Annotated in this window: 48 protein-coding genes and 4 pseudogenes; 14 read left to right on the top strand and 38 right to left on the bottom strand. The window is 42.0% G+C overall.

Annotated elements, in window-relative coordinates:
* Positions 1-26: 26 nt before the first annotated feature.
* Positions 27-932, bottom strand: a complete 906-nt coding sequence (locus HWQ43_RS17465) for a DEAD/DEAH box helicase (RefSeq protein ID WP_292736313.1) — start codon at positions 930-932, stop codon at positions 27-29.
* 844 nt (positions 933-1776) lie between these two features.
* Here HWQ43_RS17465 and HWQ43_RS17460 point away from each other — a divergent pair.
* The 5 genes from HWQ43_RS17460 (at position 1777) to HWQ43_RS17440 (ending at position 6974) form a co-directional block, all read left to right on the top strand.
* Entirely contained in the window at positions 1777-2586 is an 810-nt protein-coding gene (locus HWQ43_RS17460) for an ABC transporter permease (protein WP_292736311.1), read from the top strand.
* A gap of 325 nt (positions 2587-2911) precedes the next feature.
* On the top strand, positions 2912-4750 hold the full coding sequence (locus HWQ43_RS17455) for a bifunctional serine/threonine-protein kinase/formylglycine-generating enzyme family protein (RefSeq protein ID WP_292736309.1): 1839 nt from the start codon (positions 2912-2914) through the stop codon (positions 4748-4750).
* Positions 4751-4776: 26 nt separating this feature from the next.
* The gene (locus tag HWQ43_RS17450) at positions 4777-5238 is read left to right on the top strand and encodes a hypothetical protein (RefSeq protein ID WP_292736307.1); all 462 of its coding nucleotides are present in this window, start codon (positions 4777-4779) and stop codon (positions 5236-5238) included.
* 438 nt (positions 5239-5676) lie between these two features.
* Positions 5677-6351, top strand: coding sequence for a hypothetical protein (locus HWQ43_RS17445; protein WP_292736305.1), 675 nt, complete (start codon positions 5677-5679; stop codon positions 6349-6351).
* A 191-nt stretch (positions 6352-6542) separates the two neighbouring features.
* Positions 6543-6974 (top strand): hypothetical protein, encoded by a 432-nt coding sequence (locus tag HWQ43_RS17440; RefSeq protein WP_292736303.1) that lies wholly within the window; start codon positions 6543-6545, stop codon positions 6972-6974.
* A 350-nt stretch (positions 6975-7324) separates the two neighbouring features.
* On the opposite strand, the gene HWQ43_RS17435 is transcribed toward HWQ43_RS17440, so the two are convergent.
* From HWQ43_RS17435 to HWQ43_RS17380, 12 genes and pseudogenes are all read right to left on the bottom strand, one after another.
* A complete protein-coding gene (locus HWQ43_RS17435; protein ID WP_292736301.1) occupies positions 7325-7873 on the bottom strand; it encodes a GNAT family N-acetyltransferase in 549 nt (182 codons plus the stop codon).
* Between the two features lie 63 nt (positions 7874-7936).
* Positions 7937-8500, bottom strand: a complete 564-nt coding sequence (locus tag HWQ43_RS17430; RefSeq protein WP_292736299.1) for an NUDIX hydrolase — start codon at positions 8498-8500, stop codon at positions 7937-7939.
* A 135-nt stretch (positions 8501-8635) separates the two neighbouring features.
* Positions 8636-9022 carry an oxalurate catabolism protein HpxZ gene (hpxZ, locus tag HWQ43_RS17425; protein WP_292736297.1) on the bottom strand — a complete coding sequence of 129 codons (387 nt, stop codon included), beginning with the start codon at positions 9020-9022 and terminating at the stop codon, positions 8636-8638.
* A 68-nt stretch (positions 9023-9090) separates the two neighbouring features.
* Positions 9091-10344 (bottom strand): MFS transporter, encoded by a 1254-nt coding sequence (locus HWQ43_RS17420; RefSeq protein ID WP_292736295.1) that lies wholly within the window; start codon positions 10342-10344, stop codon positions 9091-9093.
* Positions 10345-10512: 168 nt separating this feature from the next.
* Entirely contained in the window at positions 10513-11289 is a 777-nt protein-coding gene (locus HWQ43_RS17415) for a sulfite exporter TauE/SafE family protein (protein ID WP_292736293.1), read from the bottom strand.
* Positions 11289-11942, bottom strand: a complete 654-nt coding sequence (locus HWQ43_RS17410) for an HAD family hydrolase (RefSeq protein ID WP_292736291.1) — start codon at positions 11940-11942, stop codon at positions 11289-11291. Before HWQ43_RS17410 ends, HWQ43_RS17415 begins: the two co-directional genes overlap by 1 nt.
* Positions 11943-12044: 102 nt before the next feature.
* Positions 12045-12968 carry a DMT family transporter gene (locus HWQ43_RS17405; RefSeq protein WP_366932850.1) on the bottom strand — a complete coding sequence of 308 codons (924 nt, stop codon included), beginning with the start codon at positions 12966-12968 and terminating at the stop codon, positions 12045-12047.
* A gap of 183 nt (positions 12969-13151) precedes the next feature.
* Positions 13152-13361: pseudogene (locus tag HWQ43_RS17400) on the bottom strand (nitrilotriacetate monooxygenase); the annotation flags it as partial.
* Between the two features lie 44 nt (positions 13362-13405).
* Entirely contained in the window at positions 13406-14320 is a 915-nt protein-coding gene (locus tag HWQ43_RS17395; RefSeq protein ID WP_292736288.1) for a TauD/TfdA family dioxygenase, read from the bottom strand.
* 277 nt (positions 14321-14597) lie between these two features.
* The gene (locus HWQ43_RS17390) at positions 14598-15398 is read right to left on the bottom strand and encodes an SDR family oxidoreductase (protein ID WP_185585348.1); all 801 of its coding nucleotides are present in this window, start codon (positions 15396-15398) and stop codon (positions 14598-14600) included.
* Positions 15399-15427: 29 nt separating this feature from the next.
* Positions 15428-15832, bottom strand: coding sequence for a hypothetical protein (locus HWQ43_RS17385; protein WP_292736285.1), 405 nt, complete (start codon positions 15830-15832; stop codon positions 15428-15430).
* Between the two features lie 157 nt (positions 15833-15989).
* Entirely contained in the window at positions 15990-16937 is a 948-nt protein-coding gene (locus HWQ43_RS17380) for a zinc-binding dehydrogenase (RefSeq protein ID WP_292736283.1), read from the bottom strand.
* A gap of 713 nt (positions 16938-17650) precedes the next feature.
* Here HWQ43_RS17380 and HWQ43_RS17375 point away from each other — a divergent pair.
* Both HWQ43_RS17375 and HWQ43_RS17370 read left to right on the top strand, forming a co-directional pair.
* A complete protein-coding gene (locus HWQ43_RS17375) occupies positions 17651-18022 on the top strand; it encodes a hypothetical protein (protein ID WP_292736281.1) in 372 nt (123 codons plus the stop codon).
* Positions 18023-18270: 248 nt separating this feature from the next.
* The gene (locus HWQ43_RS17370; protein ID WP_292736279.1) at positions 18271-18702 is read left to right on the top strand and encodes a GFA family protein; all 432 of its coding nucleotides are present in this window, start codon (positions 18271-18273) and stop codon (positions 18700-18702) included.
* Between the two features lie 316 nt (positions 18703-19018).
* On the opposite strand, the gene HWQ43_RS17365 is transcribed toward HWQ43_RS17370, so the two are convergent.
* The 3 genes from HWQ43_RS17365 to HWQ43_RS17360 form a co-directional block, all read right to left on the bottom strand.
* Positions 19019-19702: a DUF4142 domain-containing protein gene (locus HWQ43_RS17365; protein WP_292736277.1), complete on the bottom strand. Its 684-nt coding sequence runs from the start codon at positions 19700-19702 to the stop codon at positions 19019-19021.
* Between the two features lie 164 nt (positions 19703-19866).
* Positions 19867-19986, bottom strand: a complete 120-nt coding sequence (locus HWQ43_RS33815; RefSeq protein ID WP_366932849.1) for a twin-arginine translocation signal domain-containing protein — start codon at positions 19984-19986, stop codon at positions 19867-19869.
* A gap of 358 nt (positions 19987-20344) precedes the next feature.
* Positions 20345-20722 (bottom strand): DUF6632 domain-containing protein, encoded by a 378-nt coding sequence (locus HWQ43_RS17360; RefSeq protein ID WP_292736275.1) that lies wholly within the window; start codon positions 20720-20722, stop codon positions 20345-20347.
* A 440-nt stretch (positions 20723-21162) separates the two neighbouring features.
* Between HWQ43_RS17360 and HWQ43_RS17355 the strand changes: the two genes are divergently transcribed.
* Positions 21163-21534 (top strand): hypothetical protein, encoded by a 372-nt coding sequence (locus HWQ43_RS17355; protein WP_292736319.1) that lies wholly within the window; start codon positions 21163-21165, stop codon positions 21532-21534.
* A 269-nt stretch (positions 21535-21803) separates the two neighbouring features.
* On the opposite strand, the gene HWQ43_RS17350 is transcribed toward HWQ43_RS17355, so the two are convergent.
* From HWQ43_RS17350 to HWQ43_RS17305, 10 genes and pseudogenes are all read right to left on the bottom strand, one after another.
* Complete coding sequence (locus HWQ43_RS17350) at positions 21804-22733, bottom strand: cation diffusion facilitator family transporter (RefSeq protein ID WP_292736273.1); 930 nt, start codon at positions 22731-22733, stop codon at positions 21804-21806.
* 196 nt (positions 22734-22929) lie between these two features.
* A complete protein-coding gene (locus tag HWQ43_RS17345) occupies positions 22930-25143 on the bottom strand; it encodes a xanthine dehydrogenase family protein molybdopterin-binding subunit (protein ID WP_292736271.1) in 2214 nt (737 codons plus the stop codon).
* Positions 25140-26123 carry a xanthine dehydrogenase family protein subunit M gene (locus HWQ43_RS17340; RefSeq protein ID WP_292736269.1) on the bottom strand — a complete coding sequence of 328 codons (984 nt, stop codon included), beginning with the start codon at positions 26121-26123 and terminating at the stop codon, positions 25140-25142. The genes HWQ43_RS17345 and HWQ43_RS17340 overlap by 4 nt, the downstream gene beginning before the upstream one ends.
* Positions 26110-26733, bottom strand: coding sequence for a 2Fe-2S iron-sulfur cluster-binding protein (locus HWQ43_RS17335; protein WP_292736267.1), 624 nt, complete (start codon positions 26731-26733; stop codon positions 26110-26112). Before HWQ43_RS17335 ends, HWQ43_RS17340 begins: the two co-directional genes overlap by 14 nt.
* Before the next feature lie 474 nt (positions 26734-27207).
* Positions 27208-27549 carry a cupin domain-containing protein gene (locus HWQ43_RS17330; protein ID WP_292736265.1) on the bottom strand — a complete coding sequence of 114 codons (342 nt, stop codon included), beginning with the start codon at positions 27547-27549 and terminating at the stop codon, positions 27208-27210.
* Positions 27550-27649: 100 nt separating this feature from the next.
* The gene (locus HWQ43_RS17325) at positions 27650-28819 is read right to left on the bottom strand and encodes a zinc-dependent alcohol dehydrogenase (RefSeq protein WP_292736263.1); all 1170 of its coding nucleotides are present in this window, start codon (positions 28817-28819) and stop codon (positions 27650-27652) included.
* Positions 28820-28999: 180 nt separating this feature from the next.
* Positions 29000-29389 (bottom strand): hypothetical protein, encoded by a 390-nt coding sequence (locus tag HWQ43_RS17320; RefSeq protein ID WP_292736261.1) that lies wholly within the window; start codon positions 29387-29389, stop codon positions 29000-29002.
* A 115-nt stretch (positions 29390-29504) separates the two neighbouring features.
* Positions 29505-29658, bottom strand: a pseudogene (locus tag HWQ43_RS17315) (glutathione-dependent formaldehyde dehydrogenase); the annotation flags it as partial.
* A 35-nt stretch (positions 29659-29693) separates the two neighbouring features.
* Entirely contained in the window at positions 29694-30392 is a 699-nt protein-coding gene (locus HWQ43_RS17310) for an SRPBCC family protein (RefSeq protein WP_292736260.1), read from the bottom strand.
* A 113-nt stretch (positions 30393-30505) separates the two neighbouring features.
* Positions 30506-31603 (bottom strand): DJ-1/PfpI/YhbO family deglycase/protease, encoded by a 1098-nt coding sequence (locus HWQ43_RS17305; protein WP_292736257.1) that lies wholly within the window; start codon positions 31601-31603, stop codon positions 30506-30508.
* A gap of 486 nt (positions 31604-32089) precedes the next feature.
* Here HWQ43_RS17305 and HWQ43_RS17300 point away from each other — a divergent pair, with 486 nt between their 5' ends.
* Positions 32090-32488, top strand: a complete 399-nt coding sequence (locus tag HWQ43_RS17300; protein ID WP_292736254.1) for a DUF6335 family protein — start codon at positions 32090-32092, stop codon at positions 32486-32488.
* Here HWQ43_RS17300 and HWQ43_RS17295 read toward each other — a convergent pair whose 3' ends face one another.
* A complete protein-coding gene (locus HWQ43_RS17295) occupies positions 32489-32905 on the bottom strand; it encodes a response regulator (RefSeq protein ID WP_292736251.1) in 417 nt (138 codons plus the stop codon).
* Between the two features lie 542 nt (positions 32906-33447).
* Between HWQ43_RS17295 and HWQ43_RS17290 the strand changes: the two genes are divergently transcribed.
* Positions 33448-33711: a Precorrin-3B methylase gene (locus HWQ43_RS17290; RefSeq protein ID WP_292736248.1), complete on the top strand. Its 264-nt coding sequence runs from the start codon at positions 33448-33450 to the stop codon at positions 33709-33711.
* A gap of 18 nt (positions 33712-33729) precedes the next feature.
* Here HWQ43_RS17290 and HWQ43_RS17285 read toward each other — a convergent pair whose 3' ends face one another.
* On the bottom strand, positions 33730-34191 hold the full coding sequence (locus HWQ43_RS17285) for a DUF3592 domain-containing protein (RefSeq protein ID WP_292736245.1): 462 nt from the start codon (positions 34189-34191) through the stop codon (positions 33730-33732).
* 205 nt (positions 34192-34396) lie between these two features.
* Between HWQ43_RS17285 and HWQ43_RS17280 the strand changes: the two genes are divergently transcribed.
* Entirely contained in the window at positions 34397-36661 is a 2265-nt protein-coding gene (locus HWQ43_RS17280; RefSeq protein ID WP_292736242.1) for a glycoside hydrolase family 10 protein, read from the top strand.
* 385 nt (positions 36662-37046) lie between these two features.
* On the opposite strand, the pseudogene HWQ43_RS17275 reads toward HWQ43_RS17280, so the two are convergent.
* The 10 genes and pseudogenes from HWQ43_RS17275 to HWQ43_RS17230 all read right to left on the bottom strand — a co-directional run.
* A pseudogene (locus HWQ43_RS17275) lies at positions 37047-37274 on the bottom strand (DUF938 domain-containing protein); the annotation flags it as partial.
* Between the two features lie 112 nt (positions 37275-37386).
* Entirely contained in the window at positions 37387-37596 is a 210-nt protein-coding gene (locus HWQ43_RS17270; RefSeq protein WP_292736317.1) for an NUDIX domain-containing protein, read from the bottom strand.
* Between the two features lie 490 nt (positions 37597-38086).
* A complete protein-coding gene (locus tag HWQ43_RS17265) occupies positions 38087-38554 on the bottom strand; it encodes a hypothetical protein (protein ID WP_292736239.1) in 468 nt (155 codons plus the stop codon).
* Between the two features lie 103 nt (positions 38555-38657).
* On the bottom strand, positions 38658-38960 hold the full coding sequence (locus HWQ43_RS17260; protein ID WP_292736236.1) for a hypothetical protein: 303 nt from the start codon (positions 38958-38960) through the stop codon (positions 38658-38660).
* 514 nt (positions 38961-39474) lie between these two features.
* The gene (locus HWQ43_RS17255; RefSeq protein ID WP_292736234.1) at positions 39475-40878 is read right to left on the bottom strand and encodes a glycoside hydrolase 100 family protein; all 1404 of its coding nucleotides are present in this window, start codon (positions 40876-40878) and stop codon (positions 39475-39477) included.
* 62 nt (positions 40879-40940) lie between these two features.
* A complete protein-coding gene (locus tag HWQ43_RS17250; protein WP_292736231.1) occupies positions 40941-41750 on the bottom strand; it encodes a glucose 1-dehydrogenase in 810 nt (269 codons plus the stop codon).
* A 244-nt stretch (positions 41751-41994) separates the two neighbouring features.
* Entirely contained in the window at positions 41995-42657 is a 663-nt protein-coding gene (locus HWQ43_RS17245; RefSeq protein WP_292736230.1) for a methyltransferase domain-containing protein, read from the bottom strand.
* A 100-nt stretch (positions 42658-42757) separates the two neighbouring features.
* Positions 42758-44116 (bottom strand): amino acid permease, encoded by a 1359-nt coding sequence (locus HWQ43_RS17240; protein ID WP_292736227.1) that lies wholly within the window; start codon positions 44114-44116, stop codon positions 42758-42760.
* Between the two features lie 571 nt (positions 44117-44687).
* Positions 44688-45116: a hypothetical protein gene (locus tag HWQ43_RS17235; protein WP_094350800.1), complete on the bottom strand. Its 429-nt coding sequence runs from the start codon at positions 45114-45116 to the stop codon at positions 44688-44690.
* A 573-nt stretch (positions 45117-45689) separates the two neighbouring features.
* Positions 45690-45887: an NblA/ycf18 family protein gene (locus HWQ43_RS17230; RefSeq protein WP_292736222.1), complete on the bottom strand. Its 198-nt coding sequence runs from the start codon at positions 45885-45887 to the stop codon at positions 45690-45692.
* A 265-nt stretch (positions 45888-46152) separates the two neighbouring features.
* Here HWQ43_RS17230 and HWQ43_RS17225 point away from each other — a divergent pair, with 265 nt between their 5' ends.
* The 3 genes and pseudogenes from HWQ43_RS17225 to HWQ43_RS17215 form a co-directional block, all read left to right on the top strand.
* The gene (locus HWQ43_RS17225) at positions 46153-46950 is read left to right on the top strand and encodes a peroxiredoxin-like family protein (RefSeq protein WP_292736315.1); all 798 of its coding nucleotides are present in this window, start codon (positions 46153-46155) and stop codon (positions 46948-46950) included.
* Between the two features lie 400 nt (positions 46951-47350).
* Positions 47351-51297 (top strand): annotated as a pseudogene (locus HWQ43_RS17220) (AAA family ATPase).
* 377 nt (positions 51298-51674) lie between these two features.
* Positions 51675-52108: hypothetical protein (locus HWQ43_RS17215; protein WP_292736219.1), on the top strand; the 434-nt coding region annotated here is incomplete at its 3' end.

Below are 52108 nucleotides of genomic sequence, written 5' to 3'. Positions count from 1 at the left end.
CCCAGCCATACACAGATACACCCCTCTCATACGAGAAGTAGATTACCATATTTCGGTATTAGTGGGATAGGTTCATCCAATAACGCCATAAACAACTGGAAGTCTTCCTCTTTGCCGTTATGTGGTGTCGCTGACATTAATAAAAAATGCCTAGTTAAAGTTGAGAGTAACTTACCAAGTTTGTAGCGTTTCGTCTCTTTAATTTCACCACCAAAAAATGAAGCTGACATTTTATGAGCTTCATCACAAACAACCAAATCCCAGTCTGTCTGCGCTAGCTTTGCTTGTAAATCTTGATTACGGCTGAGTTTGTCCAGTCGCACAATCACCAACGGCATTTCAGCAAAAGCATTTCCAGTTACTGCTGATTCAATGCGATCGTTGGTGAGAATTTCAAAGCGTAAATGAAACTTTTGCGACAATTCATCTTGCCATTGTGGGGCTAAACTGCCGGGACAAATCACAAGGCAACGATGCAAATCACCTCGGATGAGCAATTCCCGCATCAGCAACCCCGCCATAATAGTTTTACCTGCACCTGGGTCATCTGCTAAGAGAAAACGCAGAGGTTGACGAGTTAACATTTCTCCGTAAACGGCAGTTATTTGGTGTGGTAAAGGTTCGACTAGAGAGGTGTGAACAGCTAGCAAGGGGTCGAAGAGATAAGCTAGACGGATGCGGTGCGCTTCTGATGCCAGACGAAAATTAGCCCCATCAGCAGTAAAACTCCAAGCACCACCAGAGGTGATTATTTCTAGGGTAGGTTCTCTGTCTCGAAAGACTAACTCATTCCCTAACGTGCCGCTAGCATCTTTGTATGTCAATTCCACAACATCAGAACCATGCCACTGAGCATCGACGATGGTGACAATACTGTTCGGCAGAATACCTTGTACTTGCGTGCCTTTTGTCAGATCCTCAAGTCTAACCATGTGCGGTGTCTTCCCTTTTTGCGGATGTCAGTGGCAATGTAGACACTAATGTTTTGTAATGGAACATTGCTCCTTATGACCATAAGAGACACTAAGCTGGTTGGCAGCTAGTATATTTACTGTTTTTGGCTGTGGTAGCTTGATGTTGCTTAGAAAATGGCGTTGCTTAGTTGAGAGCTGATTTAAGCGATCGCTCCATGCTAGCGGCTATAGGTAAAGTGAAATAAAGTGCGATCGCATCCCTCGAAACTCAAGCTGTTGATTTAGCTTTGTACTTGGAATGCGATCGCCACTAAATCTTGGAGCAAATATTCCCAAATCCTTACAGGGAAATTGTTTGCAAAATTGTACAACTTTTTTATTTGTTTTTGGATGGTAGCATGATGAAATTGTAGAACTTTATTTTTCAAAACTTCTCAGTAGCTAACGATATAATAGTGCTTGTAGTCGCGCAAATTGTACAACTTTTTTAGTTGTTTACATTAAGTTGTACAATAATAAAAAGTCGTATAACAAATAAAAAAGTTATACAGTTTATCCTGTGGGTGTATATGTAAGCATCTACAGGAATTTTTATGGCTTGAAGCAAACAAGGTTGGACGCAAGCAAATTTTGAGCGTTACTCATTCTCAATCAATCTTAGCGATGCCTGCGGCGGGCGTAGCCATCGCACGCAACACCTGCCCAACTTCTTATGTTTCATATCTAGCAAGCTTTTTGCCGTTTTCTAACCGTCGAACTCAGTTCTCTATGCCTTTGTGGTTCCCTAAGTCACTTTTAAATAGTGATTGACGAATTACACAAAATATGGTATTCTTCATTTCTATCAATAACATATATAAACGTGAATATCTCTCCATCTCTCAAAAAACCGCGTGTCTCATGGCAGGCGGTTTTCTCACTGTTGATATTTGTATTCATGTACCTGCCCATAATGGTACTTGGCTTTTATAGCTTCAATCAGTCCCCCTACAGTGCAACTTGGCAAGGATTTACTCTCGATTGGTATAGCAAGTTATTCAGTGATGATCGCATCTTATCAGCTTTGCAAAACAGTATGATAGTTGCAGGTTGTGCTGTGGCAATTTCCGCAGTGCTGGGAACCTTGATGGCGGTTGGGTTGGCGCGTTATGAATTTCCTGGTAAGAAATTGTATCGTGGTATTGCTTACCTACCATTGATTATTCCCGATATTGCGATCGCAGTGGCTACCCTAGTATGTCTAGCAGCCTTTGCGATACCTTTGAGTTTGTGGACGATAGTTGCAGCCCATGTAGTGTTTTGTCTGGCTTATGTTGGACTTGTGGTTGCTTCCCGACTGAGTAATTTAGATCCACACTTAGAAGAAGCAGCGCTAGATTTAGGCGCGACACCAACCCAAGCTTTCATCAAAGTATTGTTACCTCAATTAATGCCTGGGATTGTCGCAGGTTGTCTCTTGGCTTTTGTCCTCAGCTTAGATGACTTTCTTATTGCCAGTTTTACTGCTGGTAGCGGTTCTAACACCCTACCAATGGAAATTTTTAGCCGCATTAGAACCGGAGTTAAACCTGATATTAATGCTCTGAGTGTAATGTTAATTTCAGTATCTGCGATCGTTGCCCTTGTAGCGGAATTAATTCGCGCTTCTGGAGAGAATAAAAATTTTAAATAAGAGTTGCAATTGGCAATAAAAGTTATAAGTAGATGATTTCGTTCTTCGTGAACTTTTTTAGATATTGAACAACAGCTATATTAAAATTTAGGGTGCATTCCGACAAGCTTAACGCCCGAATATTATGGCAATGTGCCGTATTTTATGCTAACATAACGTCATAGTATAGATAAGTCAATAAATATAATTTATTCATCCTTATGCCCTCGTGTGAAAGATAGTTTTAAGCACATGAATAAACTTCCGTGTTCGCTTCTCTACATAACTGTTTTCAATTAGATAATATTGGGGCTAACTTTGGAGAAGATGCTATTTCCTCCTCATTATGCAAATCTGCCAAAATCCCAATTGCTCAAATCCATTCAACTCTGATAGCAATAGATTTTGCGTGAGTTGCGGACAAAGCAACTTTGGCAAACTTCTCAGAAACCGTTACCGTGTATTAAGACTCTTAGGCGAAGGTGGATTTAGTAGAACCTATGCTACAGAAGATGTAGACAGACTAAACGCACCTTGCGTCATCAAGCAATTTTTCCCACAGTTTCAGGGAACAGGACAACGCACTAAAGCCGCAGAATTTTTCAAAGAAGAGGCTTTTCGATTGTATGAACTGGGAGAAAATCATACCCAAATTCCCAGATTACTAGCTTATTTTGAACAAGGTACTAGTTTGTATCTTGTACAAGAATTTATTCAAGGCAAAACTCTCTTACAAGAAGTTCAGCAACAAATTTATGGCGAACAACAAATTTGGGAACTTTTAGCTGATTTATTGCCAGTTCTGGAATTTATTCATGCCCATAACGTCATTCATCGAGATATCAAACCAGAAAATATTATCCGCCGTGCAAGTGATGAAAAACCCGTATTAATTGACTTTGGCGGTGCGAAACAGGTAACACAAACCAGTATCGGAAGACAAGCTACGGTAATTTATACCCTTGGTTATGCCCCAACAGAACAAATGGCTGGATTTGCTTGTCACGGCAGTGATTTGTATGCTTTGGGCGTAACTTGTGTGCGTCTTTTAACTCAATGTTTGCCTTTGCAGGATGCTTCCGGACAGATTAATGACCCTATTTATGATGCCATGAGCGCTAAATGGTTGTGGCGCGAACGTTTACAAAAAAAAGGTATTACTATCAGCGACGAATTAGGAAAAATTTTAGATAAATTACTCAAACATCTACCGAGTGAAAGGTATCAAACAGCAGTAGAAGTGATCAATGATGTAAAGTTTGCCACATTAAACATTGAACCTGTTGCCTTAAAAATTGTTTCGATGCCTCAACCTATATTACCGCCGCTACCACAAAAAGTAATCGTCCCATTACCCCCATTAGAAACCTTTGAATTTGACGTAGTGACAGTAGACACAGGTGGTAGAGAAGTAAACCGCATGACTGGTAATGCAAACTTCTTTGCTGAAGAATTAGGTAAGTCTGTCACATTAGAAATGGTATCGATTCCTGGTGGTACTTACATGATGGGTTCACCCGAATTTGAAGGCGATGCTGACGAACGCCCACGACATCAAGTTACCGTTGAACCATTTTTTATGGGTAAATTTCCCGTAACTCAAGCACAGTGGAGAGTAGTAGCAGCTTTACCCAAAGTTAAACAAGCTTTAAATCCCCATCCATCGAAATTCAAAGGTCTAGATAGACCAGTAGAAAATGTATCTTGGTATGAGGCTGTAGAATTCTGTCTCAGGCTATCAGAAAAAACTGGACGCGACTATCGTTTACCAAGTGAAGCGGAATGGGAATATGCTTGTCGGGCTGGAACTACAACCTCATTCCACTTTGGCGAAACGATTACCTCTGAGTTAGTCAGCTGCACTATGGAACCAAAAAGCAAATTCCGTAAAGAAACAACAAACGTCGGTAGTTTTGAAGTCGCCAACGCCTTTGGATTGTACGATATGCACGGGCTAGTTTGGGAATGGTGCGCTGATTCGTGGCATAACAATTACAACGACGCACCCGTAGATGGAACAGCTTGGGAAGTTGGCGGTGATATAAATCGCCGGGTGCTACGCGGTGGTTCTTGGAGTTTTAGTGCAGAACTGTGTCGTAGCGCTAGCCGTAGCTGGAATGAGTCAGACGGTGGATTGAGGGTTTGTGGCTTTAGAGTAGTATTTTCTGTAGAGGAGATTATTTAGTAATTTAATACCAGGCTATATAAATTATGAACAACAGAATTGAGAAAGGTGACATAGTAGTTATAAATAAAAATGGAAAATATCATCAGCAAGTGGGTGAAGTTAGTCAGGTAGATTACAATATTTTCTTTGTCAAAATAGTATTAGTAAAGTTAGGTAATCAAGAAGAAGCCTTTGAAGAAAAAGATTTACAATTACAAACTAAAAAGCCGAGTCTGCAAGAAGTTATTACATCAATAGATAAAATTTTAGAACAGGTCGATCGGATTCAGCACTTACCGACACAAGAGAAAATAGAGTTACCCAACCGTTTAAAATATCTGAAATTAGATATTCCTAAACTAGATAAGCAATTGATTCAAAAAAACTTCGACAATATAGATAAAATACTTGCAGTAACAAGAGAAGTAGAATCTTCAGCCAGCTTTTGGCAGGAAATAGATCCTAATTTGGAGAAAATAAGCTGGTGGATTAGAACAAGTCTGTAAACTAAGAAGTAAATCGGCGAAAATAAATCAGCTTTCTCTAGTTCTCAGCTAGAATCTGCGAATACCTAATTAGACTTATTGCATGAATCAATGAGCTTTCAGCCTAAATCCCTATCCCAAGCTTGGGATAGGGATTTTGAAATTGGCTCCTAAATAATTGGCATTGGACATAATTAAAGGTAACTATATTTTTTTCATTTTCTATCCTTAATGCTTTATACCTTATACTTTACGCCTCATTATGAATAGTGATTTTTATTTGTACCTGTTTCCTTAACATTGTATTTGTAACTAGATGGCTTAAATTTTGTTATTAACTGTACGTTTACATAAACTTAACTTTTTTGAATATTTTTTTAGAGTAAACTTTGACTTTATAGATTAATAAAAGAGGTTTTATTATTTAAAATAAAATTACGAAGATCATCAGAAATATATATGCATTTTTTTCAGTTTGCAGGGATTCTTAGTTGTACTACAGCAGCTTTCATCTCAATTGCACCCATACAGGTAGAAGCTGCAACTTTTAAAGTGATATCTGGAGTCACCAGCATCGATCGCGATCACGAAGAGATTCTTAGTAATATTGGGCTAACCTTGACAGGCACTAATCAGACAGTTGCACCAATTCCTAGCAATTATTTAGTTGGCTTCAACATCGACTCGCTTACTAACTTCACGTTCAGTGATGAGGGTGGTTTTACTCCGCTCTCAGGTACAATCGAGCATACTGGTACTGTTACATTCAACAATCAAATTACTGTTGGTGACTTTTCAATCGGTTTTGCTCCAGGACGTACTGTTACAGGTGCCAGCGGACTTGTTTTAAGAGATACATTTTCTTTAAATACAATTTTGTTTGATTTGAGCGCTCCGGGACTTGTGGCATTTGATGGCCAAAATTTAACCATACCTGATGTGAAATTGTTGATTTCTCCAGAGTTTGCTGATATATTGGGCGACTCTAAATTGACCGGTTTGTTTGCTGGAACTGCACGAATTGATGCTCAAGTTGCTGCCGTACCTGAACCTGATAGTGTACTAGCAACTTTAGTAGCAGGTGCGGCTCTTTTAGCAGCTAGGTTTTATACTCAAAAAATTAAATGCACCTGATATTTTGAAGCATAGCCAACCAAAAGTTCGCTCTACAACCAACGCTTAATCCTTTTCAAATCTCGTTCCTAGTTTCCGCTGGAACGAGACAACCCAATTATCACGACTCCTACAAATCTTTTAGGTAGTAGCGAGATTTGACCGAAAGATGTTTTTGCTGGAAAACTATGTAAATTCCCACAAATACAATAATGCACCGCATCTGTGTTTTAGCTATTTTCCTTTTCATCGGCTTACCAATAACCATTTTAAGCATATACTTTAGCTTAAATTATTCAGGCTTCTGCTTTGCCAAAATGCGTTATCTCAGCGATGAGGAGAGATTTGGAATGGTTTTTGATTATCAAAATGAGCGAACAGATTTAGGACGAAGCAGTTACAACTACATCAAGTATGCAAGTTTTGATGAATATATCAAAGAAAATCCAGACTGCTGTTCTATAAATCCCGGTGGCCCTTACGAGATTCGACATTCTTCATTTTTAGATCGTATATTTGGATATGATGCTCGCGATGTCATAGTTATGAACTTCAAAGTGCGTTATTTAGATGAAAACGGTAAGAAGAGAGTGTTTGAAACGCATTTTGAAAATACTTTACAAAATTGTGGACATCCCCAGTGATGTTTTTACTTATTAAAAAACTCAAAAATGTCGGAGATGAATAATGGCAAACCTAACAAAAAATGATATTACAAATTTGTATTTGTACGGGCAATTTATCTACTCCTGCAAATCTTATAGATGCTAATTTAATTTCTCACTTCTTTACTCAACACAGGCTAAACCTCCCGCTAACGCTAACGGAACGTCGGAAAAGAGAAACTGTTTTGCCCAATACCCAATACTTCTCTACAAGACGCTACGCTAACGCTCAGTAAAAATACCCTATGACCAAATACTTTCCGCTCTAATGTTGATGCAATAGCTAACTATGTTCCTGATGAACAGCCTCAACGTTGGTACAGAGATTATTAAACTTCTCTGCTTCTGAGATTACTTGTTGTAAGAAGTTTACTTTCTGAGCGCTGCACAGCATATATATAGTGCGGTATGTCGCGCCAGAGTGTCTCCTGAACGACCTTAAGTCCGTTCTTTTCAGCTACACGACGAGAAGGAATGTTTTCTGGGCGAATCAGGGAGATGACGCGATGATCGCAACCCACTACGTTAAAGGCGTAGTCTTGGCAAGCAGATGCAGCTTCAGTTGCGTAACCCTGCATTTGTTGGTCGCGGCGGACATGATAACCAATTTCGAGTTCTTGGTGTCCCTCGACCTCCTGCCAAACCAGTCCGCAGTCGCCGATTACCTCACCTGTCGTCTTGAGAACCATCGCCCACAAGCCGAGGCCGTGCTGTACGTAGTTGCGGCGATGCCGGTCAATCCATTTTTCCACCATCTCGCGGTCAAAGGGCTTTGGGTAGTAGCGCATCGACTCTGCATCGCCGAGGACAAGCAGTAGCGCGTCGAGGTCAGAAAGCGTCATTTCCCGCAGTAATAGGCGTTGAGTTTCCAATATCATTAGTGAATCCTCGTTTAGTGATTGTCCAGTTTATCTTTAACAAAAACAACTCTAGCCAGATAACTAATAAAATTGCACTTTATCAAGTTTTTTTAGAGCAAAAAATAATGAACTAATATGTAATGTTTGCAGCAGCATACCTTTATCAATACCTTCAAAGACCTTTTTTAAAGGTAATAAAACTACATCAATTTGTTCGGTAAGGTCTAACTTTAAATCAGCTACACATTCCACATCTGTTGCTAAAAAACAATAGGTTAAATTGGTATGAGTAGCTGGGTTTGGTGATAATATACCAGTTTCAATAAAATGATTGCTAGTGTAACCAGTCTCTTCCAATAATTCGCGTTTTGCAGCTTCCATTGGCAAAACATCTTCAGTCTCTACAGCACCACTGGGCAATTCTAAAATTGTTTTTTTCAGAGCGTGGCGATATTGCTTTACTAAAATAACTTCCTGATTTTTGGTTAAAGCTACAACATTTACCCATGTTGGATATTCCAGAACATAATAGGGGTCAACTATTGTTCCATTAGGCATTTGGCAAGTATCAGACCGTACTGAAATCCATCTATCTTTTACAAGATGTCTAGATTTTAATACAATCCAGTCAAATGGAAATACCATATTTAAACCTCTATTTAACGTTTGTTACAATAATTATTTCTTATGATTTTAAATCAGGTAAAGCTAGTATTATCGCCACTCACTATTTTTCTGAAAACTAATATCTAACTAAAATATTAGTCGTAGTTTTGAAACTCACACTGGCAATAATGAAACGTGCGCTGAAACCACTTTCCATCCTTCGGTAAATCTATGCCAAGTCTGGCTTTGTCGCCCGAAACGCTCTACACCATTGATAATCCGGTGAAATTCTAAAGTCACTGTTGCGACATCTTTCCCAAAGGTTACAACCTTGAGATTTGAGATTTCTCGTTCTATTTTCGGGTTTGGCCGATTCTGGCGAAAGTTACGAATTTCATCGCCGCCATAGAGGTTTTCTGTGATGCCAAACCGTACTACTTCGGGCGTATCCCAAAACAAGCTATCCATCACATCCAAATTGTTATTACAAAGAGCTTCTTCATACTTGAGGTACAAATCAGTTACTTCAGTGACAACAGTAGGGTCATTTATAGTAGTCATTGTTATTACTAATTTTTGGTGTTATGGCTGATTATGCACTCTTTTAAATAGCCAGAGCTATTTTTCTTTTAAGCTCCTTCAGTACGTAGATTCAGACGAACCAGATCGCGGAAGGTGGAGATTTGCTGCATAAAGAAAATTGAGCCTGCAATACAAATACTTGCACCAAGGATGACAGTATTACTACTACCAATTTTGCTTGCTAGTGCGCCAGCTATTAAGTTACCTATAGGTACTGCGCCTGTAGATGCCATAACGTAAAGACCTGTAATTTGTCCGCGATTTTCATCGCTCACCAACAACTGAAGCAAAGTACGTCCGGCAATTATCTGCAAAATAAAGCCGAAACCAGCTGCAAATAATGAGAGCAGTGAAAGCCAGAATACACGGGATAAGGCAAAGACAATCAAGCTTATTCCCATAAAACATATACCCAATGCTAGAACTTTACCCAATTCCAATACATTGCTGTGCTTAGTTAAATAGATACCACCTGCTAAGGTTCCCAAGCTCGAAGCTGTCATCAAGAAACCGAAGGTGTTAGGGTCACCTTGCAAAATCTCCTTGGCAAAAATCGGCCCTAAAGCTAAATAAAATCCCCACACGCAGCAAACTAAAGCCGAACCAATCAAGACTGAGCGAATTGGCAAAAACCCAAATGCATATTTAAAACTAGTTTTTAATTCTTCTAAAGGTTTGCGTTTGGAAATAATGGCTTTTCTGGATGTCAGGCGTATTGTGAGGAGGGCAATAATTACAGCGATATAACTGATGCTATCAATCAGGAAACACAGCCCTGATCCCAGCGCTACAATCAGCAAACCTGCGATCGCAGGGCCTACCATACTCGTCACACTCACCAGGGAAGAGTACAAGGCAAAGGCATTACCGAGATTTTCCTTACCAACTGTTTCGGGAAGAAATGCCTGCCGAGTCGGAATATCGAAGGCGTTGATAATCCCTTGCAGCACACCAAGAATTGCAATGTACTGGATATTAATCGTACCGCTTAGGGCTAGCCACGTTAGAGCTAAAGACTGAAGCATCCCTAGAATTTGGGCAACAAGCAAGATTTGATGACGACTCCAGCGATCGGCGATGATTCCACCCAGAGGAATCAACACAAGTGTGGGAATTTGGCTGGCAAAGCCCACTAGACCTAGTAACCAAGCGGAATCGGTGAGGCGATATACTAACCAACTAGTAGCCACTTGAGTCATAGATGTACCAATCAGAGAAATTGCCTGACCTGTGTAGTACAGGCGAAAATTTCTGGAACTAAAAGCACGGAGCATGACTTGTGATTTGTTTGATGCTTCCATACATCACCCCGTAAGAGTTATGAGTCCTTATAACAGTTCGTATTAGGACTTAAGTAGAAGAAAGAAAAACGAACCGCCAAGGACGCCTTCGCGCAGCGTCTCGAAGAGAAGGACGCAAAGAAAGAAAGAAGTTAAAAGGGCTTGGTGCAACTTCACTAAGAAATGGTTTTAACCGTGAATAAAAAAGTAGGCAGTCATGCTGAAGGCAACAATCATCACAAATCTCCGAATTAAGTGCGGTTCAAGTTTACGAGCATAATGGGCGCTTAAGTAACCGCCAAGAGAGCCACCAACTGCCATCAAAATAGCTTGATGCCAAGCAATCACACCTGCAAAAAGAAATGGAACGATCGCAATACCATTGATACAACTCCCCAAAAATGTCTTAAAAGCGTTCATTTTGTGAATACTTTTGATACCTAAAAAGGTTAGAGCTGCCAGCATTAAAATCCCTATACCTGCGCCAAAAAAACCGCCATAAATTGCGATCGCTAGTTGAGCCAGTAGCAAATTAAACAACGGTACAGATTCTGGTGATGTATTCTGGTTTCGACGCTGCAACCACTTTTTGAACGGTTCGCCAAAGGTAAACACAACTGTTGCTAGCAGCAATAGATAGGGAATCAGCTTTTTAAAGACATCTGGCGATGTATACAACAAAGCTATGGAGCCAATCATGCCACCAACTAAACTGACGCCACATAAAAGTAAAAAATCTCGCCGCTCGATGCCCAAATCTTGACGATATGCTCCAGCACTGGCTAGGGCAGCCACCCAAATTGCAGTATTATTGGTGGCGTTAGCTGCGATCGGGGGTACACCCGTAAAGATAAGAGTTGGAAATGTGATAAAACTTCCACCACCTGCTACAGCGTTTAATCCGCCTGCAATAAAAGCGGTACTAAAAAGAAGTAAGCTATGGAAAAGTGTTAAAGATGGTGGCATTATTTACGAATTATTAATTTGGGAATATCACTTGGAGAATGGGCAATCAAGTCAGCACCATGAGCTTTTAATTCCTCCTCAGTTCCATAGCCATAGGTGACACCAATTGAGGCGATTTGATGGCGCTTGGCTCCAATGATGTCATGTGAGCGATCGCCTACCATCACCACAGTAGATGGTAAAAGTTTTTCTGTTAATAAAATATGGTGAATTAAGTCACCTTTTATGCTTCGCGTTCCGTCAAGTTCGCTACCATAAACACCATCAAAAAGCAACGATAAGCCAAAAAACTCAATAATCTGTGTTGCATAAATATATGGTTTAGAAGTCGCCACAAATGTTTTATAACCAGCAAAACGAATTGCTTTTAAAACTTCCGTAATTTGGGGATAAAGGGAGTTTTCAAATAATCCAATTGTGGCAAAGCGACGACGATATAGTAAAAGAGCCTGTTCAATTACTGTGCCATCCAAGGTATTGAGTAATTGCGAAAAGCTATCTTTGAGTGGTGGGCCAATACACCAATTTAATTCATCAGCATTCGGTGGTTTGTAACCGAGTTCAGAGAGCGCATACTGAATGCAACCAGTGATTCCAGGCTTAGGATCTGTCAAAGTCCCGTCTAAATCAAAAAGGATCGCGGAGAAAGGCATATTTGATATTAATTCGTAATGACGCTCCTGCGTCGCTAACGCTGCGCTAACGTAATTCGTAAATTCTAAATATTACCCCATGCCCAATGCCCAATTCCCAATTCAACCCCTAATTTTGAGCGATTTTACAAAGCCTTCGGCACTAAGTAACGCGATCCCCAATGTGACAACACCAATCCCTACACTCTGAATCACGTTTAAAGTTTCGCTAATGGTTATCCATGCAACCAACGCTGTCAATGCTGGACTGCTAGAGCCGATTATGGAAGCGGTAGATGCGCCAACCATCCGAATTCCCACATTGTTTAAAGTATGTCCGAGAAAGCTGACAAGACCGGAAAATATGCTACCAATCCATAAGGGTGTCCAGTCAAGTTGGGCGTTTTTACCTGGCCAGAACAGTAAGCTAATACCAGAGAGCAGTAGAGTGCAGGCAAAACTGATCCAGGTAAAGGGAATTGGATGGAATTTTTCTAAACATTTTTGAGCAATGATGCAATAAAAGGCGTAAACAATTCCAGCGCCAAAACTAGCGAAAATGCCGATCGCAATTGTATGACTGCTATAAGTAGGAGAAGATTGGGGAATGGTGAGAGCGCTTCCTACCAGAATAATAGCCATTACCAACCAACGGAACAATGTGGGGCGATCGCCAAAAAACCTCCATGACAACAGTGCTGTAAATACGGGATAGGTGAAAAAGAGGGTCAAGGCAATGCCTGTGGGAATCAAGCCAATAGCAATGTAGAGTGAGGCAATATACACAAACATCAGCACTCCACAGCCAAGAGCTTGGATTAGAACATCCCTGCGATCGCGGGTGAACAAGTCTTGGAGTTCTGTCCAAGCAGATGGATATAGCTTGAATGATAGAGATGCCATGAGTGGAACCACCAGCAGCATTCGCATGAACATCAGTAAGAAAGAATTCTGCAAATCCGGTTTAACGTATCCACCGAGTAAAAATAAACCTAGTACGAGATGTTCTGAAAACAAAACTCGGACTGTAACGTTGTGAAACGTCAAAACAAAGGAGGATAGAAGAACCGTCAAGATGCCCAACACGATAAAAAGTTTCCTTAGAGACGACTTGATTGTATTGTTAAAACCACTGGAATAACACACCAGATGAAGTTTGAGGAAATCAAAGCCGTCGCTTCAAAAGACGCGATAAATCGCCGTCTCTACAGGGAAATCTATCAATTATTACTATGCCAAGGAACCGACACCCACAGGTTCTGGAGCAGTTTTTGTGGTGAACTGGTTTACCGGACGAGGCAAACCAAGATTTTCGCGCAAAGTACTACCTTCATACTCAGTACGAAATATTCCTCGGCGTTGCAGTTCAGGAATTACCAAGTCCACGAATTCCTCTAAACCCCCAGGTAGCCAGGGCGGCATGATGTTAAATCCATCAGCATAGAGATTGTCTAGCTGGTATTTTATTTTTACGCGAGTCCCTATTACGCAGTCACCGCCTGACGACGGTTGTACTCAGAAGCATCTCCTTTGATCGCCTCACTTTGTTTACCATCGATGCCAACTGGGAGATCGCCGACAATTGTCACGCGTTGAACGTGGCGGGGCTGATCGCCATAATCTGCGATCGCATAATGTTGAGTAGCCCGATTGTCCCAAAAGGCTACGTCACCAACTTGCCAACGCCACCGGACTGTGTTTTCAGGACGTGTGATGTATGCTTGTAACAACCGCAGAATGTCATCGGATTCAGTTGTTGATAAGCCACGGAACTGGCGCACAAATCCGCCGATGAATAGTCCCCGCTCTCCAGATTCGGGATGGACGCGTACAACTGGGTGCAGAGTCTCGTATACAGTCGAGGTGAAGACAGCCCGGTAAGCCTTGGCATCTTCAGGTAGGTCGAATGCAGTGGCATAGTCGTATTTGTTGCTATGTACTGCCCAAAGTTGGTCTGCAAGATTACGCAAATGGATAGGTAAATCTTCGTATGCAGTCACGGAGTTTGCCCAGATTGTATCGCCACCAGTTGGGGGAATGTCAAGCGCTCGTAAGATAGAGCCGAGAGGAGGACGGTCTACAAATGTCACATCGGTATGCCAGCTATTGGCGCGGGAAGTGGTGCGCCCATAATTCAGGTCTAAGACTTCTGGATTTTCTGGCAGCGATGGTACAGTGGGGTGGGCTGTAGTGAGTTCACCAAAACGACGAGCGAAGGCAACCTGTCCATCAGCATCAAGCTGTTGCTGACCACGGAAAAAGATGACTTTGTATTTGACTAGAGTCTTGCGAATATCACTGATGATCTCATCGCTGAGGTTAGAACTCAGATTAACACCAATAATTTCAGCACCGATACGTCCTGCAACTGGTTTGATATCAAAGTATTGAGAACCCATCTTTTTATCTCCAATAAATTTATGTTTGGGACTAGCCTTTTCAAGCTGGGTGAAAATTCGCCTACAAGAAACTCCTCTTTAACCTCTTAACTCTGTGTTCTCTGTGCCTCTGTGGTTAAAGAAAAGATTTTTTAACCGCAGAGACGCGGAGAGCGCAGAGAGAAAAAGAGATTTTACAAGTCACCTTGAAAGGGCTAATGTTTTTACTTAGGTCGTCAGCAGTTATTCAATTTTGGATTGAAGGAAAAATCTGCTGATTTTTAATTCCTTTCATCTGCTAAACACCAGGGGTAGATCCGCCATCAACGATAATCTCTGTTCCTGTAATCGATGCAGCAAGATCGGACACCAAAAATAACGCTAACGCGGCAATTTCTTCTGGTTGGGCGATTCTTTTTAAAGGAATACTTTGGATGTTTTGTGCCTTTACTTGCTCAACGGTGATGCCTTGCGCTTGGGCATTTTGCCGCGCTAAAGTCTCGGCACGCTCTGTAGCTGTAGCACCAGGGGAGATAGCGTTAATGCGAATCTTGTACTCGGCTAGCTCTTTAGAAATGCCCTTTGTGAAGTTCAGCAAAGCAGCATTGCTTGTACCACCAGCTAGGAAGTTAGGGCGAGGTGTCCGTCCTGCACCACCAACTATATTGACAATCCGCCCATCACCGCGGCTTTTTTGATGGGGAACGACGGCTCTAACTAAGCGAATGTAGCCCAATAATTTTAAGTTCCAAGCATCCAAGAATAAATCATCTGTGGATTCTAGGAAAGACCCAGCACGAGCTGATCCGGCATTGTTAATCAAGATATCAATCTGATTAAATTGGGCTAATGTTGTGGAGACAACTTTTTCAACATCCTCTGCTTTCGTTAAATCAGCGCTGATAGCAATAACTTTAGCGCCAGGAGTTGGTAAAGACTGGATGGCAGCTACTGCATTTTCTAGTCTTTCTTGATTGCGGGCTGCGATCGCAACATTCACACCCTCACTATAAAGTGCTTTGGCAGTAGCTAAACCAATTCCCGCACTTCCTCCAGTAACGATCGCTGTTTTACCTGATAGTTTTAGTTCTAAGCTCATACAAACTTACCCTCAAAAATGTAAGTAATTTAGTTGCGAACCAATAATATTGCTGATTGAGAGCCTGTATTGTGGATATCCAAGATGGCTTGATTTTCCCTAGAAGTGCAGCCCAGAAGTATTTTGATTTCTGTATCCCGCTTTTCCAAGTCAACACTACAAATGACGGCAGTGACTTTTTTGCTAGACAAACTACCTATCCAGACATCAATATCGGCTCCATCTCCAGAGCGAGAATTTTCCAAGTATCCATAGTCCAACGGATAAACAAAGGATGGATAACGTGGATGTGATGTCCCTTTTGGGCGATCTATCTTGAGATTACTAAGGGCTACAAGCCGATCTAGTTTGAACCAGAAGTCAGCATAATTCGTAGTTCTTAATTCATCATTCGTAATTATTACCTCACAAATAAATCTGCTTGATTGCAACAAGGAAAAACATTAGTCTTTCTCAATAAATCAGTGCATGAAAAAAATTAATTACGTTAGCGTAGCGGTAGCGAGTCCGCGTACTCTTACAGAGAAGCAAGCTACGCTTTTAGCGTCTCGAAGAGAGTGTCATTACGAATTACGAACTACGAATTACGAATTATTTTGAAATGTGCAACACAGCCTTACCAGGAAAACGCCTATCGAGTAGTTGTTGGGCCACATCAGCTATTTGTGTCCAAGAAGCTTCTAAATCAATGTGAGGATGCAACTCACCCGCTTCTACTAGACTCAAAAGCCGTTTTAGGCCAACTGCTGCTGATTCAAATCTCAATTCATCGAACAGACGTAAACCATACAGACTCACGCTACCAGTTCCAAAAAATTGAGCCGCGTTGAATGTTACTTCAGATCCCCCAGATACTCCATACAGCACAGTTTTGCCATCCTGTGCCAGTAAGCCAAGAGCTACCCCCAAAGTCTTGCCACCCACTGACTCTACAATTAGATCGTAAGGGCCGTACTCGCTGGCGGGTGAAAGGTCTTCGCCAATCACCACCGATTGCGCCCCCGCTTCTCTAACTAGAGTTTCATAGTCAGCTTGACGAATATGTGCCACAACTTGCGCTCCTGACAGTTGCGCCAATTGGATAGCGAAGTAACCAACACCTCCTGATGCGCCTGTAACCAGAACTGTCCGACCCAAAAGTGAACCACCTTTTAACACTGCATGGTATGCAGTTAAACCCGCTACAGGTAGCGTGGCGGCTTGAGCAAAAGATACCGATGGCGGGACTACTGCTAAGGCGTCAGTAGGAACAGACACAAGTTCTGCCCAAGCACCGGCGCGACGCAAGCCAACTACACGCGCCCCTTGGGGAGGCCCCGAACCATCGGCGGCGGGGATTACCACTACACCTGCCAAGTCCCAACCAGGCTGCCAACCAGCCTCAGCAGTGGTTGAACGTTTCACCTCTCCGCGATTGAGGGAAATTGCCGCTACCCCCACTAGAGCTTCATCTGGGGCAGGCTTTGGTGCAGTCACTTCACTCAGTGCCAAACGCCCAGGCACATTGGGATCAACAATCACAGCACGTATTTTGCTCATAAGGTTGCCCTGGCTTAGAGATTAGACTTCTTGCAGAAGTGGGTTAAAGGGGAAGGTATGGTTCAAATACATGAAAACTGCTGTAACTTCAAATCCTTGCAAATCCTTGCAGCTAGGTTAACGAAATTTAAAAAACAACGGCATCTTGATAAACTTACAGTATTTCTGGTTCGTAAAAAGAAAAGTATCACAGACAGCCAGAAGAATCAAGCATCTTGTGAATAAATTCGCCATTGACACTTGCACTGTAGTCAAGCCAAGTGGCTTCCGTATCGTTCGGCGTTATTTTTATGATCACAAAAGCGTAAATCCCTAGTATTCTTGGCTTTTATGTGTGGGGAATTAAAAAGATGTTGTACTATGCGACATATTCGCATTCAATTGTCTTAAAGACTACACCCTACACTCAACACTCTGCCCTGACGCTTGTTGTATCTTTTCAAGCGTGACATTCGTCTCAAGCCCTTAAATACTGATTAGACAGCCAGGAGTCTGTCTGCAAAGGCGATTTGATAAAGAATCTTTAAGAAATTAACATTTTTCAGAAAAGGAAAGACCTAATGCTGAAGTAATCCCCAAAAGTTCAGAATCATAGATTTTGTAGTTTACACACACCCTAGTGTCTGAGAACCTTACATGACTTGCGTCTGGGATGTACTTCATCCATGTCGCAACCTAATTATTAGTTTTTCAATTTTTTGGCAGAGAGGAAAATGAAGAAGTTTACCTGTTTGATGATTGTCGGGGCAGTATTGTCGATTAGTGCGCCTGCTGTGGCTGAAAGTCGTGCGGTTAATATCAGTGTTGGCAGTATTGGTGGTTCCTTAGATAATGCCGCTTTGCGAACAATTCGCCAGGTTATCGGGTTTGCAGTCGGCACTGGCACTGTCGATAAATTCATTGTATATAGTCCCAGAGTCGGATCTCCTATTCCCATCGAAGGAGGTTTATCTGCTTGTGCTGAAGCTGGCTTCGGCACAAACAATACAACATTTAATGCTTTTATCCGGGAGTTGCGGTCAATTAATCCCAAACCAGGGACTTTCTACAATGTAGAACTTACCGCAAGCTGCAAACAGAAATAAGACGTTTGCACTCAAGCGCGGTAGGATGGGCTTCGTATCTCAGCCCATCCATCGAGTTACACTCTACGCCATAAACGCAAAACTCCATATTTTTAAATTGGAGATGTAACATCAATGTTGATTTTAATCAGTTTCAAGAAGCGGCTAGATTAGTTGTATCAGACTCTGGACTGAATAGTGCAGATACTTCCAGTATGAAACAAACAAGAATGTAAAATTGAAACGCATTTTTGGGAGCGCAGAAAAATATGTCTAATGTGAGCATTGCAAAAGGTAGCTGCCTGTGTGGAGTAGTAAACGTTTCTACAACCCGTATGAGTAATCAGGTAGGAGCGTGTCATTGTAGTATGTGTCGCAACTGGGGTGGAGGGCCTTTGTTAGTAGTTGAGTGTGAAAGTGATGTTAGCTTTTCTGGTGAAGAAAATATCGGAGTTTATCAATCTTCAGAATGGGCAGAGCGTGGCTTCTGTAAGAAGTGTGGTAGCCATCTATTTTACAAATTGAAACAAAGTAACCAGTATTTCATACCCGTTGGACTATTCGATAGCTATGAAGGTCTTGTTTTTGATCATCAGATATTCATTGATGAAAAGCCCAAATATTACTGTTTTGCCAATGAAACCAAGAACCTGACAGGGGCAGAAGTATTTGCACAGTTTGCACCTCCATCAGAGCGGTAAAGATTAGAGCTACTTTTTAGGGACTTCCAAGAAATAAATTACCTAAATAAACGTAGACGCATTAGCGAAGCGGTAGCGACGAAGGAGCGTCAGCGGCTTGCCGCAGGCTACCACTCCAGACACGGAGAACACAGAGGAATGAGGAGAAGAGAGTTTTTTGGGTATTTTTTATTTGGAAGTTCCTTAAAATTATCCTTAATGATGAAATTTTGGACTTAATACAGCGAAACGCTACGCGTAGCTTGTTTCTTGGCAGAAGTACGCGTAGCGGATACAAAGGGAAAGAAGAAGAAATACTTAACTCAACTGTATTGCCTTACGGAGTAGTAGTTGGGGTACTCGTTGGAGTTGGGGTACTCGTTGAATTTCCAGGATTAACAAGGGAACGAACCTGTTGCAGGTGTTCTTGGAGGATTGGTAGAGTTTGACCGGCAAATGCTTTCACATCTGGATCTTGTCCCTGTTCAGCTTCAGTTTGAAATGCAGAGACATCTTTTTCATGATCTTGAAGCATCTGATTCAAATATTGGCGATCAAATTTAGCACCAGAAAGTTTGGATAAACGTTGCTTTACTTGCTGATTTTTGGTTCCAATAGTAGTTGGCAGTGTTACACCTTTTTGAGTCGCCAACTGTTTGAGTTGATTGTTTACCAGAGTATGATCTTGAACCATACGCTGTCCATACTGTTTTACCGCATCGCTAGCTCCACGTTGTGATGCTAGTTGTCCTAGTTGGACTTCTGCTAAACCACCTTGAGCAGCTTCATTGATAAACTGTCTGTCTGAAGAACTGAGGCTATTTTGCCCTGATGTCGTTGGTGATGTCGTTGGTGATGTCGTTGGGGATGCACTTGGTGATGGACTCTCTGTCGTTTGCACAGATTGAGCAGGTGGAACTTCAGATATATTGTCGTCATGGGGTGTAGTTGGTGTGCAACCAGTTGCCAGAGATAAGGCGATCGCCACTATACCAGTAGAATATATTTTGAAGTTGGACATAATTAATGTTCTCCTTGGATAAAGCTATATTTTGAAATGTTGAATGAAAAACTAAGCGCGATCGCACAGTTGAGTCAGCTACAAACAAAGCCGATTAATGAGCAGATGCCGCTGGTGCAAATTGTGTAAATAGATTCAAGATTTCTCGATTGAATGCAGGGATATCATCTGGTTGAGTTCTGTTTGGGCGAGGAGCGGTTGCAAAAATCCTTCCGAAACTGTAATGCTGCCACTAATCCCGAAGCAGAAGCAGTTTTTAACAAGCTGCGTCTACTGATTTCCATAATTGTCTCCTACAAGCACCGACGGGAATGAGCCGTATATTATCACTGCTATCTGGCACAGAGACTCTAGCTAAGGTGTGCTTTCAAATATACTCCGCAAGATGCATTCACAATGCAAGCCGATGCATTCTTAATGCAAGTCGATGCATTCACAATGCAAGTTGATGTATTCCTAATGCAAGTCAATGGTCACTGAGCATAGCTATTCGCGCAGCGTCTCGTAGAGAAGTGCTGCTCCCCTGCTCCCCTGCACAAACGCAGGCTTTGAGAGATGTGGTGAGAAATCGGGGTTATTTAGATAGATCGGTAGCTGCTTATCTCTTTAATTGTGGGAAATACAAAGATATTCTACGCCCGTTCATGTACTTGACACTACTTTGCGGGGCGCTAAAAAGCCAAGGACAATTGCTACCAAGAACAATGCTGGAACATCACCAAACAGGTGTCCCTGTTCAACAGGGTCAATTACTGCATGTACCGCCATGATCAGCCCGTGGACTGCACTTGATGTGACGGTGAACCAGATTAAACTGAGGTGAGCTTCTGGTTGTCTTGAAGCTAACAGCAAAAAGACACCAAGCGTCGCATAAACACCAATAATCATCTGTTCGTATTCGTGCTGACCTGGTTGCCATAACCAGCCTGATGCCCAGACCTGAGTTAGCGGATAAATAAGTAGAAAAGCTATGCCAACAAGAACCAGAGCGATTCGTAAGTACCGATCGCGCCCATCCATTGCTTTAACCTCCACTAATTTCTAGTGCAGTCTTTACTAACAAAACTGCATCATTTTGTGATTGTATTCCCACTAGTGATACTTCAGCTTTAGAGTGTTAGAAATTTTAATGCTCCTCATGGTTTTTAGTGTCGTCTTACAGTTTTGTAATTGCATCGGTCTGCAATATTAATGCATCGGTCTGTTATACCAATACATCGGTCTGTTATGCCAATACATCGACCTGTTATGCCAATACATCGGTCTGTTATGCCAATGCATTGACCTGTTATGCCAATGCATCGACCTGTTATGTTAATACATCGGTCTGTTATGCCAATACATCGACCTGTTGTCTTAAACTATTCTTTCTAACCTTGCCCTATCTGAAAATTTCATGTTACTGATATTTTTTTGTTGCAATGGGTACATTAAATGTACAACTTACTAAGTATGAATGTATGTCTCCCCAAAATACAACCAACCGTTTGCGCCCTCAACTGATTAGTCAAGATATTGACTCATTCCACGGTTTGCAAACCGTCAGCAATTACAACACAACTCGTGCTGATGCCTCATCTGCTAATTTACAGGAAGCTTATCAGGCAATGTTGATTTCTCAACAAACTGAAACCGAGAAACTAGCTTTATACCGTGCTGCTGCTGATGCTGCGCGATTAGCAGAGTGGGAATTTCATAATGCCGTATTAGCGATGAAAGAAGTTGTACGCGGGCAATATGGTTCAGATAGCGATCAAGCCCAAGCTGTGGGATTGAAGAAAAAATCAGACCGCAAGCGTCCTTCCCGGAAAAAGCAAGTTGCGATGGCGTAACCGCCTCCTGGAAGCGATCGCAAGTTAATCAACTTGATTGAGTTTAAAAATTGGCGATGCCTACGGCTGGCTACGCCTACGCATTTGCAGTAAGTAGGTAGACATAATTAAATATAAAATAAACTCCTAGTTTGTAGTGAGCGATTTATCGCTCAGAGCAAGGATTATCAGGACTAAAGTCCTTACTACAAACTTTAAATTTATTTATGTCTAGATACTTACTCAGTGTTGCAGTTTATATAGAGATGCGATCGGCAGCAATTAATCTCTTATTTTATATCTTGCATTTGCTGATTGCTCGAACGCTCCAACTCCAAATCGTCCCAAGAAACTGGATCTTCTACAGGTTCCAGGTGAGTTGTAACGTGGGTTGAAGGTAGCACCCGAAGAATAGCAAGCTCTATTGCCTCGCACAAATCATGCCCTTGTTGCACTGTCCAAGATCCAGGCACAAGAACATGAAAGGAAACAAAGCGACGGGTTCCAGCAGTGCGGGTTCGCAAAGCATGGAACTGGATGTCTTGATGTTTGTACTCGTTAAGAATGTTCTTGATTGCGTCAATTTCTTTTTTAGGCAAAGCTGCATCCAGTAACGCGCTACTGGTTTCTCGCAGCAAACGAAATCCTGTCCAAGTAATATTTGCTGCTACTATCAGCGCAACAATTGGGTCGAGTATGAGAGCGCCTGTTACTTTGACGAGAAAGATTCCAACTATCACACCAGCCGAAGTTACTACATCGGTAAACAGGTGGTGAGCATCAGCCCTCAGTGTAATGGAACGTAACCGTCGCCCTGCCCGTAGCAAGATAAAGGCAACAACGCCGTTGATTGCAGTTGCAAAGAAGGAGAGTGCCAACCCTAATCCCATCTGTGTTAATGGTTCTGGATGCAACAAGCGTCCCCAAGCTTCAACAGCAATGCTAATGGCTGCCACTATAATCAACGCACCTTCTGCACCACTGGAGAAGTATTCGGCTTTAGAATGCCCAAAGGCGTGTTCGGCATCAGCTGGTTTCTCAGCATAGGTCAATGCCCATAGAGCAACCAATGCAGCTACGAGATTTACAATTGATTCAATCGCATCTGAAAGCAAACCTACTGACCCGGTTAGCAGGTAAGCGCCAAATTTTAGGGCAATAGTGATGATTGCTGCTGCAATCGATAAGAAAGCATAGGATCGGGCTGTTGGACTACTCATCTCGGTCACGGACGTAATTACAGTGATTCCGAGCTAAGAGTACCAAATTTTACTTGAGCGGTCATCAGTCCTGAGTCTTCTACTGATTGGTATTTCAAGACGCGATAAATCGCGTCTCTACAAGTGTATTGGCTACAGAGTATCATTGCCGCGTATGAACTTCTTGCTCATACTGGTAATGTTGCGATCGCCATATCTACAGCAGCTTGTCTAAGGTAATTGGCAAATCGCGGACGCGCTTACCGGTGGCATGATAGACAGCGTTAGCGATCGCTGCCGCAGTTCCGGTAATGCCAATTTCGCCAATTCCTTTGACGCCAAGCGGGTTAATATGTGGATCGTGTTCATCGACAAACAACACCTCAATATCAGGAACGTCTGCATTCACTGGTACGTGATACTCAGCTAAATCGTGGTTGACAACGCGTCCTCGGTTCGGGTCTGTTAGCGTATGTTCCATTAACGCCATACCGATGCCATAAACAATCCCACCAATCAGCTGACTGTTGGCTGTTTTAGCGTTGAGGATACGTCCCACGCCAAAAGTTCCCACCCAGCGCCTCACTCGCACTTCACCCAAATCAGGCTCAACGCGGACTTCGGCAAACTGCGCTCCAAATGAGTGCATTGAGAACTTCTTTTGTTCCTCTCCAGGTTTGGCATCTGCACGCGCTTCGATCATTTTCTTTCCATGCCGTGCCAAGATTGCCTGATATGTTTCGCTGGCGGAGGATTTATTTTTTAAGAAAAAGCTGCCATTTTCGGCAATCACATCCTCAGCCTTTGAACTATAAAGGGGCGATTTTTGATCGGCAAGTGCTAGTTGCAAAAGCTGACTGCGTGCTTGATTTCCCGCTAAATGTACGGCTGAACTGACACTGGCGGCGGTTTGGGAACCACCAGAAACGGGGGTTTGTGGCATCTTGGTATCGCCTAGCTCAAACCGAACTTTGTTAACTGGTAAACCGAGTGCCTCAGCTGCAACTTGAGTCATCACAGTATAAGTTCCCGTGCCAATATCTTGGGAACCGCTCTGTACAACGGCTGTACCATCTGCCATAATTTGAGCGATCGCTGATGCTGGGGAACGGTTGGTAGGATAAGTAGCTGTCGCCATACCCCAACCAATCAAATAATTCCCGTCTCGCATTGAACGGGGCTGAGGATTGCGCTTTTGCCAGCCAAACTTTTCTGCCCCTAATTTGTAACATTCTCTGAGTGACTTGCTCGACCAAGGCAGTCCTTTGCTAGGATCGACTTCAGCATAGTTACGCAGACGCAGTTCCACCGGATCGATGTTGAGCGCATAAGCCAGTTCGTCCATTGCCGATTCTAAGGCAAACGACCCAGAAGCTTCGCCTGGTGCCCGCATATAGGTTGGTGTTCCTTGATCGAGCTCAACCAGACGGTGGCTGGTTTCGATATGCGGACAAGCGTAAATCATCCGGGCGCTTTTACCAACAGGTTCGATAAATTCATCGAAAGTTGAAGTCTGAGAAGTGCCGGCGTGTCGCAAAGCAGTCAATTTACCATCGCGGGTTGCACCTAGAGAAACCTGTTGAATTGTCTCTGGTCGAAAACCCACAGGCCCATACATCTGTATCCGTCCCAGAACTAATTTTACTGGGCGATTAACTTGCTTTGCAGCGATCGCCGCTAGTGGTACGTGCGACCAAGCCGACCCTTTGCAGCCGAAGCCACCGCCCACAAAATAAGACATAATGCGGACTTTCTCAGGCTCAATTCCCAATACCTCCGCAACTTTTTTTTGAGTCGAAAAAATTCCCTGAGTTGCGTCATACAACAGCAGTTCATCGCCTTGCCAAACTGCTGTTGTGGCATGAGGCTCCATCGGATTGTGATTTTCTACTGGGGTAGTATAGGTTTGCTCGACGCGGACAGCCGCCGCCGCTAGTCCCTGGTTGACATTGCCGTGGGCTAAATCGGGCGGTTCCTCTCTAGGGATTTTACCTTTAGGTAAGTATGCCTTAGTGAGATTGTCCCGCATATTAATGGTTGGTTTCTCTTCGTCATACCGAACTTGTACGAGGGAAGCAGCATACATCGCTCGTTCAAAGGTATCGGCAACGACGACACCAATATGCTGTCCGCTATACAGGATAACGTTATCTTGCAGAACTTGCAGCTTGCGATCGCCGCCCTTTTCTCCAGAAGCTTTGGGCGCGTTGAGGTGGGTAATTACTGCTAATACACCGGGTACTTGTTCCGCCGCCTTGGTATCGATTTGGGCAATTTTACCTTTGGCGATCGCACTTTGAATTGTCACGCCATAAGTCATTTTTGCGACCGGAAACTCAGCCGCATAGCGGGCGCCGCCAGTTACCTTGAGCCGTCCATCAACTCGATTTAACGGTTTGCCGACAACTATATTTTTATCCCCTGTATTCATACCATCCCTCCCACCGTTGTCAGCGCCTTAACAATTGTGCGTTTAGCCAGTTCGACCTTAAAGCCGTTGTATTTTTGAGGTTTAGCTCCAGCGATCGCAGCGTCCGCAGCTGCTTGAAATGTTGCCTGATTGGCTGGCTTGTTCAAAAGTATTTTTTCTGCTTCGGAGGCGCGCCAAGGCTTTGTGCCAACGCCGCCAAGGGCAATGCGTGCCGAGCGAATAATCCCATTTTGAATATCTAGCGCCGCCGCAACTGATGTCATTGCAAAAGCATAGGAGGCGCGATCGCGGACTTTTAAATAGTGCGATCGCTTTGCGAAGTTTAAAGCAGGTAAATCAACGGCAACAATTAACTCTCCGTGTTCTAGAACCGTCTCCCTTTCTGGCGTATCGCCTGGTACGAGATGAAAATCTACCAGCGGAATACTGCGCTCTCCTCTCGGCCCGCGTGTTTGCACAACGGCATCAAGTGCTACCATTGCCACAGCCATATCAGAAGGATGGGTGGCAATACAGCGATCGCTACCGCCAAAAATCGCATGAATGCGGTTATAACCCTCGATTGCTGGACAACCTGAACCGGGAACGCGCTTATTGCAGGGGAAGGCGGTGTCACGGAAGTAGTAACAGCGGGTACGTTGCAGTAAATTTCCGCCCACACTTGCCATGTTTCGCAGTTGCGGTGATGCCCCAGACAGCAAGGCCTCTGACAGCACTGGGTAACGCTCCCGAATGATCGGATTATAAGCAACATCGCTATTGCTTGCCATTGCTCCAATCCGCACACCGTTACCCTGCACTTCTATCTTGGTTAGCGGTAGTGGGTTAATGTCAACTAACTGTTTTGGCGTTTGTACATTCAGCTTCATCAGATCAATTAAGCTTGTACCCCCTGCCAAGTAAGCAGCTTGCACTTCTGGAGTAACCAAAGCCACGGCATTCTCTGCTTGTCCCGCTTTTTTATAGCTAAACGGCTGCATCTTTTTTTCCCTCTAAGACATCGCGGACAGCAGCCACGATATTTGGATAAGCACCGCAACGGCAGATATTGCCGCTCATTAGTTCGCGAATGTCGGCATCTGACTTAGCGTGTCCCTCGTTCACCAAACCCACTGCCGAACAAATCTGTCCTGGCGTGCAGTAGCCGCACTGAAACGCATCGCGGGACAGAAACGCGGCTTGCATCGGGTGCAGATTGTTTCCTTGTTCCAACCCTTCAATAGTTGTGATTTTTGCGTCAGTGTGCATAATTGCAAATGTCAGGCACGAATTAATCCGTTGCCCATCAACCAGCACCGTGCAAGCACCACACTGACCATGATCGCAACCTTTTTTAGTACCAATTAATCCTATGTATTCCCGAAGTGCATCAAGTAAGGTAACACGCGGTTCAATTTGCAAACTATGTGGTGTTCCATTCACTTGTAGCGTCACCTTCACAGTTTCAGAAGTGGAAGTTGCCAGCATTGGGGTAGTTTTTTTGACTTGAGTTTCTGCTACAGCTTTCTCTATAAAATTAGCGATCGTCGCCGCTACTGTGCTGAAGACCATCAATTGACCCAACTTGCGGCGTCTTAAGACAAACCTCATTTGTTCGCTCCATTCTGTTTTTGTTAAAAATATTGAGTAATTATCTCTACTGAAATTATTGATAAAAAACCATACTTTTTTACAATCATTTTCTCTAAAAAGACATTGTTTATAGAATACAATTTCATCTTGTTATGTCTCTCTATCAGAAGATTTATGCCATAAGTATTATCTAGAATTATCAAAATAGAATTAAGGCGTCATTCGTCAGAATAAAGCCATGAGTTTGAGTTCGACTGGCGAATGAATAAACAGTGAAAGACCATACTAAATATGCTTTATTTAGTATGGTCTTTCTTGCTACCGCCAAATAAGTCAGCAGAAAAATTTGTTGCAATGCTTTCTAAGCTGCAAAGCACAGTAAAAAGGAGAACAATATTCTTGTTCTCCTACGAACGCTTTATATTCCATGCCATTGAAAGCGGCTATAAGTTTTTAGCTTTTAGCGATCGCCAAATTTCAAATAACTGCAAATCAGTTTTCGTCTCGCCCGTGAACTTGAGCGGGTGGACTGGTTGCTTCAACAGCAGTAAATGGTTCTAGAATTTTATAGGTGTGGCTAGCTCCTTTTGGTACTATCCAAGAACTCCCAGGTTCTAGTAAAATCATTTGCCCTTCAATATGTAATTCAGCACGACCATTGATTACATAACCAACAGTTTCATATTCGCGTGCTGTTGGCTCTTTAGATTCGTTCGGTTGTTCATTTTCCCACAGACGCATGGAAATATTTTTGCCAGATGCAAGATATTTTTGACCAAGTTGGCCTTTTGGAGAATGACTAGAGTCTACTTTGCTAACAGTTGTATCAGACATATTTTTTGCCTCTTTATAGTTTTAACTTTGGTCATGGGGAATGGGGATTAAGCATTGATTACTATCCTCTGCTCCTCTGCTCCCTGCCCTCTGCCCCCCATTAAGGTTTGAGTACAACTTTGATACAGTTATCTTTCTTCTCCTTAAAAATTTCGTAGCCGTGGGGCGCTTGTTCTAAAGGTAAGCTGTGAGTGATGATAAATGTTGGATCGATATCACCGTTTTGGATGTGTTCTAGCAAAGGTTTTAGATACTTGTGGACGTGTGTTTGTCCCATTTTCAAGGTTAGACCCTTGTTCATCGCAGCACCCATCGGCACTTTATCTACAAAGCCACCATATACACCCGGAATTGATACGTGACCACCTTTGCGACAAGACACAATTACTTGTCGTAATGCCGTCGGACGGTCTGTTTCTAGACGTACTGCTTGCTTTACCTGATCGTACATCGCCATAAAATCTGTGCCGTGTGCCTCCATTCCCACTGCATCAATGCAAGAATCGGGGCCACGACCACCAGTCATTTCTTTGAGTGCTTCGCCTACATCCACTTCTTCGTAGTTGAGAACTTCAGCTTTGCCGTATTCTTTAGCCATTTGCAGACGTTCGGGAACGCGGTCAAAGGCAATTACCCGTTCTGCACCTAGCATATATGCGCTTCTAATGGCGAATTGTCCGACTGGGCCACAACCCCAAACGGCGACAATATCACCGGGTTGGATGTTGCAGTTCTCAGCTGCCATATAGCCTGTGGGGAAAATGTCTGTTAAAAATAGTACTTGCTCATCCGTTAAACCATCGGGTATTTTGAACAAGCCGACATCGGCAAAGGGCACTCGTGCATACTCTGCTTGACCACCAGCGTAACCGCCAAATAAATGAGAGTAGCCAAATAGACCTGATGGCGAATAGCCCATTTGCTTTTCTACTAACCAACCATTGGGGTTAGAATTATCGCACAACGACCATAAATCCCGATTGCAGAAAAAGCAGCTACCGCAGGAGATGGTGAAGGGAACAACGACGCGATCGCCTATATTCACATTTTTAACTGCACTTCCAAGTTCTACAACTTCCCCCATGAATTCATGGCCAAGGATGTCACCCTTTTCCATTGAAGGTATGTAACCATTGTAAATATGCAAATCAGAGCCACAAATTGCTGTGGAAGTAATTTTAATAATGGCATCACGCGGGTTAAGAATTGTGGGGTCAGGAACCGTTTCTACCCGCACATCATTTGCTCCATGCCAGCAAACTGCTTTCATAATTATTTAGTCCTTAGTTATAATTTTCGGAGCATTCATATCAAGGTAAATACTAAATTTAACTTGATTTTGAGACGCGATAGTTATCGCGTCTCAGTAACCGCTAAAAAGTTGTTCAACAATGTATGAGTCAACAATCTCGATCCAAAATTTGTTGACCGTCTAGCTGCTACCTCTTAGTTAGTTGCTAGAAGGAGTGCGATAATAACCTTCTCTAGTTTTACTTAATGATGAAGTTTCATCTCCGGTTCTCTTTGTACTAGGATCAAAAAACTCTTTTGTTGCTTCAGGAGGTTTTTCATCCAAGTTTAACTTTTCGCGGATATTATCAACAGTGCTTTTGATTGGGTTTTGTGATTTTTGGGTATTATTTATTTGGGTATCGTTTCTAATTTCACCTTGCTCATTTGGTGTTCCTTTGTAATAAGTACCCTCTGGAGTTTTAACGTCAGCCAGTGCTATGTTAGTGTAGCTAAAAGCCTGACCCAGTAAGAACATAAATCCTACGAGAAAAACTACAACGATTTGGGAAATGCGAATATTTCGCAGCCATGAAATTACTCGATTCATAAAAAACCTCAATTGCATTATGTTGGGTGTACAATTCAAAAGACTGAATGACTATTCACCATTCAGGTTCAAGAATAACTTTGATATAGTTATCCTTTTTTTGTTGAAAAATGTGATGGTGTTCTATACCAACAGCATCGATGCAAGCATCGGGGCCATAACCACCAGTTATCTGTTTCAACACTTCGCCAGCATTAACTTCTTCGTAAGTTAATCACTTTTGCTTTGGCAAACTTTTTCGCCATTTTCAGGCGTTTGGCAAAGCGATCGCTATTAATCGCTTTTGGGGCGCTAATCATCGCAACTACTTGCGTCCAGTTGCTTGACCTTCGGTGGTGGCAATTTCGCCTGCTTCCATTAACATTTTGAAGCGGCGTAATTCATCACCAATTTGCTGTTCTGGTTCTTCACCAAAAAGTTTAGCTACGGTAGCTGTCAACGCTCCACCTGGTGGGTTATACTCCAAAACAACCTTGACTTCTGTGCCGCGATCGCCTGGTGCTTTTGTGAAGCGGACAAAACCAGAATTATCAACGTCTGCACCTTCTACAGAAGCCCAAGAAATAAATTCATTTTCCCGGTCTTCGAGAATATCTGCATCCCATTCCACGCTGTTATCCAAGGGTGCATTGGCAACCCAATGAGAACGTTTTTCGTTATGCACTTTGACAGATTTGAGATGCTTCATAAATGTAGGCAGATTCTCAAAGTTGTGCCAAAAGCGATATAATTCTTCTGCCGATTTATTAATTGTTACCGTTTTTTCAACTTTGATGGGTTGGTTTATCCCGATTGCTTCCTGTGCTTTCTGGATTGTGCTTTGCTTGGTTGCACCTTGATAAATCAAACCACCACCTGCTAAAGCCGTCAGCGCTCCCCGCAATGAACCTTGCTTTAAACCCATTAGCACCATTGCACCGCCACCAATAAGAGATGCCCAACGCTCTACTTCACTAGCTTCCGGCTGGTTTGTACTTGATTTATCCCCTGATGTTGAAGTCACTTTTTATATCTCCATTACTGTAAATTCACCAGAGAGGCGCAAATACCCTCTTCTTTCTATCTGTGTGTTATTTGCGCCTCTTCGGTAGCCGTCTATCAAAAAACCTTACAACCTTACATTGATACAGCAGCCCCGGTAGTCGGCTTAGGAGGCTGAATCTGAGCGCCTAGCCGCGCCCAATACAGTTCTACCAATCGTTGTTCGTATTTCAATAAATTCTGGTAAATTTCTTTGAAAATAGCAGTTGCTACTGGGTCGGTGAACATTGCAGACAAATTGCCAATATCGCCGATACCAGTTTGCACATCACCTAAAGCAGAACGTAACTGATATATATCATCACTTCCAGTTAAGGCAGTTTTCACCTTGGCATACTGATTGGCAATATTTGCCCCTAAAGAGGGTTTTTCGCTCAATAACTGAAGATAGGTTTCCAGTTTTTGAATGTGGCGCTGTTTATTAGTAATTATTTCTTGAAAGACGGAGTTAACTTCGTTATCTGATTCCTTTTGCAAGTAGTTTTCAAATGCTTCTAGCGAATAACGTTCACCAGCAAGGGCATTATTTAAACCTTTGGTGATCTCACCTTTAGTTGAGCCACCCCAAGCATCAGCCAGCTTCCACCATTCAGCACTTGTGTCTTTTTCATTTGGCAATGCAGCATCTTTGCCACCATAACCCAAACGGCTCAAAATAGCTGTGGTGAAAATTGCCAAGTCTCCAGGTTCACGAGATGTAATTAAATTCCCATCAACTACTACCGACTCATCTAAATAATTTGCGCCAGCGTTAATCATGTCCTTGGCAATAGCAACAAAACCAGTGGCTTGTTTACCTTTGAGCAAGTCGCCTTCAATCAAAACTTGTGGCCCGTGACAAACAGCAGCAACTAATTTCCCTTGTTGTATAGCTTCTTGGACAAAACGCACTGTGTTGATGTTCCGCCGCATTTGATCGGGAGCCATGCCGCCTGGAATCACCACTGCATCGAATTCGGCTGCGATCGCTTCCGTTGTGGTACCGTCAGCTTGTATGCTCAGTTTGCCGCGTTTACCCTTATATTTTTCATTCATTCGGGAACCAAGGACTACTACCTCAATTCCTGCTTGTTTGAATCCATTATAAGGAACTGTAAATTCTGCATCCTCTACTGCTTGTTCAATGAGGATAGCAACTTTTTTCTTAGCGGAGTGATTGTTATGTTCAGTCATAGATGGTATTATGTTCCCTTTAATTAGGCTACAAACAACAATATTTATCGATTAAAGACAGTTAAAGAGCCAGATTTTCTCCTAAATAAATAATTCTGAATTACTGACTTTTTGTCCGTATTTGCAACTCAAAATTATTTAAATTTTTTATTATTTAGCATTTAGTTAATTAAAAAATTTAACACTAAATTTAAATGCTAAACTTATAAAACTTATTTATTTTTGATTTCCTCTTTTTTCAAACAGAAAATAGCTATGTATGAGTTATCAGTTCGCTCATGAGTCATTTCGGTTGAATAACTTCTAACTCATAACTTCCAACTACAAGTTCATTAGACCATGAATTCATAGCTACAATCTTATGGCGCGATCGCTAGTTTAGCGTCGTACCCAGGGGATAGATTATTTTATAAGTTATACACCTCTAGTTAGACAAATTTGTAACAGGAAAACGTTATTGTGAGAATGCAGAAAAGGGCTAGTATCATGGCAGAAAAAAATCATAATGACAAAATTAAAACTAATGATTTGCCACAAGAGATTACCGAATCCTACGGTACTGGTGTGAAAGACTTGCCAGGATACAATATTGGCGGACGCTCAATAAAAGCAGAAAGAGACGAGTACACAGAAACTAGTCCTGAACTGACTGGTGGGGATGTTGATGCTTACTGGCAAGATGCCGATGCAGTTGGAGATGAAGCTGTTGGTGGTAGTACTTCCACTCCTGATCAAAATGTAACTGAGGACTTAGAAGCAGCAGTGGGGCTAGAAATGGCTGATTCTGAGTTTCTGCATACCAACGATATTTTAGAGGATCGTGATGGCGATCGCTGGGAGTTAGATCCAAAGTCTTCTGAAGATTATCAAGACCGAGGAGAATAATTACCAATTACACGAAGCAACCAAATTAGCGACTATCTCCACTAGTTCTTCTGGAGCAATCGGTTTAGATACATGAGTGTCAAAGCCAGCTTCTAAAGCCCGAATCCGAGCCTCACTATCAGCAAAGGCTGTTAAAGCAATAGCCGGGACTCGTCCAACATTATTTGGTTTAAGGGCACGGAATTTGGAGATAAAAGTGTAGCCATCCTCCCCAGGCAACCCGATATCACTAATTAAAACATCGGGTTGCAATTCGGACAATACATTACGTGCATCTGCTGCTGATATCACTGCTATAACTGTTGCTCCATCCATTTCCAAGACAGTAGTGATAAAAAACCGAGTATCATCATCATCCTCAACTACCAAGATATCTAAACCACTAAGAGTTCCAGAAGTTTGCATAATAAATGACATTTTATTTATCCTTCCTTGCTATATTCGTAATTAGTAATTAAAAGAGTAGAGAGCAAGCAGGGATTACAACTACGAATTACGTTAGCGACTCCGCAAGCGTCATTATCAATTACGAATTATTATGACTTTTACACCCATTAGAGCTTATTTGAGAGCAAATTTTGGATTTACAAAAGTAGATTGATGCGATCGGAATATTGATGAGATACCAAAGCAGGCTTTTTTAACAAGAAATAATTTAACACCATAATTTCAAACATATAGCTTGATGGTCACTACTGCTTTATCTATTTTCCTACTGGAAGACCACTTCGCACAAATGAAATTCAAGCGTCAGGAGAAAGTCTTCAATTATCTCGATTTTCAGCAGAATTCAGAGTTCAGGAGTCAGTTTGGATGACGAAAGCTAGGCTTGGGAACCTGATGAGTATTCACTCCGATATGAATGCTTCTAAAACACAGTATTTTTGATTGGATTATTTGCAATTGTCAAGATGAATCTGACTCGCTAGGATGACATTAGAAATTTATAGCATTTGAGTATGACCAAGCAAGACACTCCACTTACGGGAGACGCACTGATTAAAGAAGTCTGTCCGCGGATTCGAGTAGCCCGCAGCTATTGGGATGCTCACAACAATGCAGCTTGTCGGGGCGAACGCGATCGCGCCTTAGCCCTTTACAACACCCTGACTAAAGAACAAAAAGACCAGATTCCGCAAGTGTTGCGGGTGTGGTTGCGTTACCGGAGTGAGAAATATTTTGGCGCCCATAGAACGCCGCCAAAGTCAGCACGAAAATCATAAATATATCTAATGCTATAGTTACCCACCTGAAGACCAGCGTATAGGCAAAAGTGTGCCCACGCTGAAAACCACAGCTAACCCACCCATACCAAACATTCCCCAAGGTACTAAACCTTCCAGCGGATTCACCACACGCGCAGTACTTATGGGTTGTTTCGGATTGTAACGTATCACCACCATCTGGCCTTTGCTGGAGCGGTAAGACTCATAATTGCCTGTAAAGCGAGTGTGTTTACCGTTAGCTAGAAACTCGATAACTGGCGCATAGGTTTCTTTTTGCTCATTGTTGTTCGTACTGCTGCGATCGCGACGACTGATGCTGTCTACCACCGTACCACGTGTTTCGTTTAGCGTTGCACCTTCGTGGGCGATTATGTTACGTACCCAAAAACCTCCCCCAATGAACAGCAATCCAATGGCCAGCCCAATACTTGCGCTTAGTTTCTCGTCAAAAGTGTTTTGGTGAGGTTTGAAATTCATAGGTTTGGCGATCGCACAACAATAAATTTCATCACAGCATCTCGACTACAGCTTACATTTGAAACATTTCTATTTGGCACTACTAACCTTATAACTGCGTCAACTATCTTGCAGCTAAATTACTCCATCAGAAAACTGATGCAGTAATTTAACGTTTTTATAGTATTAAATATAACTAATTAACCTCATTTAGTAAGTAGAAGTAATGACAACTCAGTTTTGGGAAAAAAGCAGAGAAATTAATGCAACTCTAATTAACTTACTATTTAAGCCTGTACACAGACGAGTACTAGTAGGTCTAAGCAAGCTACACTTAGCGAGTCAAGAGACATCACCGTGGCCTTTGAAAAAACGTCTGCTGCCATTATTATGTCTGATATCATTCTTTCTGGTATTGCTACTCAACAGCTTTGCCCCTACCGTTGCCCAACTACCTCTTCAACCTCGTCAGGAAATTCGGGGAGTATGGCTAAGTGGTAACGATTTTAGCGTTTTCAGAAATCGTTCACAGGTGCAAGCAGCTATGAGCCAACTGCGGCAGTTAAACTTTAATACCGTTTATCCCGTAGTTTGGAATGATGGTTATACACAATACCCCAGTGCCATCATGCAGAAAAAGGGGATACCTTTTTTCTTTAAGGGAGCAGATGGACAAGATGTAATTGCAGACATTATCACTCAAGCCCGCAGCCAAGGGTTACTAGCAATACCCTGGTTTGAATTTGGTTTTATGGTTCCTCTAACTTCGGAACTTGCATCGCAGCATCCAGATTGGTTAACACAAAAAGGGGATGGGACGCAAACTTCAATTAGTGCTGCGGGTGAAGTAGCGTGGTTGAATCCCTTTCACCCAGAAGTGCAAAATTTTATCAGGGAACTTGTCGTGGAAGTGATCGCTAAATACAATGCTGATGGCGTTCAATTTGACGACCATATGAGTTTACCTGTGGATTTTGGTTACGATAAGTACACGATAAATTTATATACTCAAGAAACTGGGAATCCTCCACCACCCAACCCCCAAGCCCAAGCATGGATAAAATGGCGGGCAGATAAAATTACTGCATTCATGGTAGACCTTTACCAAACTGTGAAAGCCAGAAAACCGAATGCCATTTTTTCAGTTGCTCCTAATTACTATAATTTCGCCTATAAAATGCAACTGCAAGATTGGCTCAACTGGGTACGGTTGGGTATTGTCGATGAGTTGGTGATGCAGGTGTACCGTAATGATTTGGAAAGTTTTATCGCTCAAATTACCCGCCCAGAAATTTTAGAAACCCAACAAATCATCCCAACTGGTATCGGGATTATGGCGGGGTTACGAAATCGCCCAGTTGCCATCCCACAAATCAAATCCCAGGTAGAAGCAGTGCAACAACGCGGTTTAGGTATCGGCTTTTTCTACTACGAAAGCCTTTGGGATATTGCCCCTGAACCAGCAGCGCAACGCCAGTCTGCATTTGCGGCTCTTTTCCCAAATTCAGCGTTGCGCGATATCTCGCAAAATACACCCCGCAAGTCAACTTTTAACACCGTAAGCTTACCTTTATATCCAAAACCTTCCCTTGGGCAACGTATTCGCGGCTATTTTTTGGAAGTTGCGATCGCAAATGGTCAACCAAAACGTATTTTATTAGATACAGGGTCAGCAGGGCTAAGAGTTCCCAAAGAGTTTTTAGGTAATTCTCCGATCCAAAGAACAGGTCAAAATATCAAGGAGGTATTAAGTGATGGTACTATCCTGCAAGGAGAATTAGTTTACACTAATGTCCGATTTGGTTTGATTCCCACCGCCGAACCTGTTCCTGTACAGATTGTTACTAGTCGCCAATGTACTGCCCAAAAACCTAAATGTTCAGCAAATAATGGTGTACCATTTTCGGGAATTGTCGGTGTTAACTATTTTGAAAAATCACTTCCCTATAACCCGTTGAGAAAATTATCAGGAAATCTGAGTAACGGATTTATTGTCGTTGGTAATGGTGGTAATAACAACAATGGCAGCCTAATTCTCGGTTTAACTGCCGAGAATCAATCAGGTTTCAAAATGGCTTCTTGGAGTCAACAACCCGAAATTAGTGGTGTACCCGGTAAAAGATGGGACTCTCGACTAAGTAAAGTTTGTTTAACTCTTGCTGGGAGTTCTGCAAAAAATTTGTGTAATAGCAGAGCGATCGCTGATACTGGAACTATTAATGGTTTGACTGTATTCAAGTCAGCTTCTACAGCAGGTAAACTCAAACCCGGAGTATTAGGATCAGCAAATGCTGTGAAAGTAGGAATTAATGGCATTTTTGATTACAGTTTGACACCAGGAACCCGTGACGGATTTAATCGCTGGAATTTGAGTATCTCGCCACAAACAGAACTGACTATATTTGTAAATCCTGGAATCGCCTTGTTTGATAAATACGATGTACTCTTTGACCAAGTTAATGGTAAACAGGGTTTTCGCAGTCGGCGGTAAGAAGAAAGTAAAGACTTGCTTACTCAGATAGCGTTTATAGCGGTTCTCAATTGTGTGAAATACAGACCTAATTTTAGGATAGAGGTTTGGAGAGAGGTCAAAATGTATTGCTTCCATTCGAGAAGCGCTATAGTTCAATACGCTTGGGTTAAGCATTTTTTTCTCTTCTCTCTGTTTCCTCTGCGCCTCTGCGGTTCGTTAAACATTTGACTTTGATAAAGAGTTTTAGCCTTAACTGAACCGTATTGCGCTATAGTTAACCCAAAATTTACGCAAACAATGGTCAAACCCTGATGTAGAGACGCGATTTATCGCGTCTTGAAAGACCAATTATTGACACCAATAACCCTTAACCCAAACGTAAAGGCTTTTAGCCCAATAAAAGTCAATCACAAGTAGAACGTTGAAATACTACTGAAAGATTATTAGCTGGCATTTGGTAAATCTGTTGCAAGATCAGATTTTGTTCCCTAGCTACTGCTACAACATCATCCAAGTTACGCACACCCCACTCTGGGTTTTCAGTGCGTAAATATTCGTCAAAAGCTGCATTACTCGCAGATGTATGTTCTCCACCTTGTTTGAAAGGACCATATAAATAGAGGATATCTCCTGCTTTAATGTGAACAAATATCAAACGAAGAACTCTACTTAATCTTGATAAAATATTTGCACAAGTTTGAACAAGTCACTTTTTGCAGACTCACCATCATACAACCATTTTATTAAATCATCAGGCGATAACCAAAAACTTTCAATAAAATAATTTTTATTGTACTCTGGGCTACAATCTGATTTGATTTCATAAAGTTAAACTCTTCTTTAAGTTCACGTTGTAGAGCATCTTCATAGGTTTCTCCGGTTTCAACATAACCCCCCATACTCACATCAAGACAAAGGGGAAAGATACTTTTGTGTGCAGAACGACGAGATATCCACAGTTGACCTAATGAATTAATAACAAAAGCATTGACAACTCTAAAATTGCATAGTCTTTGGCGATATATTTCCGAACGTTTGTTCTGCCCAATAACGTAATCATTTTCGTCTACAATGTCGAGTATTTCATCATCTTATATCATCATTTAATCTCTCTGAAATTTGAATTAACTGATTAAAATATACGCCAATGTTAACAACTGTACGCAATCTGAAATGTTGGAGTGAATTCAATACTTCTCGCTTTGTGAATTTGTGATTCCGAATCGGGTTTTGAGAAAATGGAAAAGGGGAAGAGTTAAAGGTTTTTTCTTTCCCTTTTCCCTTCCCCTTTTCCCCTTAACTGAGAACTATTAGGAGTGCATTGCTTTGGAGTGGAATGCCCAACAAAGTCAAATCGAACGGTCGCCCGGAGACGAAGATAAATAACTTTCGACTACAATCTTTAGTTTGCTTTTAGCCAGAGGCTTTCATGAATTTGGCTCTCTAGCTCAAGAAAAATTTTCCACAGATTGGATCTTGTTTGAGGGATTGAATAAAATCTCTCAAAGTCATCATGCTGCCTGTTAACGTGAACTTAGGAGTACCATTTTGAGCAACGATTCTCACCTCACTGTCTTGGATTTGAATCTTATTTTTAATAATATCCCATAGAGCATCGAAGCTCTCATCATCCTTACAACCATTCGCTTCCAGGAATTTTTGGCGTACTTCTGTTTTTAGTGCCAGTGCTTCTGCTGCTTGAGTACGCGCCTCAAAGTGCTTAACTACATCTTCATAGGCACTTTCTCTGAGAGTTTTGTTTTCAGCCAAAACTTGTTCTAACTGAGTTTTAATGGCTTTCAGTTGGGATGCTAAAGCAGCTGATTTTTGATATTCAACTTTTAAGGCTTGCTTTGCATTGGCTAACAAGGTTTTATAATCTAGCTGATCTTGATTTTTTTCGGATTGCATTTTTATCTCTCGACCAACACATTTTCGGCGATCAAGTCTCGTCAGTTATATAACAAAACTGGCGAGAGCTTGGTAAATATTGTCTGTGTTATCTGAGCGTCAGCTAATTCACCAATAATGGTGATTCAGAGTGAGGATTCTCCTGAATACTACTCAAACTAGAACTAATGTGGGAGCGGATAGCTCGTTCATAAACACTAGTCTGCTGAGTGCGTACCCCTACAGCCTGATATATTAAGTTAACTTCTGGAAACTCAGACCAATACATTAAAAAGATGTCTTTAGCTGGAGTAATAATTTCATAATTATTCTCTTGTCTTTTCTTTCTAAGTTTACAATTATTTAGTTGTAATTTTTGTCTGAATAGTTTTTCAAATTCTGGAATTAAATCTGAAGTATTTTTCATGGTTAATACACGTTAAAACGTGCTAATTATGCAAAGACTATCTGGTGATATTACTAAGTATGACACTTCAGATACCTCTTACAATATAGTGTATCAGTTATCGGGTATTTGAGAAGGGTATTCGAGGCAGGGTCACTCCTTGGCGTACTCTCTCATAGAGAAGTAAGCTGTGCGATCGCTGCAACCTTTTAATCAAGATTCTTATGGTACAAATATACTATTTACTAACTTATACTTACTAAAAGTTTAACCGCTTGTAATGTTACGTCAGTATAGCTAGTACAGCCGGAAGTTTGCCTAGCTCTAACCAGTTGCTCAAAACAACTTGTCTGCCTATTGTCTGATGAATTGAGATGGTAGGTGGATTTATGCGCCCACTGTACTAGTTAGCAGAAACACCCTGTATAATTACATCACTAAATCATTTTTGGAGTAAAACTTTGCGAGGTATTGACTACTCAATACTGTTGGGTTCAGGGAAGAGACGCGATGAATCGCCGTCTCTACAATCTACCTAAATGCTACAGCCTGGAACTTCGAGACCCTCTGCAAAACTGATTAATTCTAAGTAATCTGGATTTTCTACCAACTTTTTAGCAGCTAACAATCCCGCAATGCTCCAAGTTTGATAAATTCGGGCTTCTTTGCCAATTAAACGACCATTGTTGCCATCGTAATATTCCGGGAATTTATCTCTAAATAAACGCCTTTCGGCAATAGCGATCGCTGCTTGAGCAAGTTCTGTTCGACCTGCTTTTAGTGCCGCACCAGTAAATAACCACAGCAAAACCGGCCAGTTACCGCCGTTGTGATAAGACCAAGCCCTGTTTTTAGAGTCACATCCTGTAACAATTCTCCACTCTAAACCATCCATTGCGGGAAAGCAAATTTTAACAGGCATATAGCCGATTAAGTCTTGCCAACGTTGGGCGAATAAATTCATAATGCTTTGAGATTCTTTTTCGCTTGCTAAGGAAGTTAAGATCGCCATCAAATTTCCCAGAGCAAAAAAGCGAAAATCTATCCGTCCCGGCCCCAAATTTCCCGCTAAATATCCTCCAGTTTCGGGCAACCACTCGGTCAACCAACTAGGAATTGATTCTGAGTTGATGTTGAATTTATTAACAATTTCTTTACCAAATTCGTTATCTTTGTAACGATAGATTTCCCCCAATCGCTTCAGGTCAAGCCAATAATAGTTGCGGATATGATATTTCAAAGATCCCAATCGCCTATTAACTTTGCCAAGGTAAGCATCGCCATCCCCATCTGGTAACAGCAATTCACCAGCAGCCCTCAAAGACGCGTAAAATAACACCTGAATTTCTAAAGGATGTTCGTAAACTCCCATGCGACGGTCAATCATAAACGCGCCATCGGGAACTAACATTGTTGGGTACATGGAAAACCGATGTACTAAACAAAGATCCAAAATTAGTTTGATGCCGGCTTGAAAATCTGGCTGACGCGCTAGTGACAAATCGCCTGTAGATTTTTCATAAGCTCGTAACAAGAGAATCCACCACATACAAGAATCAATCGGGGGAACACGAGCGATCGCTAGTTCACCAAAATCAGCGACCAAAAATTCCTCATTCCCATTAGAGTGTACTTTGAAACTGGCAGGCATTAATCCCGCTCCTGGTTCAAAGCAGTCTATCTGCTTTTCATGACTTTGTAATTTCAGTGTTTCTACTAAGAAGTTACGCACAATCTCTGCTTTGCCGTGCATGAGAAACACTAAGGCAGAAGGGACAAAATCGCGGAGGAAGCACTGGTCATAATTGAGTGCATCTGCCTCCGCATCTTTGGCGGCTACAGTACCGATGGGTTTTCCCTGGTAATAAATTATCGAGTCTTCCAATAATTCCCAGGCTTCTGCTTCCATCTGACTGTTCTTATCGATCGTACTAGTCATGGGCGTTTAATTCCACTAATGGTATATATCGGCTTAATTGTGGAAAGTACGCCAGCCTAACCTTAAGCTGACCAAGATTCTCGGAAGTCAGCATATAGAGTCAATCCACCATCTACAAATAGCGTTTGTCCGGTGATGTAGGCGGCTTCATCCGAAGCTAAAAAAGCTACTGCGGCTGCCATCTCCTCTGAGGAGCCAGCACGCCCCATTGGGATGTGACTTTCCACGATCGCCTTTTTTTCAGGATCATCTATCCAGGCTTGATTTATTCGCGTGATTGTTGCTCCGGGGGCAATGGCGTTGACACGAATACCAAGGTTTGCATATTCCAAAGCTAAAGTTTTGGTGAGGTTTTCCATCCCGCCTTTGCTAATGGAATAACTGATATACATCGGTCGCGGAATAATTTCGTGAACGCTGGAAATATTAATGATCGCTCCTGGACGATTAACAGACAGGAGGTGTTTAATAGTTTCACGGGCGCAGAGATAAGCACCCCGGAGATTGACTGCAATTACTCGGTCAAAGTCTGCTGTGGTAACTTCGTGGGATGGACTTTCTATTTGAATGCCAGCATTATTAACTAGAATATCTAAACTGCCAAATTCCTTTACTACGGTGTTGACCATCTCAACAATGTCTGATTCTTGGGAGACATCTCCTTGAAGTAGCAGCGACTTCACACCACAATTTTCGATATTTCCGCAGGATTTTTGCAATGCCATCTCTTCTGTATCTGCTGCGGCATCTGGGTCTTTGCGGTAATTGATGGCGATGTTGCACCCTTCTTGAGCGAGTCTGATAGCGATCGCCTGACCGATACCTGAAGTTGCACCTGTAATTAAAGCATTCTTTCCTTTTAAGCCTATCATATTTCCTCCTTAAGCTGCCCTTATTTGAATTTGTACCTGTCAAACAATTTGGGATTTTAGATTATTTTCTATATATCTAAATCTGGTATTGTCAACCCTCATTGGAGATAATTTAAAGTAAAAAAATAGGTATTTGATAATTTTGAATTTATGAAAACAATTCTCAAAAATCAGGCTACAGATTCAAGAGATAGAAACTTATACTTGAATCTGACGCCTCTTAATTACGAATTAGTATTAATCCCTATCGCAAATTCGCTGGCACTTGTTCAGGGACTACCCAATAGTAAACAGTTTTGCCCTCTACATTAAGAGTCTGCTGTGGTTTCCAATCGCCCATATCGAAGGCGTGGGAAACAATGCGAGTCCCAGGTTTGAGTTCACTCAAGAGCTTGGGACAGAGTTTGGCATTGACCTCTGGCAGTAAGTAAAGTGTAACTACTGTTGCTTCACTAAAATCAGTGGTGAACAAGTCTTGTTGGACAAACTTGACGCGATCGGTTACTCCTGCCTTCTGGGCATTAGCATTAGCTTCTTGGATACGTTCGGGGTTAATATCTATGCCGATACCGCGCGTACCAAACTTTTGTGCTGCAGTATTAACAATTCTTCCATCGCCACTACCAAGGTCGTAAAGTACATCATTTTTATTCACTTTTGCCACTTGTAACATTGCATCTACTACTGGCTGTGGTGTAGGTACATAAGGAACATCTCCAGGACGTTCTTGGACTTGAGTTGTGGGAGTTGTCGCCGATGGTGTTTCGGTTTCGGTCTGGCCTGTTAAAGTAGAAGGTTGTTGTGTCCCAGCTTCCAAATCTTGTTGTTGTGGCGTACACCCAGCAATTCCCAAGCTGGTAACACTAACGCCTGTAACTAATAAAAACAGAATTTTTTTGAAGTTCATGAATTTTCTCCTTGATTGAGTAGTTAGTAAAATAACTGATAGTCAGAAAATTTTGAATTGCTTATTGTGTGCGGTTTAGGTTGCACAATCCAAAATTGTATTAAGTCCTACCTTGACGGTAGTTATTCCAGAACAACAGGGGAATACCTGCTGCCACCACTAAAACACCTGCGATCGCTCCCACACCTGTATAAGCCAAGCTGGAATAAAGCAAGTAACCGCAGACGGCGCAAAACAGTAATGGAGTGAGAGGATAAAATGGCACACGGAAAGGGCGAACTATGTGGGGTTCGCGGATGCGCAATACCAGCAGGGATATGCCGGAAAGCAGGAAGAAGAACCAAAATATCGGGGCAGTGTAATCCACCATTGTTTCAAAGCCTTTGCGGGTGAGCGTGCCTAAAAAAACCAGTGCTAAGGCGATCGCAGCTTGCAAGAATAAGGCATAGGTGGGACTACTTGGACGCTGTTTCCAGTGTCCCATAAAACCAAATAGCGAAAAATCCTGTCCCAGTGCGTAATTGGTACGCGCTCCGGTAAAGATTGTGGCGTTGGTTGCTCCCAAAGTAGCGATCGCAATCAATACACTAATAAATAAGGCTCCCGGTGCGCCCCAAAGAGAGCGCATTAAATCTGCGGCTACTGCTTCCGACTGTGCCATGTTTGCTAATCCTAGTCCCCGCAGGTAAGCCAGATTGATTAGCAGATAAATGGCGGTGATAATACCAATACTCCACATTAGCGATCGCACAATATTACGTCGTCCATCTTGAATTTCTGCGGAGATGTAAGCCGCTTCATTCCAACCGCCGTAAGATAGCAAAACAAACACCATCGCTAGTCCCCAGGTTCCCGATGATGCAGATTCTACAGGGACAGCAGAATTAGGAATGGCCGTAAGCCCAATAATTACTACCAGCAACAAACCTAGAACTTTCGCAGCACTCAGCAAGTTTTGTGTCCACTTACCCTGTTGCAAACCGACGATGTTCAAAGCAGTTAAAAGTGCGATCGCTATGGCTGCATATATAGAAGACGAAAACGTGCCTAGCCGCCATATCTGAGAAACATAATCGCCAAAAACAAATGCCAATAGAGCAATGGAACCAGTTTGAATCACTGTCATCCGCGCCCAGGCAAATAAAAAGGCGACTCCCCGCCCGAACGCACGTTTCAAATAATAGTAGACACCACCAACATCGGGATAGACAGTGGCCAACTCTGCATAGCACAGCGCTCCTACCAGAGATACCACACCACCCATTAGCCAAAAAAGCAGTACAGCAATATCGCTACCTGCTTGACTGGCCACTAGAGCCGGGGTTTCAAAAATCCCCGCTCCGATGACAATACCGACAATTAGAGACACTGCGTCTGGTAATGTCAGGGATGGTTTAGGTGTTGCTACTTCAGTTGATGTTGTCCGATCGACCAAATTGTAGTTTTTACGTCTACTCACATTACTTCCTTATTAGTGTTGAGTTGGGACTTTTGGCTTTGTTTTATAGTCTTTGTTCAACAGAGGAATCATCTATGTACTCCAGATTTGGGAACTCACAATTCAATAAGACCTTAAGTCACTGTTTTACCTGTACTTCTATGGTTAACAATAAATGTGATGAGAAAGTGACAGTCACCAGTGATAGAGCAAATTGCAAATTATATTCATCCGGCCACTTTAAGATTAAGCATCCTGCGTAGCTTGCCGCCGTAGGCATCGCTCTAAATTCTCTTGCTAGACAACATTCTGCAAATAGGAAATCTCAATTGGTATAACATCTTCCACTAGTGAGATTTATATTCATCTAAAGTATGATTGATTTATAAGGAGTAATTGTGCTTTTTTTGATTAAAAAGCTGGTACCCGTACGCTAATTTTTATACCGCAAACGTTTCATTGATTTAAAATGGATGCTTTATTTACACCCTGCTGTACTACAGACAGCGATCGCTCCATAGTTTGAATTAAGTAGGGATGCACATTCCTGCGCTGTTAATTAATAAAATATCAACTTTTTACCCCTAATTCTTTAGTATCTGCTACTGGGAAAAAGTAAAATATCTATTACTTCACCTACTACCAAACCCAACACAGCTAGGACAGTTATAATCCAAAATGAATCCAGTTTATTGCAGCCAGAAAAGCGCATTTCCAAATCAGCTAACAGCGTAGTGGCTAAGGGGATAATAAAGAGTCTTAATAATATCGACCAAGTTGCTACTAAAGCAATTGAGATACTTAAAAATAAGATGACAACTAAAGTTTTCGATCCAAACTCAACTAAACGCTCGAACCAAGAAAAGCTCTTTCGTACTACAGCTATAACCATAGCAACAACAAAAGCTCCTACTAACCAAATAATATGATTAGCAGCGAGATACCATCCCAGGAGAATGTAAGCCAATAAGAGTAATACTAAAGGCATCAAAGGAATCCTGTTAAAAAATTCCATATTCATACTACCAAGGCTTATAAAAATACCAGGTTAATCTCTTAATTCTATTCAAAAAATGCTACTACTAAAACTTGTAAGTATACCAGTTTTGCTCAGGATATTTCTCTATCTATAGAGCCAATTGAAGCAGATACTCTTTTTTAACTGAGAGTTTTTTTAGTATAAGTTTGTCATCTCAACGCGTTCATTGGTGTCAACTTGACGCGAAATGGGCGGTTAGAAACCGCGTCTAAAAAAACAAAACCCACCTCCGTGGGTTTCAAAACTTTGATTTGACCTTAGTCCGCGGAGGCGGACTTTGCCTGTGTAGCCGCGTTCACGCAGTGTGCCGCAGGCAATTCCATTCGCTAAGGCTTAAGTTGACACGTATGAACGCCTTGCGCCCCTACGACAGGTATGGTTCAAATACATGAAAACTGCTGTAAAGTCACTTTTACGCAGACATCAGCTCAATTGGAGTGCAAAGGAACTTATACTAGTATATTCCAGCACTCTCTCAAGCTCCCAGCGACACACCGTTTCTACCAATATTTCTTTGTCGCTGCTAAATTCAAAACATTTATTTGCTTGTATGCTTTAGCCCAACATTGAGTCTGAATCAAGTTCCCAGTGATGTTTGAGTAATTCTTGGTAAGTCGTTTCCCGAATTATCATCTGCTTATAGAGCATAAGCAAAAACTCTTGAGCTTGTTCGCGGGACATCTGCTGCACTTGGTCAGCAAAAGTTCTAAGGCTAAATTCTTGTTCTAAAGATAATGTAATGGGTTGATTCATCGCAGGATTAATCGCCGAACTAGGCGAAAACTAAAGGGTCAATTTTGGCAATCTTGAGAAGAAGCATTCATATCTAGCTGCCGTTAGCAGTAATACACTCATCAAGCGACCTACTGGGTATTCCTTTACTTAGCGGTGTCAAACCTAAATATGAACTTCTGTTAACTAGTATAACAAAATATTTACAAAACGGAGATGATGGCATATTAATGCTTTAGTACATTCTGTGTCACTGATACCCTAAATATCCGAGTAATCATTTGTGATGAATCCTTACACTATCCTTAATCAGACCAGACTTCAGCGTGTTAGTGATGGTATGACCCGCCCCCTACTAGAAAATTGCGAGACTGCCTCATATATCCTTGTTTTAGTCTGGCCTCAACTTGGGGATTTTGATAGTCTTGAATATGCGTGGTGGTTACAGCGCGAAGCTAAAAAATTGTCAGATGAAAAACTCGCTATTCGTGCAGTGGGAATTGGTAATCGCGCCTCTGGGACAAGATTCTGTGAATATACAGGATTTCCACCTGAAAATTTATTTGTTGAACCTAATGGAGAACTACATCACCAACTCAAACTTTATTCAGGCCTGAATCTACCTCTGGCTGGACTTTCCCCTGCTCAGAAAGCTTGGCTAAATCTAGTGTTAATGTGTGCAGGGTTTGGAAGTCCTGGAACGCTAAGAGAAGTTTTTCGGGGATACAAGGGCGATCGTCAAGCCCCTCAACTCATTGAAGATGATGAAATTATTCAAGGTACTCCTTTACCTGCTTTTCAAGGCTCGTTTTTCCAATTAGCTGGCGGAAGTGGGTTTCAACGTCCCTTTGAATTAGCTACTCTACGGCTGCGAAATATGGTGGAAGTTCTCAGCAATTGGAATACTTATGTACCTAATTCTGCCTACTTAACTCAGCGTGGTGGAACTTTTCTGTTTGATGCCAAAGGCCAGTTACTTTACGAACATCGAGATCCAGGAATTCTGGGCTTTGCTGCTAATATGAGTCAGCCCTTATCATTCTTATCCTTGATCGAAACGGATAGTTTTACTTCAACTCATTAATTCCTAATTGCTATTTCAATAATATCTAACACAACAAAAGTTTGAAGAAGAATCCAGAATTCAGGAGCGGAGCCGGAGACGCTCCGCTTCTTGTCAAGCTACTGGAGGCGGCAGCTCTTCCAGAATGGGTTCCCTGCCTAGAGGCAGGGAACCAGTCAGAGCAAGGGTTGTATCTTTTCTTAGTGCCATTCGGGTAAGGGGTAAAAGGGAAAGGAATGGAATTTCCCCAAACCCAGTAAGCTTTACCCTTTCCCCGACATCTTGCAAAAGTTACTATTGCAAGATGTCTAGTTCCATCCACTGCTATGATTCGCACCTGTGATTTATCTCAAAAGACACACATGAACTGGCGTTACTGATTTGGGAACAATAAATTGAGAAATCACCAAGGTTCAGTAGTATGGTCAGCACTTTTATCAGTATTCCCGGATACTACATAACTAAGGAAATCTACAATGGTTCTAGAACCATAGTTTATCAGGGGTATCGAGAAACTGACTCATTACCTGTCGTGATTAAACTGCTAAAAAATTCATATCCTAGTTTCAGCGAACTGTTGCAGTTTCGCAATCAGTACACAATTGCCAAAAATCTTAACTCATCTGTGATCGTCCAAACTTACAGTCTGGAGGCGTATCAAAATGGTTATGCGTTGGTAATGGAAGATTTTGGTGGGATTTCTCTCAAAGATTATTTTGCTTCTTACCAGACGCTAGATATGGTGTCTTTACAAGAGTTTTTACTTTTAGCGATCGCTCTGTGTAATGCATTAGATATTCTAATTTCTCATCGGATTATTCACAAAGATATTAAACCCGCCAATGTTTTAATTAATCCAGAAACTAAACAAGTTAAGTTAATTGACTTTAGTATTGCATCTCTGTTGCCACGGGAAACTCAAATCCTGATGAGTCCGAATGTGTTAGAAGGGACACTCGGCTATTTGTCTCCTGAGCAAACTGGACGAATGAATCGGGGGATTGATTACCGGACTGATTTTTATTCTTTAGGTGTAACTTTTTACGAATTACTAACAGGGGAATTACCATTTAAATCGCACGATCCGATGGAATTGGTACATTGTCACATTGCCAAACTTCCACCACTTTTAGGGGGACAGATTCCTCAAGTTCTGTGTGACATCGTGATGAGACTGATGGCGAAAAATGCTGAAGACCGCTATCAGAGTGCATTCGGGCTAAAATATGATTTAGAAAATTGTTTAGCTCAACTGAAGTCAACGGGTAAAATTGCGAGTTTCCCAATTGCTCAACGGGATGTGTGCGATCGCTTTATTATCCCAGAAAAACTCTATGGTCGTGAGCATGAAGTTGAAACTCTGCTCAAAGCTTTTGACCGCGTTACCAACAATCAGACAGAATTAATGCTGGTGGCTGGTTTTTCTGGTATTGGTAAAACAGCAGTTGTTAACGAAGTTCACAAACCCATTGTCCAGCAGCGGGGCTACTTCATTAAAGGCAAATTTGACCAATTTAATCGGAATATTCCCTTCTTTGCTTTTGTGCAGGCGTTTCGAGATTTAATGGGGCAATTGCTGAGTGAAAGCGATGTCCAGTTGTCAACTTGGAAAAATAAAATTTTACAAGTGCTGGGGGATCAGGGGCAAGTCATTCTTGAGGTAATTCCTGAACTAGAACAAATTATTGGTCAACAACCAACTGCAACGGAACTTTCAGCAAATGCAGCCCAGAATCGGTTTAATTTGTTATTACAAAGATTTATTCAAGTATTCACTACCAAAGAACATCCCCTAGTCATTTTTTTAGATGACATACAGTGGGCAGATTCTGCATCGATGAAGTTGATCCAGCTACTAATGAATGAGTCAAACTCAGGATATTTATTATTAATTGGAGCTTATCGGGATAATGAAGTTTCTGCTGCCCATCCATTAATGTTGACATTAGATGAAATTGCCAAAGCTAATGCTACTATTAACAAAATTACATTAGCACCGCTCAGTGAAGCCAGTTTAAATCAACTAGTTGCCGATACTCTAAGCTGTTCGTTAGAAACTACAGAAATATTAACCCAATTAGTATATCAGAAAACTCAGGGCAATCCATTTTTTAGTACGCAATTTTTCAAAGCCCTTCATCAAGACCAGCTAATTAAATTTGATGTAAATAGCGGTAGCTGGCAGTGTGATATTGCCCAGATGAAGGCGTTAGCCCTGACAGATGATGTGGTTGATTTTATGGTGTTGCAGTTGCGAAAATTACCAGAATCAACGCAGAATGTTTTGAAATTAGCAGCTTGTATTGGTAATCAATTTGATTTGGCGACATTGGCAATTGTTTGTGAAGATTCTGAAACCGAAACCGCAACATCTCTTTGGAAAGGATTACAAGAGGGATTAATTTTGCCCCGAAGTGAAGTTTATAAGTTTTATGTTGGGCGGGAAATACAGGATTTAATCCAAAGTTCGCTAACTGTAAACTATAAATTTTTACACGATCGCATTCAACAAGCAGCTTATGCGTTGATCCCTGAGTCAAAAAAGCAATCCATCCATCTGCAAATTGGCCAACTGCTATTAAGCAAAATCCCGATTAAAAAGCAGGAGGAGAGAATTTTTGAGATTGTTAATCAGTTAAATATTGGTGTATGGAACTGTACGATCGCGCCATAACTCTAGCTAAAGAAAATGCATATATCCAAGAAGAAGCCTTGAGTAATGAGCTAGCGGCCAAGTTTTACCTCGACTGGGACAAAGAAAAAATCGCCCAAGTTTATATGCAAGAAGCTTATTACTGCTATGCTCGTTGGGGCGCTAAAGCTAAAACTGAAGACTTAGAAAAACGCTATCCTCAACTGCTTATTCCCATCTTACAAGGGCAACTTAATAACTTTAAACTAAGTTCAACTGTCGATATATCATCATTCCCAAATCAAACCATCCAGACAAAACTTTCTAGTAGCAGTATTTCTGAAGCCCTCGATTTGTCCACAATATTGAAAGCCTCACAAGCTCTCTCCAGTGAAATTCAATTAGAGCAATTACTGACTAAACTTTTGCAAGTGGTGATGGAAAATGCCGGGGCACAAAAAGCTGCATTAGTTGTACTTCAACAGGAAAATTTAGTGATTGAAGCTGTAGCCACTATTAATGAAGGAGTCACCCTACTATCTGTACCATTGTCAACCAGCGAAGACATTCCCATTACACTCGTTAACTTTGTCAAACGCAGCTTAAAAACTGTTGTTTTGGATAATGCAACAGCACAAACTGATTTTATCGCCGATCCATATTTCATGCAGCAACAACCTAAGAGTGTGTTGTGTACGCCAATATTAAACCAGGGGAAAATCATCGGGCTACTATATCTAGAAAATCCACTGACAATTGCTGCATTTACTCGCGATCGCATCGAAGTTATCCAACTGCTATGCGCTCAAGCCGCCATCTCTCTAGAAAATGCCCGCCTTTATCAAGAATACCAGAATTATGCTCATCAACTAGAGCGATCGCTGCAAGAACTTGAGCAAGCCCAACTACAAATGGTGCAAAACGAAAAAATGGCAACCTTGGGCAATTTGGTTGCAGGTGTGGCACATGAAATTAATAATCCCATTGGATTTCTTGAAGGTAGCCTCCACAATGCCGAAGAGTATACTCAAGACTTACTCGCCTATATCCAAGTGTTTAAAGAACATCATCCCACTCCTGCGATCGCAGTCATTGAGCATGGCGAAGAAATTGACCTAGAATTCTTGATTGAAGATTTACCAAAGCTAGTAAGTTCGATGAAGGTTGCTTCACAAAAGATTAAAGATATTAGTACCAGTCTTCGCACCTTCTCCAGAGCCGATACAGCCGAAAAAGTTGCTTGTAACCTCCATGAAGGAATTGAGAGTACCTTGTTAATTTTGAAGTATCGCCTCAAAGCTAACGAAAAACGTCCAGCAATTGAAGTCATCACCGAATATGGAAAATTACCACCTGTTAAGTGCTTTTTAGGACAGCTAAATCAAGTATTTATGAATATCCTCGCAAATGCAATTGATGCCTTAGATGCATCCATTGAGGGGCGTTCTTTTGCCGAGGTGCAAACCGATCATCAGCAAATACTGATTCAAACTGAAGTATCTAGTGACGAACAAACAGTAATAATTCGGATGAAAGATAGCGGTCAGGGGATGGCAGAGGAGATTAGAACGCGGATCTTCGATCGCTTGTTTACAACCAAAGAGGTTGGCAAAGGAACAGGATTAGGATTAGCGATCGCTCGTCAAATTGTTGAGGAAACCCATGATGGAAGTTTGATTTGCAATTCTGTACTTGGTGAAGGAACAGAATTTGTCATTGAGATTCCAGTATTTTAAGGTGTCGCGGAAGTCCCCTAAGAGTTTTTAACCTGCCTTCGCATGTTAAGCTTCCGTAGCCGCGATTTCCAATTGCCGAGGCAAGTAATAAATTAGACTTTTCAAATAACCTCTAATAGCAAGAATTAGTTTAGAGGGTGTTTGAAAAGTGTTTAGCTGTTACCTTAGGCACTTTTAGATCCCCCCTAACCCACGCCAGTCGCTCCACTTGGGGAGACCCCTTGGCGCTAGCCTCTCCCTTTGGGAGAAGACCGCGCTGGCTCCCCTTTTTAAGGCTACGGTGTAGGGTGAATTGCTTGATGAGTGCGATCGCTGTACTCTAGATGTTAGTAATAGCAAAATATTTATCCACCTACTGCTTAGGCTCAGGAGAAAAAATGAGAGAACGCATAGGCCAGCCCAAAAAAGCTACCACTGCTTCCTTCTCAATACCTGCACTCAAACAACCAACACGTGGTTTTGGTTCAGAGTCCTCTGGTGCTTCATCACAAGCAACAAATGAGGTGCGATCGCGAAATTTACCTTTAATGTACGACATCAGTCGAATGTCACTGCGTCCACAAACAAAACTCACGGTTAACCAGCCAGGAGATATTTACGAGCAGGAAGCTGATAGAGTAGCACAGCAAGTGATGCAGACGATGAGCGAGCCTGTAAGTAAACAGTCTGTGCAACGGGAAGCATTGCCAGAGGAAGAAGAAGAATTACAAATGAAATCTCTGGCAGATACCAATATTTCACTACAACGGGAAGCATTACCAGAGGAAGAAGAAGAATTACAAATGAAATCTCTGGCGGATACCAATATTTC

Origin of the sequence: Nostoc sp. JL31, from assembly GCF_017114965.1 — a bacterium.
GTDB lineage: Bacteria > Cyanobacteriota > Cyanobacteriia > Cyanobacteriales > Nostocaceae > Nostoc > Nostoc punctiforme_A.
This window is presented reverse-complemented; position numbering and strand designations above follow the sequence as displayed.

Bases quoted from the DNA above. Each gene is read 5' to 3' on its own strand.
- HWQ43_RS17465 (WP_292736313.1), bottom strand. From the start codon at position 932: ATGGTTAGACTTGAGGATCTGACAAAAGGCACGCAAGTACAAGGTATT.
- HWQ43_RS17455 (WP_292736309.1), top strand. From the start codon at position 2,912: ATGCAAATCTGCCAAAATCCCAATTGCTCAAATCCATTCAACTCTGAT.
- HWQ43_RS17450 (WP_292736307.1), top strand. From the start codon at position 4,777: ATGAACAACAGAATTGAGAAAGGTGACATAGTAGTTATAAATAAAAAT.
- HWQ43_RS17445 (WP_292736305.1), top strand. From the start codon at position 5,677: ATGCATTTTTTTCAGTTTGCAGGGATTCTTAGTTGTACTACAGCAGCT.
- HWQ43_RS17440 (WP_292736303.1), top strand. From the start codon at position 6,543: ATGCACCGCATCTGTGTTTTAGCTATTTTCCTTTTCATCGGCTTACCA.
- HWQ43_RS17435 (WP_292736301.1), bottom strand. From the start codon at position 7,873: ATGATATTGGAAACTCAACGCCTATTACTGCGGGAAATGACGCTTTCT.
- HWQ43_RS17430 (WP_292736299.1), bottom strand. From the start codon at position 8,500: ATGGTATTTCCATTTGACTGGATTGTATTAAAATCTAGACATCTTGTA.
- hpxZ (WP_292736297.1), bottom strand. From the start codon at position 9,022: ATGACTACTATAAATGACCCTACTGTTGTCACTGAAGTAACTGATTTG.
- HWQ43_RS17420 (WP_292736295.1), bottom strand. From the start codon at position 10,344: ATGGAAGCATCAAACAAATCACAAGTCATGCTCCGTGCTTTTAGTTCC.
- HWQ43_RS17415 (WP_292736293.1), bottom strand. From the start codon at position 11,289: ATGCCACCATCTTTAACACTTTTCCATAGCTTACTTCTTTTTAGTACC.
- HWQ43_RS17410 (WP_292736291.1), bottom strand. From the start codon at position 11,942: ATGCCTTTCTCCGCGATCCTTTTTGATTTAGACGGGACTTTGACAGAT.
- HWQ43_RS17395 (WP_292736288.1), bottom strand. From the start codon at position 14,320: ATGGGTTCTCAATACTTTGATATCAAACCAGTTGCAGGACGTATCGGT.
- HWQ43_RS17390 (WP_185585348.1), bottom strand. From the start codon at position 15,398: ATGAGCTTAGAACTAAAACTATCAGGTAAAACAGCGATCGTTACTGGA.
- HWQ43_RS17380 (WP_292736283.1), bottom strand. From the start codon at position 16,937: ATGAGCAAAATACGTGCTGTGATTGTTGATCCCAATGTGCCTGGGCGT.
- HWQ43_RS17375 (WP_292736281.1), top strand. From the start codon at position 17,651: ATGAAGAAGTTTACCTGTTTGATGATTGTCGGGGCAGTATTGTCGATT.
- HWQ43_RS17370 (WP_292736279.1), top strand. From the start codon at position 18,271: ATGTCTAATGTGAGCATTGCAAAAGGTAGCTGCCTGTGTGGAGTAGTA.
- HWQ43_RS17365 (WP_292736277.1), bottom strand. From the start codon at position 19,702: ATGTCCAACTTCAAAATATATTCTACTGGTATAGTGGCGATCGCCTTA.
- HWQ43_RS33815 (WP_366932849.1), bottom strand. From the start codon at position 19,986: ATGGAAATCAGTAGACGCAGCTTGTTAAAAACTGCTTCTGCTTCGGGA.
- HWQ43_RS17360 (WP_292736275.1), bottom strand. From the start codon at position 20,722: ATGGATGGGCGCGATCGGTACTTACGAATCGCTCTGGTTCTTGTTGGC.
- HWQ43_RS17355 (WP_292736319.1), top strand. From the start codon at position 21,163: ATGTCTCCCCAAAATACAACCAACCGTTTGCGCCCTCAACTGATTAGT.
- HWQ43_RS17350 (WP_292736273.1), bottom strand. From the start codon at position 22,733: ATGAGTAGTCCAACAGCCCGATCCTATGCTTTCTTATCGATTGCAGCA.
- HWQ43_RS17345 (WP_292736271.1), bottom strand. From the start codon at position 25,143: ATGAATACAGGGGATAAAAATATAGTTGTCGGCAAACCGTTAAATCGA.
- HWQ43_RS17340 (WP_292736269.1), bottom strand. From the start codon at position 26,123: ATGCAGCCGTTTAGCTATAAAAAAGCGGGACAAGCAGAGAATGCCGTG.
- HWQ43_RS17335 (WP_292736267.1), bottom strand. From the start codon at position 26,733: ATGAGGTTTGTCTTAAGACGCCGCAAGTTGGGTCAATTGATGGTCTTC.
- HWQ43_RS17330 (WP_292736265.1), bottom strand. From the start codon at position 27,549: ATGTCTGATACAACTGTTAGCAAAGTAGACTCTAGTCATTCTCCAAAA.
- HWQ43_RS17325 (WP_292736263.1), bottom strand. From the start codon at position 28,819: ATGAAAGCAGTTTGCTGGCATGGAGCAAATGATGTGCGGGTAGAAACG.
- HWQ43_RS17320 (WP_292736261.1), bottom strand. From the start codon at position 29,389: ATGAATCGAGTAATTTCATGGCTGCGAAATATTCGCATTTCCCAAATC.
- HWQ43_RS17305 (WP_292736257.1), bottom strand. From the start codon at position 31,603: ATGACTGAACATAACAATCACTCCGCTAAGAAAAAAGTTGCTATCCTC.
- HWQ43_RS17300 (WP_292736254.1), top strand. From the start codon at position 32,090: ATGGCAGAAAAAAATCATAATGACAAAATTAAAACTAATGATTTGCCA.
- HWQ43_RS17295 (WP_292736251.1), bottom strand. From the start codon at position 32,905: ATGTCATTTATTATGCAAACTTCTGGAACTCTTAGTGGTTTAGATATC.
- HWQ43_RS17290 (WP_292736248.1), top strand. From the start codon at position 33,448: ATGACCAAGCAAGACACTCCACTTACGGGAGACGCACTGATTAAAGAA.
- HWQ43_RS17285 (WP_292736245.1), bottom strand. From the start codon at position 34,191: ATGAATTTCAAACCTCACCAAAACACTTTTGACGAGAAACTAAGCGCA.
- HWQ43_RS17280 (WP_292736242.1), top strand. From the start codon at position 34,397: ATGACAACTCAGTTTTGGGAAAAAAGCAGAGAAATTAATGCAACTCTA.
- HWQ43_RS17265 (WP_292736239.1), bottom strand. From the start codon at position 38,554: ATGCAATCCGAAAAAAATCAAGATCAGCTAGATTATAAAACCTTGTTA.
- HWQ43_RS17260 (WP_292736236.1), bottom strand. From the start codon at position 38,960: ATGAAAAATACTTCAGATTTAATTCCAGAATTTGAAAAACTATTCAGA.
- HWQ43_RS17255 (WP_292736234.1), bottom strand. From the start codon at position 40,878: ATGACTAGTACGATCGATAAGAACAGTCAGATGGAAGCAGAAGCCTGG.
- HWQ43_RS17250 (WP_292736231.1), bottom strand. From the start codon at position 41,750: ATGATAGGCTTAAAAGGAAAGAATGCTTTAATTACAGGTGCAACTTCA.
- HWQ43_RS17245 (WP_292736230.1), bottom strand. From the start codon at position 42,657: ATGAACTTCAAAAAAATTCTGTTTTTATTAGTTACAGGCGTTAGTGTT.
- HWQ43_RS17235 (WP_094350800.1), bottom strand. From the start codon at position 45,116: ATGAATATGGAATTTTTTAACAGGATTCCTTTGATGCCTTTAGTATTA.
- HWQ43_RS17230 (WP_292736222.1), bottom strand. From the start codon at position 45,887: ATGAATCAACCCATTACATTATCTTTAGAACAAGAATTTAGCCTTAGA.
- HWQ43_RS17225 (WP_292736315.1), top strand. From the start codon at position 46,153: ATGAATCCTTACACTATCCTTAATCAGACCAGACTTCAGCGTGTTAGT.